We start from the raw sequence: 52082 nt of genomic DNA, 5'->3' as shown, positions 1-52082 counted from the left end.
TGCCGCTGGGCGCTTGGATGCCGATAGCGAAGGGCTGTTGCTGCTCACCAGCGACGGCGGGCTGCAGCATCAACTCACCAACCCACGCTTTGGCCACTGGCGCCAATACCGGGCCCAAGTGGAAGGGGCACCAACCGAGGCTGACCTCGAACCGCTCCGGCGGGGCCTCCAACTCAAAGATGGCCCCAGCCGCCCGGCGCGGGCCCAACTACTGGATCCAGAGGTCGCCACTGCCATCGCTGAGCGCAATCCCCCGATTCGCCAGCGGCTCAGCGTGCCCACCGCTTGGCTTCAGCTCGAGCTCACCGAAGGCCGCAACCGTCAGGTCAGGCGCATGACAGCAGCCATTGGCTTTCCCACGCTGCGGCTGATCCGCTGGAGCCTGGATCTGATGGACGGCCAGCCGCCCCTGTCGTTAGAGGGCCTGGAGCCAGGCCAGTGGCGCTGGCTTTCCCGCCTCGAAACCAAGCGGATGGCAAACCTGAGAAGCTAAGGGCCGTGCGCAAGAGCGACGGCCAGTGGTGCGCTTTAAACCAACCACCCATCAGATCAGCAGCGCCATTGTTCTGCTGGTGTTGGCATCTGCCGTGATGGTGGTGCGGGGCCAGCGCAACCAAGCCCCACCATCAATCCCGCCGGCCGCCATTGCGCCCGCAAAACCCTTAAAGGTGGCTCGCCTGCCGGAAAACCTGGAGCTGGGGCCCAGCAACCAAACCATGGTGCTGGCGGCGCTGCGCCAAAACGACCAGCAATGGCTGCCGCGATTGCAGCGCATGCCCAATGGCAAAGCGAGATACACCTACAAACGCCGCAGTGGTGAACCCGCCAAAACCCTGGATCAGCTCAAGGCGATGGCAAACAATCCACCAACCCACCAGGCACAAAGACAAGACATCAAAGACTTGCTCGCAGAATTAGAAAATGCTGGAGCAACAGTTGTGATAGCTGAGCCCAAAAAAGAAGAAGCTGCTGGCGAATGGAATCCCAGACGGGGAGAACTGCGCATCAGTCAATCCGTTGTCAAACAAGGCACGGTGGAATTTGCAAAAGTTTTGAATCACGAGGCGATTCATACCGCCCAAAGCTGCGCAGGTGGTTCGATCAGAAGCCGTCCCAAACCCCTTGGCATCTCACGTGAAATCGATCGCCAAGCCATGCGGGCACTGAATAAATCCCTTTATGGAGAAATCACAACCCAAGTGCGAATTCTCGAAGAAGAGGCTTATGCCAACCAGGACAAACTTGGAATGGGTCGCGATTTATTGATGGAGCATTGCATCTAATCGCGCAGGGTGTCGCGGTAGAAGATCTCAAACGCACGCACGATGGAAGCGCCATCGCTGCCCTCCGGCAGCTTGACCTGATCCACCAGGTAGTTGAGGAACTCGGTTTCTTGGGGTTTAACCCAGCGGTCGGAATAGACCAGGTGGGCAGCCACCGCAAGGGCTGATTCCTGCAGATCGGGCGAGAGTTTGAGCAGAGCACGGTCCATCAGACCGCGCACGCCATCACTTTCCAGAGACTGCATCAACTCAATCGAGAGATTGCCCATGGCCTGCTCGCTCATCTCACGAAACAGCTGGCGGTGCTCAAGCACCTTGCGCAGGGCTGATGCTTCGTCTTGACGAATCTTGCCGTCAGCGGCCACAGCCGCTAGGGCAATGGCTGCAAATGCCTCGGCCTCAGTCATCGCCACTGCTGATCAACGCAAGGCCCATCATCAATGGCGGCCTCACCAACTGGCCAGGGGGCCTAGGGCTGACAGCCCGCCTGCTCAAGCTCCTGGCGCAAGCTCATCACATTGAAGTGATGGGAATTTTTGGGCGCTGTCTTGAGATACAGCGCATAGGAATTGCCTTGCTGAAAGCGCTTGGAGCAGGCCAGATCGCGCCGCGGGCAAGCCGCTTTGAGTTCAGCTTCGTAGCTCAATGCCGTCACGCTGATGGCATTGCGCACCTCTTTGAGCAGGGTTCGGTTCAAGGCGGTGCAGTGTTTTTTCTGCTCTGAGGCGCGGACGCTGTGCTGCTGGGCCGCCGCTTGATTCAGTTCAATGCAACCGCTGTAGTCCCTGGCCTCCAGGCAGGCCTGATGGTGACCATCGTCAACTTGATGGGCCTGCAGCGGCATCAAACCCAGGCACCCCAGCAGAATCAGCCAGGAGCAAGAGCCGATCCTTTGTGCTGAACTGCCAAACAGCATCAGCGCCTTAGCCCAGCACGTCTTGAAGCTCGCGCACAGTCATCAATTGGCCGTAGTAGTAGTTCGCCTGGGCCCGCGCCGCGGGATCCTCCAAGCCATCGATGGCATCAGGACCAATCGAGGCCCAGAGGTTGTTGCCGCAAGCACGATCCAAGGCAGCCGTGGCCTCAGATTCCATGTTGGCCAAGCGCCGTTGCAGGTTTTTGATCTGGGCAATGGCCATGGGCTCAGAAAGGCAGTTTCTTCTTGGCGTCCTTATCGAGGTCGGCTTCCATCTCGCGCAAGCGCTTGAGGATGCTGCTGAAGTATTCCTCCAGATACCCCTCAAGGGAAGTGGTCTCGGCTGGATCCAGGCCAAAGGCTTCGTAGCTCTCCTCCATTGGCGCGGTGAGGCTGACGCCACCGCCGGTGACCTCAGCAAAGGCCAAGCGCTCGGCGACGTTCACACCGGGCTCAAAGAACGACACCAGGCCCTGCATCGATTGCATCAAGGCGGGCGGTACGCGGATCACGCGAGCCTCTTTACGGGCTAGGCGCTCACACAGTTGCACCACTTCGCCGGTGTTCCAGGCCTTCGGGCCCACCACCGGGTAGCTGCCGCCAATGGTTTGCTCACGGCCCAAAGCAGCCACCGCAAAGCGGGCCACGTCTTGGGTGTTCATGTAAGCGATCGGGGTGCTGCTGCCACTCACCCAAACGGTTTGTGACTCCAGAACGGGAATCGCAAACTGCCCAATTACGCCCTGCATGAAGGCGCAGGTGCGCAGGATCGTGACATCGAAATCGCTCTCTAAAAGCATCTGCTCGGTGCAGTGCTTGATGTCCATCAGAGGCACCGAGCGAAAGCGCTCAGCCTCGAGCAGGGAGGTGAATACAACACGGCGCACACCTTTTTGGCGGCACTGGTTGTAGAGATTCAGCTTGCCGTCCCAGTCGATGCGATACACGCTCTCGCTATCGGTGGCGCGGGCGGTTGCTGCATCGATGACAGCCTCTTGATCCTCCAGGGCGTAAGCCAAGGAGTCGGGGTCCAGCAAGTTGCCGCGGGTGAGCTCACAGCCCCACTCCTGCAGGAATGAGGCCTTACGCGGAGCGCGCACCATGCAACGCACCGTGTGGCCGGCATCCAGTGCCTGCTTGGCAATTTGGCGGCCCAGGGTCCCCGTTCCACCAAGTACCAGAACCCGCATCAGCGCACTACAGCGACGGCGAGCTTAGGGACAGAACAGCGCGAGCGGGTTCAGTCGCCCTGGAGCTTGAGCAGCAGGGCGCCACCAGCGAGGCCCAGAGGAATCAGCACCCAAAACAGGGCAGCAGTGCCAAAGATCTCCGAGGCCATGGACGAGCAACAAGTGGCAGCCAGCTTATCCAGCCTTGGCAGCAGCGAACACCTCAGGCCATGGCGCATCGGTTCGAAACTGCCCAGCCGCAATGCCACTGGCCTGTGCGCGCCAGCCGCCCTGCTGCAAACGGGCCAGCAGATCCTTCAACTTTGGCGGCCCACCCTGAAGTTGGCGCGCCAGATCGGCCAAATCGCTGGCTTCTGCTGGCAAGCCGTCATCAGCCTGAAGCCGTTGCAGCAAGCGCCTGGAGGTTGGAGCCAGCAGCGGCGAGCCCGGCTCTTCCATTTGCAACAGCCTCTCTAGAACAGCAACGTCTTGCAGTGCTCCGCGCCACAGGGGACCACTGATCACAGGCTCAGCGCCGCAGGCGCAAGCCCCCAACTCACGCCAGCGCAATAGCGACACGCCGCGATGGGATCCGCAGCTGTGGCAGTAACCCTGCACGCCAAACAGCTGCTCTTCTGCCGGAGCAGGCGAGCGCAACACCTGCACCGCCGTCCGGAAGGTACGCCCATCGCTAAAGCTCAGCAGCGGCCGGATGCCACGCCCCAAACTCCAAGCGCTGCGGGCAATCGCGCCCAACTGCAACCGCAGGGCCAGCTCCCAGCTGCAGGGCTGCGCCCGTGCCGCAGCGCCCAAGCGCCGCACCGCCGCCGTGCGGTCGTGGCCGGTGAAGGAGCGGCCATCGGTGCTCGCCAAATAAAGAATGCCGCCAAAGCGCACCGCCTCGATGGCCCAGGGCACCAGGGCCATCGGCGCGCCAAAGGCATCGAGATCCACCAAGGCAAACCGCTGCTCGTCAGCGGCGCATTGGGCCAGCAGCTTTTGGATTGTGATGGCGCTGCAGCGCGCCCCGCTCAAGGCGCTGAGATTGCGTTGCAGCAGCGGCAAACGATCGGGATCGGCGTCATTGGCCCAGATCTCAGTGGCATGGGCTTCGAGCCCGTAGCGAAGGGCGCGGATGCCGCAGCCGGCTAAACCATCGAGCACCACCAAAGGCTCAGTAGCCGCCTGTTGCTCCGCCATCCAGCGCAGCAGCAGCACGCCGCAATCGCGCGCTGGCCTGGAATCAGGCCGAAAGAAACCGGGCCCGGGATCCAGCCGCGCCTGACCTTCGCAATAGTGAGAGGGTTTCGCCTGCATCCGCCATGGCCGGCAGCGACTGGGGCCACCAGAGCTGGTTTCAGTTTGAGTCTTGGCGCTGCCACTGGCGGTGCACTGGCGCCGCTGATCGGCCTGCCCTGGTGCTGCTGCATGGCTTTGGTGCCAGCAGCGGCCATTGGCGCGGCAACGCCGAGGCCCTGGCGGCGGCGGGTTACCGCGTTTACGCCATGGACCTGCTGGGCTTTGGCCAGAGCGATCAACCGGGCGGGCGGCTCGACAACCGCCTCTGGAGCCGCCAGCTGCAGTGCTTCCTCGAGCAGATCGTGAGGAAGCCAGCTGTGGTGGTGGGCAACTCCCTGGGCTCGCTTGTGGGGCTCACCGCCGCCGTGTTTTGCCCTGAGCTGGTGATTGCTGTGGCGGCAGCACCGCTGCCTGATCCCACCTTGCTCTCGCCGGTTCCACTGCGGCGCAGCCCCTGGAGTCGCCGCTGGCAGCGCTGGTTGGTGCTGCTAGTGAGCCGCTGCCTGCCGCTGGGGCTCCTCATTGCGGTGCTGCGCCAGCAGCCCCTGCTGCGCATGGGGCTAGCCAGCGCTTACGCCAGCGGCGAGCGCATCGATGGCGAACTGGTGCAACTGATTCGTTGGCCCGCCAGCCGCAGCACCGCAGGCCGGGCCCTCGGGGCGATGGTGCGCGGCATGGCGCTGCGGCCGGCCCGCGCCACAGCTCCGCAACTGCTGCCGCGTTTGCAGCAACCGATGCTGTTGCTTTGGGGCCGCCGCGACCGGCTGGTGCCCCCTATGATTGCTCAGCGGGTGGTGCAGCAGGCACCAGCAGGGCTCGGGCAGCTGCATTGGTTTGAGGAGCTCGGCCACTGCCCCCACGACGAGGCACCCGAGACCTTCAACGCAGCTCTGATCGCTTGGCTGAAACAGCAGGCGCCAACGAGATAGGTTTGGGCGAAGCCCTCAGGCGGTGATGAAGCACACCCTTTCGGTGTTAGTTGAAGACGAATCCGGCGCCCTCAGCCGGATCTCCGGCCTGTTTGCGCGGCGCGGATTCAATATTGAAAGCCTGGCGGTAGGCCCCACCGAGCAAGACGGCGTCTCCCGTTTGACCATGGTGGTGGCGGGCGATGACAACGCCCTCGAGCAGATGACCAAGCAGCTGCACAAGCTGGTCAACGTGCTGCAGGTGATTGATCTCTCCGGCATTGCCGCCGTTGAGCGTGAGCTGATGCTGGTGAAAGTCAAAGCCGACAGCAACAGCCGCGGCGCGGTGTTTGACCTGGTTCAGGTGTTCCGCGCCAAAGTTGTAGATGTGGCCGATGAAGCCCTCACCCTGGAAGTGGTGGGTGATCCAGGCAAGTTGGTGGCCCTCGAGCAGCTGCTGCGGCCCTTTGGGATTTTGGAAATTGCGCGCACCGGAAAAGTGGCACTGCAGCGGGCTTCAGGGGTGAACACTGAAACCCTGAAGCTGCAGCAAGCGCAGACCTACGTGCCGGCCTAGGGCTGGATGATCTCAGCCTTGATCAGCGTGTCGCCCTGGCGGATCTGATCCACCACATCCATCCCTTCAATCACCCGGCCGAAAACGGCATAGCGACCATCCAGTTCAGGCAGATCATTGAGAGCGATATAGAACTGGGCGCTGGCTGAATTGGGATCCTGGGAGCGGGCCATCGCCAAGGCACCGCGCTGGTGAGGCAAGGCCAAGCGCTCGCTGATACCCGCACCCAGAACAGGCTTGCCGTAGCGGGGCTCGGTTTCACCCTGCAGCTTCACCTCCAAGGGAATAAAACGCGGGGATCCTGTGGCGGGATCGGTGAAATTGCCCGTTCCGTATTGGCCGGGGGGCACTTTGGGGTCGCTGCTGCGGGGATCACCGCCTTGAACGACAAAGGGGCTGGGTTCACGCACCACCCGGTGGAACACGGTGTTGGCGTAGGCGCCGCGCTGCACCAAATCCAAGAAGTTGCCGGCTGTCAGAGGCGCTTGCTGGCCTTGCAGTTCCAGCAGCACCCGACCTTTATCGGTGGTGAGTGCCACCTGGGCACTGCCCTGCAAGCAGCTCACCGAGCTTTGTTCGCAGCCATAGCCGGAGGCCACCGGGGTGCTGGCGCAGGCCGGCAACACCAACAGCAAAGTCAGCAATAGAGCAACAGCGCCGCGGCGCGACCAAGACATCCACATCGGCCTACACACCCTCCAGGGGAACATTGAGATAACGGGCGAGTTCAGCGCCGCTGCGCTCCAGCTCCGCCAGGGCGATCGGTTCACCAATGCGGGTCAGCGGCACGTCGCGGCGGCCGCGCAAGCGCAGCGCCAAACGCCGGCGAGGATTGAGACCATCACGCACCTCAACCTTCACCGCCTGCACATCACCACAAGGCAGCGTGAAGCTGATCAATCGGCGAAAGCCCCGGCGCTCAATGGTGATCGTGTCGGCCCCGCGGTCAAAAAGATTGCGGCCGCCACCCACATCAATGGCAATCACAGCCCAGAGGTAGCTGCTGAGCAGCACCGCCCCCACGCCATAAGCGCCCATCACCAGCCCTTGGGGAACCCAGATCAATTCCGCCGGGTGACCAATGGGCAGGAAATCACGGCCGAAATAGCTCGACGCGCTGGTCAGCAGAAAACCCACGCCACCGATGGAAACCACCAGCGCTACTAAATAGTTGGAGAGGCGACGCGAACCGAGCACCGGCTGATCAATCGGAGCGTCCATGGGGGAGCGCAAAGAAGTGGAGGCATCTTGACCGATGAGCCCAACCCTTCGAATGAATAAATACCTACGGAGGTTGTGAAAAGCAGCAAAACCCCTGTGCCACAAAGCATGTCAGAGGAATGACAAATCCCGCGGCAGCTTGGGTTTCATTGTTACGATCGCCGGGTATCCGACCTCATCGCGGGGAATTCTCCGCAACAACATCGATGACGATTGCTGTAGGGCGGGCGCCAGCTGGGAGGGGATGGTTTGACGTCCTCGATGACTGGCTGAAGCGCGACCGTTTCGTTTTTGTGGGCTGGTCCGGCCTGCTGCTGTTCCCTTGTGCCTACATGGCCCTGGGCGGCTGGCTCACCGGCACCACCTTTGTCACTTCCTGGTACACCCACGGAATTGCCAGCAGCTACCTCGAAGGCTGCAACTTCCTTACCGCTGCGGTTTCCACCCCAGCGGACTCCATGGGCCACAGCCTCTTGCTGCTGTGGGGCCCTGAAGCCCAAGGCGACTTCGTGCGTTGGTGCCAACTCGGCGGCCTCTGGGCCTTCGTGGCACTGCATGGGGCATTCGGCCTGATCGGCTTCATGCTGCGTCAGTTCGAAATTGCCCGCCTGGTGGGCATTCGTCCTTACAACGCCATTGCCTTCTCCGGCCCGATTGCGGTGTTCGTCAGTGTTTTCCTGATGTACCCCCTCGGCCAGAGCAGCTGGTTCTTTGCTCCTTCTTTCGGCGTGGCAGCGATCTTCCGCTTCCTGCTGTTCCTGCAGGGCTTCCACAACTGGACCCTGAATCCCTTCCACATGATGGGCGTGGCCGGCATCCTCGGCGGCGCACTGCTCTGCGCCATCCACGGCGCCACGGTGGAAAACACCCTGTTTGAAGACGGTGACGGCGCCAACACTTTCAAGGCGTTTGAGCCCACCCAAGAAGAGGAGACCTATTCAATGGTCACCGCCAACCGCTTCTGGAGTCAGATCTTTGGTATCGCCTTCTCCAACAAGCGCTGGCTGCACTTCTTCATGCTGTTCGTGCCTGTGATGGGCCTGTGGACCAGCTCCATCGGCATCATCGGCCTGGCACTGAACCTGCGCGCCTATGACTTCGTCAGCCAGGAACTCCGGGCTGCTGAAGACCCTGAGTTCGAGACCTTCTACACGAAGAACATTCTTCTGAACGAAGGCCTGCGCGCCTGGATGGCTCCGGCCGACCAACCCCACGAAAACTTCATCTTCCCCGAAGAGGTCCTGCCCCGTGGAAACGCCCTTTAATTCCTCCCTCGTTATCGGCGGTAAGGATCAGCCCTCCACTGGCTATGCCTGGTGGTCTGGTAATGCCCGTCTGATCAATCTCTCAGGGCGCCTCCTTGGCGCCCACGTTGCCCACGCCGGACTGATGGTCTTCTGGGCCGGCGCCATGATGCTGTTCGAGGTGAGTCACTTCACATTCGACAAGCCCATGTACGAACAGGGCTTCATCTGCATGCCTCACGTGGCCACCCTTGGCTATGGCGTTGGCCCCGGCGGTGAAGTCACCAGCCTCTATCCCTTCTTTGTGGTGGGTGTGCTGCACCTGATCAGTTCTGCCGTGCTCGGCCTCGGCGGCCTGTACCACGCCCTGCGTGGTCCTGAAATCCTGGAGAACTACTCGGCGTTCTTCTCCCAGGACTGGCGCGATAAGAACCAGATGACCAACATCATTGGTTATCACCTGATTCTTCTTGGCGTTGGCGCCCTGCTGCTGGTCTTCAAGGCCATGTTCTTCGGCGGCGTCTACGACACCTGGGCACCCGGTGGTGGTGACGTTCGTTTGATCACCAACCCCACCCTCAGCCCTGGTGTGATCTTCGGTTATCTGACCCGCGCCCCCTTCGGCGGCGAAGGCTGGATCATCGGCGTGAACTCCATGGAAGACATCATTGGCGGCCACATCTGGCTCGGCCTGATCTGCATCTTCGGTGGCATCTGGCACACCATCACCAAGCCCTTCGGCTGGGTGCGTCGCGCCTTCATCTGGAACGGTGAGGCCTATCTGAGCTACAGCCTTGGAGCCCTGAGCTTCATGAGCTTCATCTGCTCAGCTTTCATCTGGTTCAACAACACCGCTTACCCCTCTGAGTTCTGGGGCCCCACCAACGCTGAGGCCTCCCAAGCACAGAGCTTCACCTTCCTGGTCCGTGACCAGCGCATGGGTGCCAACATCGGTTCGGCCATGGGCCCCACCGGTCTGGGTAAGTACCTGATGCGCTCCCCCACCGGTGAGATCATCTTTGGTGGTGAAACCATGCGTTTCTGGGACTTCCGTGGTCCTTGGCTGGAGCCCCTGCGTGGCCCCAACGGTCTGAGCCTCGACAAGCTCCAGAACGACATTCAGCCCTGGCAAGTTCGCCGCGCTGCTGAGTACATGACCCACGCTCCTAACGCGTCGATCAACTCTGTGGGCGGCATCATCACCGAGCCCAACTCGGTGAACTACGTGAACCTGCGTCAGTGGCTGGGTGCAGCCCAGTTCTTCCTGGCCTTCTTCTTCCTCGTTGGTCACCTCTGGCATGCGGGCCGCGCCCGTGCTGCTGCTGCTGGCTTCGAGAAGGGCATCGACCGCAAGGCCGAGCCTGTGCTGGCCATGCCTGATCTGGACTGATCTCAATCAGCTTCAAGCAATCGCATCAGCCTCCGCTTCGGCGGGGGCTTTTTTTATGGCTTCGGGCGCAGCACCAAAACAATGATCAACAGCATCGCCGTGGAACTCACCACCACATAGATCCAATCGGCATAGGGGGTCCAAAAGGCCATCACTGCACTCCCAAAAGCCAACGCCTCAGCAATGGCAAGCTCAAACCAATCACGTTGCTGTAGCAGCCCTCCAGCTTCTCGACGACCATCCCGCCCCGACCTTCCAAGGCAAAACCGCCGGCGCATTGCAGCGGCTCACCTGTGGCCACGTAGTCCTCAATCTCTGATTGCGTGAGAGCAGAAAAATGCACCGTTGTGGTGACCGTGGCCAGCTGCTGCTGGCTCCCCAGCAGGCAGTGACCCGTGTGCAAGAACCCACTGCGGCCCGCCATTTGCTGCCAACGGGCGATGGCTTCGGCGGCATCCGCGGGCTTGCCAAAGATGTCGCCAGCAAATTCCAGCACTGAATCACAGCCCAATACGCCCCAAGCTGGCTTCTCATCAGCGGCCAACCGCTCAGCCACAGCAGCGGCTTTGGCCTGCGCCAGCTTTTGCACCAACCGAGCGGGGCTGGGATCGGTGATGGCCTCTTCATCCACACCGCTCACTTGCACGCGGTGGGGAATGGCCGCTAACTCGAGCAAGCGCCTGCGCGCTGGTGAAGCCGAAGCCAACAGCAACGTCATGGCCTCTGGTTCCTAGGGTTCCACCATGCTGACTTGCGATCCCCACTCCTTGGCGCGCGCAGCGGAGGCCCTGCCCTGCTTGCCGCTGCAGCCGAGTTTTTATGCCGCGGTGTTGCAGCACCCCCTCAGCAGCGAGGAGGTGAGCCGCAACACGGCTTGGTGTTGCCGCCCGCTGAGTGCCAATGCCACTGAAGACTGCTTCATCTGGCTGATTCGCTTGGGCGTGCTGCGGCGTGAAGTGGATGGCCAAGGGCTGACAGCCCGGGTGCGGCTCACCCCGATGGGCAGCCAACTGCTCAAGCGCTGGCCGCAAGGCTGGCCGCCCGCCAGCCCCTGGCAGCGGCTGCGCCATGGCATCCGCCGGCGCTGGCCACGGCTGTGAGGCCGCCCACCCCCTTGATGGTGCTGGGCACCAGCAGTGGTGCCGGCAAATCCCTGATGACAGCGGCGCTGTGCCGCGTGCTCAAACGCCGCGGCGAGCAGCCCCTGCCCTTTAAAGGGCAGAACATGAGCAACAACGCCTGGGTGGATCAAAGCGGCGGCGAGATGGCCTATTCCCAAGCGCTGCAGGCTTGGGCCGCTGGGCTGGAGCCCAGCTGCGCCATGAACCCGGTGCTGCTCAAACCCCAGGGCAACAGCACCAGTGAAGTGATCCATGGCGGTGCCTCGGTTGGCATGGCCCGGGCTGAGACCTACTACCAGGAGTGGTTCAAGCCGGGATGGCTCGCGATTCGCCAAGGGCTTGAGCAGTTGCAGCAGCAACACCCCCAAGGCCGGTTGGTGCTGGAGGGGGCCGGCAGCCCGGTGGAAGTGAACCTGCAGCACCGCGACCTCACCAATCTGCGCTTGGCGCAATATCTGCGGGCCCGCTGCCTGCTGGTGGCTGATATCGAACGGGGCGGCGTCTTTGCCCAGCTCGTGGGCACCTTGCAATTGCTGCGTCCCGTTGAGCGGCCCCTGATGAAGGGCCTGTTGATCAACCGCTTCCGCGGTCGCCAGGAACTGTTTGATCCAGGCGTGAGTTGGCTGTCGACCCACACCGGCGTGCCGGTGCTTGGCGTGATGCCCTGGCTCGATGAACTCTTCCCGCCGGAAGACTCTCTGGATCTATTGGAGCGCCGCGGCCGTAAAGCCAATGCCGAGCTGGAGATCGCCGTGGTGCGACTGCCTTCGCTCAGCAACTTCTCCGATCTCGATCCGTTAGAAGCCGAGCCGAGTGTGCAACTGCGCTGGATTCAACCCGGCGAAGCCCTTGGCCAACCCGATGCGGTGGTGCTGCCGGGCAGCAAGCAAACCCTGCGGGATCTCAAGGCGCTGCAGGCCAGCGGCCTGGCGATGGAGCTGCAGCGCTTCAGCGCGGAGGGCGGCGCAGTGCTCGGCATTTGCGGCGGCCTGCAAATGCTGGGCCGCGACTTGCTCGATCCCGATGGGCTCGAGGGAGCGGCAGGCGCCAGTGCAGCGGGGCTGAATTTGTTGCCGCTACAAACCCGCTTTGGCGGCAGCAAAGCCCTGCGCCAACGCACCGCTGTGGCCCAATGGCCAACAACAGAGCCCTGCCCGATCGAAGGCTTTGAGCTGCATCGCGGCAGCACCACTGCCTTAGAGCCCCTGCAAGCGCTCTGCCAAGAAGAGGGACTGGGCTGGGTGCAAGGGCAGGTGGCCGGCAGCTACCTGCATGGCCTGCTGGAAAACGGCCGCTGGCGGCGCCAATGGCTTAACCAACTCAGGCGCCGCAAACAGCTCCCTGAACTCGCCGAAGACCAAGGGCATCACTCCCTGCAGCGGGAAGAACTGCTCGATCGGCTCGCCGATGCCTTTGAAGCCAACGTTGATCTAACGCCGCTGCTGACTAATCCGTGAGCTCTTCGGTGATGGTGACGCTCATATCGGAGTGGGGGGTGCGGAGTTCAATCAGCTTCTGGTACTCCTGTGATTCGTAGGCCGCTACAGCCGCCTCACGAGATTCAAATTCCACGATCACGTTGACCGTGCCCGGTTCACCCTCACGCACATCGCTGAACAAATCGCGAACCAGCAGCCGCGCGCCAACGGCCTCCAGCCAACTGTTGAAAGCACTGATGTACGAAACCATGCCCAAGGGGGTATGGATGGTGCCGGTGCAGACCCAATAGCCCTTGGCCATGATTTTGCAAATGCGCTCGCCGATTCAACTGCATTCATGAGCACGGTTCGCTTGCGCTGGCCCGATGGACAAAGCAGCACCGCTGCCGCTGGCTGCAGTTGGCTGGAGGCGGCCCAAGCCGCAGGGGTGAGCATCCCCACCGGCTGCCTGGGCGGCAGCTGCGGCGCCTGTGAGATCGAAGTCAATGGCGAGCTGGTGCGCGCCTGCATCAGCAGTGTGCCGAAGAGCAACGACCTGCTGGAGGTGGAGCTAGCCAGCGATCCCTACTGGTGATTCAGGCCTGAATCAAACCGCCACCGAGGCACACCTCACCGTCGTAAAAGACAGCTGCCTGGCCCGGGGTAATCGAAAACTGCTCTTCGGCAAAGTCCAGGCGGCAGCGATGGGGCCGTTCGGCCTGATGGTCGCTGCCGGTGGGCGGCAGCGGAGTTAAACGCGCGTGCTCGGGCGCGCTGCGATAGCGCACCTGCACCTCCACATCCATCGGTTCGGTTGGCGGATCAATTGACACCCAATTCACAGCTCCCACCACCGCATCAGCGCGGGCCGCTTCCGCGCGCGGAGCCACCACCACCCGGTTCATCGCCCCATCGAGGCGAACCACATGCAATGGCTCACTCCACGCCACACCCAAGCCTTTGCGCTGGCCGATGGTGAAGTGCTCAATGCCGTCGTGCTGACCCACCACTTGGCCATCAGCCAGCACAATCTCACCGGGCCGCTCCGGCAGGTAGGCATCCAAGAACGCCTTCATTGAGCCGTGATGGTCGGCCAGGCAGAGGTCTTGGCTTTCCGGTTTTTCGGCGGTGCGCAAACCCAGCCGCGCGGCTTCGGCTCGGGTGTCGGGCTTGGTGAGCTCACCTAGGGGAAAGATCAACCGCTGCAGCACCGCTTGGGGCAGGTCGTAGAGGAAATAGCTCTGGTCTTTGCGCGCATCCAGGCCCCGCAGCAGCTGCGTGCGGCCGCCGGTTGCATCGGGCCGCAAACGGGCGTAGTGGCCGGTGGCCACCCGGTTGATGCCCCGTTCTTTCTCGGCCCAATCGAGCATGGGGCCAAATTTCACCGCCCGATTGCAGCGCGAGCAGGGCAACGGCGTGATGCCATCGCCATAGCCCTGCACCAAAAACTGCACGATCTCCTGCTGAAAGGTGTCGCGCGAATCCACCACATGGTGGGGAATCTCTAGCTCCTCACAGAGGCCGGCCGCATCCACAAGGCCCTCAGCACAGCAGGCGCCTTTGCCGCTCATCAACCAGAGCGTCAGCCCCTCCACTTGCCAGTTGGCATCACGCAGCAACGCCGCGGTGAGCGAGCTATCAACACCGCCAGAGAGACCCACGGCAACGCGATGCTCCCCAGGCCAGGCCTGCAGGCGCTCAATCACGGCGCTTACCGCCGGAGCCGCTTGAGAAGACAGCGTGGTCATTCCCTCATCCTGCCTTCCATCCTGAAGGCATGACCTGGCCCGCCCCCGACTTCGAGCACCTGCTGCTCAGCAGCCGCGTCATGCAGCAGCTGGAAGGAGCCCTCTTTGCTCAGGGGCTGCCGGTGGCGGCACTGATGGAGCAGGCCGGCTTGGGATTGGCCCAGGCCGTGTTGCAGCACCCGGATCTCCAGCGCCACGGACTGCTGGTGCTGGTGGGGCCCGGCCACAACGGCGGTGATGGTCTGGTGGTGGCCCGTGAACTGCATCTGCGAGGGATTGCCGTGCGGATCTGGAGCCCGTTTAACGCCCACAAACCACTCACCGCCGAGCACCTGCGCTACGCCCAGTGGCTGGGCATTCCTCAGCTAGAAACAGCGCCGGATCCCAGCGATCCGGCCCTGTGGCTCGATGCCCTCTTTGGCCTGGGCCAGCAGCGCCCCCTGGGCCCTGAACTCAGCCAATTGCTGCAAGCGCGCCAACGCAGCGGCGGCCTGATCTGGAGCATCGATGGCCCCAGCGGCCTTAATAGCGACACCGGCCAACCGACCGGCAATGGCACCGCCTGCTGCCAGCGCAGCTTGATCGTTGGGCTGTGGAAGCGGGGCTTCTGGCAAGACAGCGCCATGGCCTGGGTGGGCCAGCAGCAGCGCATCCCCTTGAGCCTTCCGTCTTCTGTATTACCCAGCCTTGGGGAGGAGGCGAGCTTGGGGCTATGGAGCTCTGATCTGCTCAGCAGCAGTGCCCCTTGGCCGCAGCCGCCTTTGGCCGCCACAAAACATGGCCGGGGCCGGCTGCGGGTGTTTGCCGGCTGCAGCGACTACCTCGGTGCCGCGCGGCTATGCCTCGAAGCCGCCAGCAGCAGCGGCATTGGCTGGCTCGAAGGGGTGGTGCCGCAGCCCTTGGCCCAGCAGTTGTGGCAAGTGCTGCCCCATGTGCTGTTGCCCAAGCCAGAGGCGCCCTTAGAGCGCCTCGATGCGGTGGCCTATGGCCCCGGGCTCGGCAGCGGTGCACTCAACACTGAGCTACAGCACTTCGCTGGCTTGCTGCTGCTCGATGCCGATGGGCTCAACCGCCTGGCAGCTCAAGGAAATGTGCAGCTGTGGTTGCAGCAGCGCCGCGGACCCACCTGGCTGACGCCCCATGCGGCGGAGTTCCAGCGGTTGTTCCCAAAGCTGGTCAACTTGCCGCCCCATCAAGCCGCCAGCCAGGCCGCGCAGCAGAGCCAGTGCTGGGTGCTGCGCAAAGGCGCCCGCACCGTGATCGCCTCACCCGATGGAATGGTGCGGCAAGTGCTGCAGAGCGAGGCGCGCGCTGCACGGGCCGGCCTGGGAGATGTGTTGAGTGGTTATGCCGCAGGCCTTGGAGCCATGGGCTTGGCCTCCGGCCTGCATCCAACAGACGATCGCTTCGATGGGCTGTTGGCCTTAGCCGCCCTGGCCCACGCCACTGCTGGCCTCCAGCAAAGCCAAGTCGGAGAGGGCGCCGCGAGTCCTTTGGCCATCGCGCAACAGCTTCAAAACGCAAAAAACGCAGACATTTGTGAACATCCTGAGAACAACCTGATGCACAACTGAGTTACATCGAGCACAAAAGTTTTCCACAGCTTCCACAGCCAGGGTCGTTTTTTATCAGGACCTGAATATCAACAGACATCACAATTCAGCATCAACTCTTAAGAGGTTTTTGCCGATTGTGTTGATTTCCTCCCCTAAATCTAAAAGGTTACTGAAATCACAACTGAATCAAGAAAGCTCATAAGAAGCTCTACTTCCGGAGCCATCCCTCCCCATGACCGCAAGCCCTCTCACAGCAGCTGAAAACAGCCGCAAGCGGGGCAATGACCCCATCAGCTGGTACCTCTCGAGTATCGGCCGGGTTCCATTGCTGACTCCTGCGGAGGAGATCGAGCTGGGCAACCAGGTTCAAACCATGATGAATCTGGTGGAGCAAGGCGAAGAAGCCACCTACACCGCCCGCGAAAAGAAGCTGATTCGTGTTGGCCGCCGCTCCAAGGAGCGCATGATGAAAGCCAACCTGCTCCTGGTGGTGAGCGTTGCAAAGAAATATCAGGGCAAAGGTTTGGAGCTGCTGGATCTGATCCAGGAGGGTTCCTTGGGCCTGGAGCGGGCTGTTGAGAAATTCGACCCAACCCGTGGTTACAAGTTTTCGACCTACGCCTTCTGGTGGATTCGCCAGAGCATGACCCGGGCGATCGCCTGCCAGTCCCGCACGATTCGCCTGCCGGTTCACCTCAGTGAGCGCTTGGCCACGGTGCGCAAAGCCACCATGGATTTGGCCCACAAGTTGGGCGCCATGCCCAGCCGCAAGGAGATCGCCACCGAGCTGGGCATGGGCCTTGAAGAGCTCGATGGCCTGCTGCGTCAAGCGCTGACCACCTCCAGCCTCGATGCCCCCATCAGCGGCGAGGAAGGCCGCAGCTTCCTTGGCGAGCTGATCGCTGATCCCCGCAATGAGGAGCCCCTCGATGCAGTCGAGCGGCGCATGCACCACGAGCAGCTGGGCCGCTGGCTCAGCTACCTCACAGCCCAGGAAAAGCAGGTGCTGGAAATGCGCTTTGGCCTCGGCGGTGAGCAGCGACACACCCTCGCTGAGATCGGCCGCTTGATGGAGGTCTCCCGCGAGCGGGTGCGCCAGGTGGAACTCAAAGCCCTGCGCAAACTCCGTAACCTCACCCGACGCGTTCCAACCCAGCTCTGAGCATCCGGGTTCCCCTCGTCTACCACCCGCTCTACAGCGCCCCACTGCCCTCCAGCCATCGCTTCCCGATGGCCAAATTCCGGCAGTTGCGCCAGTGCCTGGCCGATAAGGGGCTCGCTCAAGAGCAGCAATTCCATCAGCCGCTGCCCTGCCCGCGGCGCTGGCTCGAGCTGGTGCATCCGCGCGGCTATCACCAAGCCTTTGCCCGCGGTGAGTTAGATCGCCAAGCCCAGCGGCGCATTGGCCTGCCGGCCACCCAGCCCCTGGTCCAGCGGACCTGGCTGTCGGTGGGCGGCACGCTTCGCACGGCGCAACTGGCTCTTGAGCACGGCATGGCCTGCCACCTGGCGGGGGGCACCCACCACGCCTTTCCCGATTACGGCAGCGGCTTTTGCATCTTCAACGACATCGCCGTGACCGCCAGTGTCTTGCTGGAGCAAGGGATGGTGAACAAGCTCGTGGTGGTGGATCTCGATGTGCATCAAGGCGATGCCACCGCAGCGATTTTTCAAGCCGAGCCGAGGGTGTTCACCTTCTCAGCCCACGCCGCCAGCAACTTCCCCTCGCGCAAACAAAGCAGCGATCTGGATCTGCCGTTGGCTGATGGCCTCGAAGATCAGGCCTATCTCCAAAGCGTGGGCGATGTGCTGCCGGCGCTGCTTGATCAGCAGCAGCCGGATTTGGTGCTCTACAACGCCGGCGTCGATCCACACCGAGACGATCGCCTCGGCAAGTTGGCCCTCAGCGATCAGGGCCTGTTGCAGCGCGATCACCTGGTCTTTGATGCCTGCCTACGCCGCAACATCCCAGTAGCCAGCGTGATTGGCGGCGGCTACGACACGATCGATGCGCTGGTGGAGCGCCATGCCTTGGTGTTCAGGGCCGCCAGCGATCAAGCCCGTTTGCACGGGCTGTAGGGCTCAATCTTCCGCCCAGATGTAGCGGGTGAGCTCACTGGCATCGGGCTCGGGAGCAGCCAAGGCGAACTCAACGGCTTCGCGAACTTCGGCATCGATCTCTTTATCGATCGCCTCCATCTCTTCAGCGCTCAGCAGACCGCGGGCATGCATGGTGGCCTGGAAGCCTTTGATCGGATCGCGCTCAGCCCAGAAGGCCTTCTCCTCGGGATCACGCAGCTCATCGGGGTCCGCCAAAGAGTGACCGCGGAAGCGGTAGGTCATGCACTCCAGCAGGGTGGGGCCTTCACCGGCGCGGGCGCGGGCGACCGCGCGCTGGGCGGCATCACGCACCGCCAGCACATCCATGCCGTCGACTTCTTCGCCGTGCATGCCGAAGCCAGCAGCTTTGCGCCAGATCTCGGTGTCACTGGTGGCGCGCTCGTGAGCCATGCCGATGGCCCACTTGTTGTTCTCCACCACAAACAGGATGGGCAGCTTCCACAGCTGCGCCATGTTCAAGCATTCGTAGAACTGGCCGATGTTGCAGGTGCCATCGCCAAAGAACGCGGCGGTCACGGCATTGCTGGAGCTATCGCCAAGGGCATCACGCTTGTAGCGGCTGGTGAAGGCCGCACCCAACGCCACGGGAATGCCTTCGCCGATGAAGGCATAGCCACCGAGCAGGTGGTGCTCTTTGGAGAACAGGTGCATCGAGCCACCACGGCCCTTGGAGCAGCCGGTCTCTTTGCCAAACAGCTCACTCATCACCTCGCGGGCTGGCACGCCCGCGCTGAGGGCATGCACGTGGTCGCGGTAAGTGCTGCAGAACCAGTCGTGCTGGGTCTTCATGGCCTTGATCACGCCACTGGAGACCGCTTCCTGCCCGTTGTAGAGGTGCACGAAGCCAAACATCTTGCCGCGGTAGTACATCTCCGCGCACTTGTCCTCAAACCTTCGCCCCAGGACCATGTCCCGGTAGATGGTGAGGGCCTCCTCACGGGTCAAATCAGGGCACGGCTGCGCAGTGGCAAAGCTGGCGGCGGCGGCGGTCTCCGTGGTCATCAAACTTGACCCTTGCAGGAACGGACTTTACCGCTGAAGCCCCTTAAACTCCGCACCTGTTTTAACCAGTAGCGGTGGAACTCCCCCTCGACCATTTCCGACTGTTGGGGGTGAGCCCGGTTGCCACCGAGGAGTTGGTGCTGCGCACCTTGAGTCAGCGGCTGGACCGGCCGCCGGAAGGCGGCTTCACCACAGACGCCCTGGAGTGCCGCGCCGAGCTACTGCGCGGCAGCGCGGATTTGCTCTGCGACAGGGAGCGTCGCGAGGAATACGAGTGCCTGCTCACCGAGCTCAACGCCGAGAGCCCCGACACGCTGCCGGCTTTGGAGGTGCCCTCCAGCCAGGAAGTGGGCGGCCTCATCCTCTTAATGGAAGCCGGCCAAGCCGCCGAAGCCTTTGAAGGCGCCCGCCAGGCGCTGCAACCACCCCAGGCCCCAGCCCTGGGCAGCAACCGCGAAGCCGATCTCTCGCTGCTGGCGGCCATCTCGGCTCAAAAGGCCGGGCAAGAGCGCTGCCGCGATCGCCGCTTTGAAAGCGCCGCGCAGATCCTGCACAACGGCATCCAACTGCTGCAGCGCATGGGCCAGCAGCAAGAACAGCGGGTGCGCCTCGAGAGTGACCTCAATGCCCTGCTGCCCTATCGGATCCTGGATCTGATCAGCCGCGATCTAGCGGAAAGCGGCAGCCGCGAATTCGGCCGCGATCTACTTAATGAATTGGTGCAGCGCCGCGGCGGCCTCGATGGCGATCAAGATCCCGAGTTCCCGCAGGAATCGTTCCAGTCGTTCTTCCAGCAGATCCGCGGTTTCCTCACCGTGCAAGAGCAGATCGATCTGTTCCTGCAATGGGGTGAAAACGGCTCGATCACCGCTGAATTCCTCAGCGCCTATGCCCTAACCGCCTCCGGCTTTGCCCAGCGCAAACCCGAGCGGATCGGATCGGCCCTCGAGCGGCTGCAAGCCATGCGTGATGTGGGCGTCGATGCGGAAATGGCCTGCCTGCATTTGCTGCTGGGCCAAACCGATGAAGCAGCGGTCTGCTTTGAGCGCGGCAGCGATGCAGCACTCAAGGCCTGGGCCAAAGAGCAGGGCAGCGATCCCTTGGCCGGCCTGTGCGTGTATTGCAGCGACTGGCTCAAGCGCCAAGTGCTGCCTTGCTACCGCGACCTTGAGGCCGACCCCGATCTGGAGGCCTACTTCGCCGATCGAGATGTGCAGGCCTTCATCGAAAGCAGCGACCGCAACCGTCAGCGCGCCAGCGCGAGCGCTAGCGAGCCGATCACCAACTTTGAAGTGCTGCCCACCCCGGATCCCAGCGAAATCGAAGAGATCCTCGAGCCGCTGAGCAGCAGCGAAGAGGGCGCCATCCCCGTCTGGCGCCTGTGGCAACAGCAGGCTCAGCAAGCCGCAGCCCAAATGCAGCTGCGAGTCAGCGAGCTCCAAGAACGCCTGCAAGCCACCACGGGCAAACAGCGCTCGATTGCAGCGGCCTCAGCTGCTGGCCTCACCGCCGCGGTGCTTGCTGGGGTAGCGATCAGCCAGCGCCCCAACATTCCGGCCCGCGAAGCCCTGCTGCTGCCGGAGGCTCCCCTGGAGCTCGATAGCCCCTTAGCGAAGCTCAACAGCGCCACACCGGCAGAAGAAACCGAGGTGCTGCTTCAGCTCTGGCTCGACACCAAAGCCACCCTGCTCGATGGCACCGCCTCCGCTGACCAACTCAAGGAATTGGCCAGCGCCGAGCTCGTGCAATACGCCAAGGCCGGCCGTGCCCTCGATGCCGCCAGCGGCAAGCGCCGCAAGGTGAATGCCCGGGTGCAAGAGCTGGAGCTCAGCAGCGACAGCCCCGAGCGGCGTGTGGCCAAGGCCACGATCCAATACGAAGAGAAGGTGCTCAGCGACGACGGTGAGCTGCTGGGGCAAGTGGAGCCCAAGCAGATCAAAAACACCTACGTGTACGAGAAAAAAGGCGATAGCTGGCAGCTGACCGACTTCCGCCCCAGCATCTAGCGCTGAGCTGATTCCTACGATGGAGGGCTTGTAGAGCTGGATTGGCGGCGCTGATGTTTGAAGAGCTCTCCCAACGGTTTGAGGATGCCGTTCGCGGCCTCAAGGGCGAAGCCTCGATCAGCGAGGGGAACGTCGACAGCGCCCTGAAAGATGTGCGCCGCGCCCTGCTGGACGCCGACGTCAGCCTGCCGGTGGTTAAAAGCTTTATCGCTGAGGTGCGCGAGAAAGCCCTCGGCGCCGATGTGGTTCGTGGCGTCAGCCCCGATCAGCAGTTCATCAAGCTTGTCCACGAGGAGCTCGTTGAGGTGATGGGCGGGGCCAATGCGCCCCTGGCCAAAGCCGAGCAATCCCCCACCGTGGTGCTGATGGCGGGCCTGCAGGGCGCCGGTAAAACCACCGCCACCGCCAAGCTCGGCCTGCACCTCAAAGAGCAGGGGCGCAAAGCGCTGCTGGTGGCCGCCGACACCTACCGGCCCGCGGCCATCGATCAGCTGCAAACCCTGGGCAAACAAATCGATGTGGAGGTGTTCAGCCTCGGCGCCGATGCCAAGCCCGAAGCCATTGCCGAAGCGGGCCTAGCCAAGGGCCGCGAAGAAGGATTCGACACGGTGATCGTCGACACCGCCGGCCGCCTCCAGATCGACACCTCGATGATGGAGGAGATGGTGCGGATCCGCGGCGCCGTAGCACCCGATGAGGTGCTGCTGGTGGTGGATTCGATGATCGGCCAGGAGGCCGCTGACCTCACCCGCTCGTTCCATGAGCAGGTGGGCATCACTGGGGCCGTGCTCACCAAAATGGACGGCGACTCCAGGGGTGGCGCCGCCCTCTCGATCCGCAAGGTGAGCGGCGCGCCGATCAAATTCATCGGCACCGGCGAGAAGGTGGAGGCGCTGCAGCCGTTCCACCCAGAGCGGATGGCCAGCCGCATCCTCGGCATGGGGGATGTGCTCACCCTGGTGGAGAAGGCCCAGAAGGAAGTTGAGATCGCCGATGTCGAGAAGATGCAGCGCAAGCTGCAGGAAGCCAGCTTCGACTTCTCCGATTTCGTGAAGCAGATGCGCCTGATCAAGCGCATGGGCTCCCTCGGCGGCCTGATGAAAATGATCCCTGGGATGAACAAGATCGACGACGGGATGCTCAAGCAGGGCGAAGCCCAGCTCAAGCGCATCGAAGCGATGATCGGCTCGATGACCGTTCAAGAGCGGGAAAACCCCGACCTGCTCGCTAGCCAGCCCTCGAGGCGCCGCCGCATCGCCAAAGGCAGCGGCCACCAACCAGCTGAGGTGGACAAGATGCTGGCCGACTTCCAGAAGATGCGCGGCTTCATGCAGCAGATGAGCCGCGGCGGCGGCATGCCGGGAATGCCTGGGATGCCCGGCATGGGCGGCATGCCTGGAATGGGCGGAATGCCGGGGATGCCTGGAATGGGCGGAATGCCCGGCATGGGCGGCGGCGGGCGCCCCGGTAAGAAGATGAAGCCCGCCAAGAAGCGCAAGGGCTTCGGAGAGCTGTAGGGGTCAAGCGGTATGGTGGTGGATTCCTGTCCACGACCGTTCGAGATCCCGATGATCAAGCTCCGCCTGAAGCGCTTCGGTAAGAAGCGGGAAACGAGCTTCCGGATCGTGGCTTGCAACAGCACCAGCCGCCGCGATGGCCGGCCCCTGCAGGAGCTGGGCTTCTACAACCCCCGCACCAAGGAAACCCGCCTCGACACCGACGCCCTGCGCGCTCGCCTCGAGCAAGGCGCTCAGCCCTCTGACGCCGTGCGCACCCTGCTGGAGCGCGGCGGTCTGCTTACCAAGAGCGTGCGCCCCGCTGAGGTGATCGGCAAGCTCAAGCAAGAGGAAGCACGCAAGAAGGCTGCTACTGAGGCCAAGGCTGCTGCCAAGGCCGAAGCAGAAGCCAAAGCCAGCGAAGCTGCTGCTGAGGAGGCTCCGGCTGAGGAGGCTCCCGCTGAGGCCTGAGCCTCACCGTGACCAGCAGCGAGGGCCGCGAACGCCAGCGCTTCACCATTGACCTTCCCGATCAGGAAGCCGCCCTTGCCCTCGCTGGTCAGGGCGAGATCATGCTGCGGCGGCTCAGTGATCTGACCGGCGCCAACCTCGTGCTGCGGGGCCTGCAGCTCTTCATCGAAGGCCGCCCCAGCCAGATGGAGCGCGCCGCCGGTTTGGTGGAACTGCTGCGCCCGTTTTGGAGTGAAGGCCAGGCCGTCACCCAGGTGGACCTCCAAACAAGCCTGCAGGCCCTCGATACCGGCCGGAGCGACGAGCATCGCGACCTCAGCAACCAGGTGCTGGCCCGCAGCCAGAACGGCAAGCTGCTGCGCCCACGCACCCTGCGGCAAAAGCAATACGTCGAGGCGATGGAGCGCCACGACCTCACCTTGGCGCTGGGGCCAGCGGGCACAGGCAAAACCTTTTTGGCTGTGGTGCAGGCGGTGCGCAGCCTGCAAGAGCGCAAGGTGGAGCGGATCATCCTCACCAGACCAGCGGTGGAAGCCGGTGAGCGCTTGGGCTTTCTCCCCGGCGATCTGCAGCAAAAGGTGGACCCCTATTTGCGGCCGCTCTACGACGCGCTGCACAGCCTGCTGAGCCCAGAGCGCACAGCGGCCTTGATCGAGAAAAACATCATTGAAGTAGCGCCATTGGCCTACATGCGCGGCCGCACCTTGGCTGATGCCTTTGTGATCCTCGATGAGGCCCAAAACACCACCACCGCGCAGATGCGCATGGTGCTGACGCGCCTGGGCGAAAACTCCCGCATGGTGGTCACTGGCGATCCCAGCCAGGTGGATTTGCCCGGCAGCCAACTCAGCGGCCTGGTGGAAGCCGCCCAGGTACTTGATGGCGTGGAAGGCATTGCGATCTGCCGGCTCACGGCTGCCGATGTGGTGCGCCACCCCTTGGTGCAGCGCTTGGTGCAGGCCTATGCGCGCCGCGACGCGCAAAACCAAGGGCGCCGCTAAGCGCACAAAGCTCCGATGAGCATGAAAGAATCCGCCCTTCAAGGCATTAAGGGCTGAGCAAGCGATGGCAGTGAAAACCTGGCTCCGGTCTCAGCTCCAGAGGTTCAGCAGTGATAAGCCCCTGCTGTTTGCACGCTTCCTGCGCAAGCTGCCAGCGCTCTGGCGCCAAGAGCTGGCGATGGCCGAGCACGAGGGCAGCCATGCCAACAGGATCTTCATCCGCGGAGACGGCGGCTGTTATCCGATTTATGCGGCCGAAGACACCAGCAGCGATCAGGGGTCTTACATCCGCACCTACACCCTGTTTTGCCACCAGGCCAATGCCTGGTACATGCACAACGAGCTCCAAAACTTCGTGCGCACAGCCAAAGGCTTCAAGCGCTTTGCCGATGTGGGCTCAGCCGAAGGGTTCTACAGCGCTCTGTTCGCCTCGATGCACCTCGGGGAAGCGGAAATTCTCTCGATTGACTGCGGCAGCACCACCGGCTGCATCCCGGCCCATTCCCTCAATGTGCGGGAACAAAACCGCAAGGCCTTTGCCCCCAAACGCTGGGATTACGCCAAAGCCTTCATCACCGGATCAGACAAACAAACGCCAAGTTTTGAGCTGCCAGCCGATTGCCAGGTGCAGCGGCTCACTGAAGTGCTTCAGCAGCAGAACTTCATTCCAGAACTGATGAAGTTCGACATCGAATCGAGTGAATATGACGCGCTACTCGATCCAGCCACCCTCGATTACCTCCAAGAGCACCAGCCAACCTTGATCATCGAAGTGCATAACAAGGAACTCAGCGAGCGTCAGCTGCAGTTCCAGGATGTGCTGGATCGGCTGGCCACGCTGAATTACGAGGTAACGGCCTACGACGACCGCAACTTCCTTGAAATTGAAAACGCCCACGTGGTGTTGAGCCCAGGCCGGTGAGGTGATCCGCACGCCGCAAGGCAGCGATCCCTTGGAATCACTGGCAGGATTGGTGGAGTTTGAAACTCTGATGCGCCATGCCGGCCAGCAGTAATTTCCGCGAGGTCATCCGCGACGCGCAAAGCAGCGCGCTAGTTGGACCCAACGTTGTCAATAAGGCGCTGCCCTATGTGGGCGGCGGCATGGTGCTGACCGCCGCCGGCACCCTCGGCGGGCTGTCGATGATCGCCAGCCCGGCCTTCATGCCCCTGTTCTGGGTGGCCTTGATCGGCAACCTGGTGCTCTTCTTTGTGGCGCAAAACATTGCCCTCAAGGGCAACAACGCCACGGCCCTGCCGCTGCTGGCGATCTACAGCCTGATCACCGGCTTCACCTTGAGCGGCTTGGTGGCGATGGCCATCGGCGTGGCCGGCATTGGTTCGGTGGGCACCGCAGCGATCGCCACGGGCATCACCTTTGTGATCGCCTCGATCATGGGCCGCCGCATGAGCGACAGTGTTGGTCAGGCCTTAGGCGGTGTGGTGACCCTGGGCATCATCGGCCTGGTGATCGCCATGGTGGTGCAGCTGATCGGCGGCATCTTTGCCCCGCAGATGTTCCTGGGCGGCGGCTTTGAGCTGATGATCGCGGGCTTCGGCACCGTGCTGTTCATCGGTGCGGCCTTCCTCGACTTCTACACAATGCCCCGTGTCTACCAGGACGAGCAGTACCTCGCTGGTGCCCTGGGGATGTATCTGACCTACATCAACCTGTTCATCTTCATCCTGCGCTTCATCATCGCGATCCAAAGCCGCGACTGAGTTTTCAGCTCACTGCGCAACAGCCAACACAGCCGCCGCAATGGCGGCTTTTTGCTGCTCGTCGTAGCCCCAACGCGCCAGAAACTCGACGTCGTCGCCTTCGCCTTTGGTGGCAGCCAGCAGGGTTTCCAGGCGCTGTTTCACATCTTCTGGCTCCAGCATCTGCAGGAGGTCGTTGCAGCGCTGGGTGACCCGCTCTGATTTGCCCTGCTGCTCGTTATCACCGGTGCGCTGGTGGTGCAGCGCCATGGCGGTGCTCATCGCCAGGTTGCGCACGGTGAGGTCCACCACGCCATCACCAGCAGCACGCAGCTGCATCTGCAGAGGGTCTGGAAGACGGTCCATCAGCGGGCTATCTCCAGCCAGGCTGATCACAAAAAAGCCGCGGGCGCCATCACGGCTGGCCACCAACTCGGCCACGCGATCGGCCAACACCTCATCACTGAGTTCACCGGCTTCCCAGAGGTTCAACCACTGGGCGGTGATTTCCATTGCCTGCTGAAAGCTGGGAGCAGCGGCCTCACTCATGGCAGCGCAGATTCAATCCTGCTTGCAGGCTAGGAATCAGTTGGCACCAGCGGGCTCAACGGCCGGATCAGCAGCCACGGGGCGGGAGAATTTGGGATGGGAGCTGCGGTCATGCAGGCGCACGCCGGTTTCCTTGATGCTCATCAGCTGCTCGCCGAGCTGGCGCATCAGCAGACGCTGCTTGCGATCGGGCATGCCGAGCACCGCTAAGAAGGCCAGCAGCGGGAAGAGCAGCGCGCCAAGGCCCCAAAAGAACCAGTTCAGACCTTTGGCTTGTGCGATGGAGGTGGTGAACAGCAGCTGGGCAATCCAGAGCACCAAGCCGAGGCCACCAAAGGCCTGCACGATCGGGGAGGCCAGCAGGGAGGGATCCAGCATCTGCAAACGCTGAGCGACAAAAAAACGCTAGAGAGAAATCGCCAGGCGTCCACGCCAAGATCAAAGGGCCGCCACAACGCTCCTGTGGAACGCCAAGCCGGACACGACCTGCACCTGCGGCTGCCGCAAGGCCACTGGCAAGCGCTCGAGCGCCATTGCCGCCAAAGCGGCGAAAGCCATAGCGCGGTGCTGCGCAAAGCCTTGGCCGACTACCTCGATCTCGAGCACCACACCCTGTGGCAACTCTCCACCTCAACGGCTGTGGTGGAGGGCGTGTTTGGCGGCAGCCTGCATGTGAGCGATCTCGCTGACCATGGCGACTTCGGCATCGGCACCTTTGAGCAGCTCGATGGCGAAGGGATCCTGCTCGATGGGATCTGCTGGCAAGCGCGCGCCGATGGCAGCGTCTGCCGCGCGCCTGCTAATGAGGGCATTCCCTTTTGGGTGGCCACCCACTTCGAGGCCCAGCAGCGGTTCAACCTCAGCGCCATCAACAGCATCGAAGCCCTTGGCGCCCAGCTCGATCCCAAACGCCCCGGCGCCAACCTGTTTGTGGCGATCCGCATCACGGGCCTGTTTGACGAGGTGCTGATGCGCAGCGTCTCGAAGGTGCCCAAGGGCGTGGGCTTGCTGGAGGCCTCCCAGGATCAAACGATGGTGCGCTGCAGCAACATCCGCGGCACCTTGGCGGGCTTTTGGAGCCCAGCGCACACCACCAGCCTCAACATCCCCGGCTACCACTTCCATTTCCTGGCCGATGACCACAGCAGTGGCGGCCATGTGTTGGACGTTCAAGCCGCCGAGCTGCAGGTGGAGCTGGATCTGCAATCCAACCTGCGGCTGGCCCTGCCGCAAACCAAGGAATTCCTCGAAGCTGATCTAAGCGGCGACATCGCCGCCACGCTGCACACCGCAGAAAGCAAGCCCAAAGACTGAGGCCACGGCAGCGCAGACTGAAGCGATGGTTGAAATCCCCCTGGACTCGATCCTGAGCCCCGCCCCGGAGGGCTTTCGCTCGGGGTTTGTGGCCCTGGTGGGGCGCCCCAACGTGGGCAAATCCACGCTGCTCAATCAGCTGGTGGGCGAGAAGGTGGCGATCACTTCGCCCGTGGCGCAAACCACCCGCAACCGCTTGCGGGCCATCCTCACCACCGAAACCTCCCAGCTGGTGCTGGTGGACACCCCTGGCATCCACAAACCCCATCACCTGCTCGGCGAGCGGCTGGTGAAAACCGCGCGCAACAGCATTGGCGAAGTGGATGTGGTGCTGGCCCTGATGGATGGCAGCGCGCCGATGGGCCGCGGTGATCAATTTGTGCTGGATCTGCTCAAGTCCATCCGCCAACCGGTGGTGATTGGCCTCAACAAACAAGACCTGATCGCAGAAGAGCAGCGTGAAGAGCTGATTGCCTCCTACAGCGAGGCGTTGCCTGATGCACCGCTCCTGCCGTTTAGCGCACTCACCGGTGATGGCTGCAGCGCCTTGGTGGAAGCCCTGGGCCAGCGGCTGCCGGAAGGGCCGATGCTGTACCCCAAAGACACGGTGAGCGATCAGCCGGAGAACCTGCTGCTGGCCGAACTCATCCGTGAGCAGGTGCTGCATCACACCCGAGAAGAGGTGCCCCACTCAGTGGCGGTTCAAATCGAGCGTGTGGTGGAAGACGGCCCGCGCACGGCGATCCTGGCCACGGTGATGGTGGAGCGCAGCAGCCAAAAAGGGATCCTGATTGGCCGCAAAGGCTCGATGCTCAAAGAGATCGGATCAGGCGCGCGGCTGCAGATGCAAAAGCTGATCGATGGACCGGTGTATCTGGAGCTGTTTGTGAAGGTGGTGCCCCACTGGCGCCAAAAGCCTGGGCGCTTGGCTGAACTGGGTTACCGGGGCGAGTAAGGCCAGCCGCCGCGGCAGGATGGTTGTTGGCCTGCTGCTGTTGTGACTGACGCCTTCCCCCCCACCAGTGCTGCTGAGGTGCTCGCCCTCTGCGATGGCGCCTGGATGAGCCTGCGGTCTCAGCTGCAACCGGCCGATAGCGATGAGGGCTGGCACACCAGCGAAAAAGGCGAGCTCAAGCTGAGCTGGACCGCCTCAGAAAACAGCGATGAACTGGGCCGCTTGGAGGCCACCCCGCCATCGGGGCAATCCACAGTTTTGACGTTTTTGGCTGATGGACGCCTGGAAGGCAGCGACGGCCAGCAGGGCCGCTGGGAGCTGCAGGTGGGCAGCCGCCTGGTGCTGATCCACAGCGATGGCAAGCTCCGCATCGAGGAATCGATCAGCTTCACCAAGCCCAACCTGCGGCTGCGCAACCTCTTGATCTGGAAGGGCGAGCAACTGCAAGGCTCCCAGTTCTGCTCGGAAATCCGCCGCGTCAGTAAGCCCGCGTCGTGAGTAGCTTCCGGCTTGATGTGGTGAGCTTGGTGCCGGAGGTGTTCGACAGCCTCCGGGGCCTGGGGGTGATCGGCCGCGCCTTCAATGCCGGCATCGCTGAGCTGCACACCCACAACCCGCGCGATTACGCCACCGATCGCTACCGCAAGGTTGACGATGAGCCCTATGGCGGCGGTGCGGGCATGGTGCTCAAGCCCGAACCGGTGTTTGCCGCCTTTGAAGCGATCCCGCTGCTGCCGCGCCGGCGGGTGCTGCTGATGACACCCCAAGGCAAGCCGCTGCAGCAAGCCGACCTACGCCGCTGGGCCACCGACTACGAGCAATTGGTGCTGCTCTGCGGCCACTACGAAGGCTTCGATGAGCGCATCCGCAGCCTCGCTGATGAAGAGGTGTCGCTTGGTGATTTCGTGCTCACAGGCGGCGAGCTGCCGGCGATGACGATCATTAATGGCACCGTGCGGCTGCGGCCCGGCACCGTGGGCACCGCCGATTCCTTGGTGGAGGAAAGCCACAGCGCTGGGTTGCTGGAGCATCCCCACTACACACGCCCAGCCAACTTTCGCGAGATGGAGGTGCCAGCGGTGCTGCGCAGCGGCGACCATGGCGCCATTGCCCGCTGGCGCGCCGAGCAGCAGAAGGAACGCACTGAGCAACGGCGACCTGATCTTTGGGCGCAATGGCAAGCCGAACACCCCGGCGAGGACTAATCAGCCCTGCTGCTGCAGATTCTTCAGCGCCGTGAGCAACGCCGCTGGGCTCTGGGGATCCACCATCAACACGCTGCCGCCTTTGGCATGGGCCATCTCCTCACCCATGCCCATCCACTCACTGGCCAGCAGCAGGCGCATGGCTTCCGCGGCTTGGGGATTTGCTGCCAAGGCCTGGGCCAATTCGCCAGCAGCCAGAGCTTTGGCCTGGGCAATGAGCTGCTGTTGCTGCGCTTCGGCTTCGGCTTCTAAAACCAAAGCTTCCTTGCGGGCCTTGGCATCGAGCACCAGCGATTCAGCCCGCCCTCGGGCCTCATTCACCTGGGCCTCGCGCTCTCCTTCTGAACGCAAAATCGCCGCCCGCTTTTCGCGCTCAGCCGTCATCTGCTGCTCCATCGCCTGCTGCACCCCTTTGGAGGGGTGGATGTCGCGCAGCTCAACGCGGGTCACCTTCACACCCCAAGGGTCCGTGGCCTGATCGAGATCACGGAGCAACACCTCATTCACCTCCTGGCGGGTGGTGAAGGTTTGATCGAGATCGAGCTTGCCCATCTCAGCGCGAATTTGCGTGAGCACCAAATTCACCATCGCCGCCTGCAGGTTGTCGACGGCGTAATGGGCACGGGGGTGCTCCAGCAGCTGCCAATAGACCACTGCATCCACTTCAATCGAGACGTTGTCGCGGGTGAAGCACTGCTGCGGCGGAATATCGAGCACCCGCTCTTTCAGCGATTCCAGGCTCACCACCCGCTCCACCACCGGCATCACAAATGACATCCCAGGGGTGAGCTGGCGGTCGTATTTGCCGAGCCGTTCCACCAAACGCGACTGGCCGCCGCTGGTGATCTTGACGCTGCTGCCCCCCAGCCAGGCGATGACCACCAGGGCAGGGATCCCAAAAAATGCTTCCACAGCAGCTGGTGCAGACCGCCCAACGCTAGGCAGCATGAAAGCAACAGGCTGCAGTGGGCATCGCCGATGGAGGCCATCACCTGGCTGTTGATTGGTTTGGCCCTGCTGGCCAGTGAATGGCTAGGGGCCAGCTTCGATGGGCTGCTGCCAGCAGCGGTGGCGGCCCTGCTGATCTCGCTGCTCACGGCCGTGCTGCCTCTGGCGCTATGGCCGCAGCTTCTGCTGTTTGTCCTGCTCACCGGCGGCTTGTTGCTGGCTATTCGGCGCTGGTCGCAGAGTCAAAAAGAGCGCGCCATTGCCCAAAGCCCAGCAGCAGAGCGGGCCACAGTGATCGGCGGTTTTGATCACCAGAGCAGAGGCCGGGTGCGCTGGCAGGGCCAGAGCTGGGCGGCCGACAATCTCGAACCGGAGCAGCGGCTCGCCCCAGGCGCTGTGGTGGTGGTAATGGGCCGCGAGGGCACCAGGCTGCAGGTGCTGGCTTCTAAGGTCGAGCCATGAACATCCGGGTTGGCAACGGCTACGACATCCACCGGCTGGTGCCGGGGCGCCCACTGATCCTGGGCGGCCAAACCCTCGAGCACCCAGGTGGCCTGGGCCTCGATGGCCACAGCGATGCCGATGTGCTGGTGCACGCGATCATGGATGCCTTGCTCGGCGCCCTCTCGCTAGGCGATATCGGCAAATACTTTCCGCCCACCGATCCCAAGTGGAAAGGTGCCGACAGCCTGGTGCTGCTGGAGCAGGTGATGGGCCTGGTGCGTGAGCGCGGCTGGAGCGTGGTGAATGTGGATTCGGTGGTGATCGCTGAGCGGCCCAAGATCAAGCCCCACATCGAGGCGATGCGCGCAGCGATTGCAGAGCGCATGGGCCTGGATCCTGAGCAGGTGGGCGTGAAGGCCACCACCAACGAAAAGCTGGGAGCTGAAGGCAGAGAAGAGGGCATCTCCTGCCAGGCCGTAGCCCTGCTCACTAAGCCATGAATTGGCTGGCCGCGCTGCTGCTGAGCCTGCTGCTGTGGGCCGCCCCAGCCTGGGCGATCCGCCCCCTTGATCCAGCCGCTGGTGTGGTGGAGGTGCTGCAGATGCCAGTGAGCGCTGGGCAACGCCAGTGCTGGCGCCAGGCCGAGGAGGACCACTGGGAACCCTGGCTGGAGCAGCAAGATGGCTACCGCGGCCGCGAGCTGCTCTGGGATCCGGAGCGTCAGCAGGCGGTGGTGCTGGTGGGCTGGCAGTCGCAACAGCAATGGGATGCCATCCCAGCGAGCAGCATTGGCTCCACCGAGGAGGCGTTTAACGCGCAACTGCGCGACTGCCTCGGCGTGAGCGATCAGCAACCTCTCCCGCTGCAGCGAGCAGGAGCGCTCAAACCGCTGCAGCCATGACCTATGTGCTCGGCACCCACAGCGCTGAGCTCGAAAGGCTTGGCCGCCAGCACCGCTTTTGGCGCCAGGAATGCCGCAGCGGCCTGCAGCGCGCTGGCTTTAGCGCAGGTGACCGGCTCTTGGATCTCGGCTGCGGGCCGGGATTTTGCAGCCTGGAACTCGCTGAGCTGGTGGGTCCCAGCGGCCAGGTGCTGGGGCTGGATCTCTCTGCGAACTACATCGAGCACCTCAAGCAGCTGGCCCAGCAGCAGAACTTGAGCCAACTGCGCGGCATCGCTACCGATCTGGCCGAGCCGCAACAGCTTCCAGACGCCGGCCACTGGGATGGGGCCTGGTGCCGCTGGCTGTGGATGTTTCTGCCCAAGCTCGAGCCCCTGCTTGATGGTTTGAGCTCAGCCCTGCGGCCTGGCGGGCGGCTGGTGCTGCAGGAATACATCCGCTGGGACAGTTTTTCGCTGCGCCCTGGTGGCAGCGCCCTGGCCGAGTTCGTTGCCACCTGCATCAGCCACTGGCGCGCTCAAGGCGGTGATCCCGATGTGGCCGGCCGGCTGCCGGAATTGCTGAGTGCGCGCGGCTGGCGGCTGGTGAGCTGCCGCAGCCTGCTGGATTGCTCCACCAGCGGCGAGGCCAAGGCCCTCTGGCTACAAGACTTTCTCTCCAGCTACCCGCAGCAACTGCAGCAGCAAGGGTTGTGGAGCGATGAGCAGCAGCAGCGGCTGGAGGCCGAACAAGCCAGCGCCATGCTGTGGATGACGCCAACACTGGTGGAGCAGATCTGGGAGCGGCCATGAGTGAGCACCGCCTCGATCTTGAGCGGCGCCAGCGCCTGGGGCTGGTGGAGGCGATTTGGGGTGAGCACAAAAGCGCCGAGCAGATCATCGCCATCGCCCGCGACTTTGAGCGCGCCGGTGAACTGGCCCTGGTCACCCGCGTTGATCACGCCAAAGCCGCCGTCATCCAAGAATCAATCCCAGAGCTGGTGCACCACAGCCAAGCGCGCTGCCTCACCCTGGGTGAGCTGCCCAACCCATCCCAGCCAGCGGTGGGCTTGCTGTGCGGCGGCAGCAGTGATCTGCCGGTGCTCGCTGAAGCCGAGCTAGCCCTGCAATGCCATGGCATCGGCAGCCAGCGCTTTGCCGATGTAGGGGTGGCCGGGTTGCACCGCCTGCTCAAGGTGATCCCCGAGCTCGATGGGCTGCAGCTCTTGATCGCCTTTGCCGGCATGGAAGGCGCCCTGCCTACGGTGCTGGCGGGCCTAGTACCGCAGCCGATCATCGGGGTACCGGTGAGCGTGGGCTATGGCGTCAGCGCCGGGGGCCAAGCAGCCCTCAGCGGCATGCTCGCCAGCTGCGCGCCGGGGCTCACGGTGGTCAACATCGACAACGGCTACGGGGCCGCAATGGCCGCGTTGCGGGTTCTGCGGGGCCGTGGCTAAGTCAAGGGTTCCTGCAATCAACTCATGAGCGAAAGCGGCGGAGGCAAGTCCGGCGTCAACGTCGGCGCTGTGGTCGTGGTGGTGATCGTGGTGGGGGTAATCATTGCCGCCATCGGCATCAACAACCAGCAGCAGAGCCCCAAAAATGAGGCCGAGAAGGTGCTCAAAGAGAGCGTCGAGAAGGTCAAAGACGCCACCAAAGATGGCTTGGGCGAGGCCAAGAAGAAGATGGAAGCCGCTGGCGGCGGCAACTAGGCCTAGAGGTGCTTGAGCTGGGGGTAGGCGGTGATCAGCTCATCAGCGCTGAGCACATCGCCGGCGCCATCGGGCTGCCAGATCACCTCCAGCGCCAACAGCTCACTGGCTGGCACGGCTCCCAGGGCACTGAGGGCCGTGCGCAGCTGATCAGCTGAATCCACGCCCTTGATCGCGATCTTGTTGCGGCTGGCCACCAGCAGGGTCACCGCGATGTATTCGCTGGTGGCATCGGCATCACCGCTCTGGGCAATCGCCGTGGCCTCTTCCGCCATGCGGCGACCATCGACGTTGCTGGTGAGTTCGCTGCTGAGCTTGCTGCGCTCCTGCATCGAGAGGCGGTTGAAGGTGGCCTCAGCAGTGTTGAAAGGCACTTGGCCCAATTCGCAGTTGGCGTACACCCACTGATCGGGATGACGCAGCAGCGCCAAAGTGGCGTCTTGCAGCACCTGCTGCAGACCGGTGCTGTTGCTGGTGTCGGCCGTGCGGGCATAACGGCGCAGGTCGTCCTGCAAGCTGCGGGCACTGGCCAGCAGCCCCAGCTGCAGCTGGGCCAACGTCACCGGGCCATCGGCGCGCTGGGTGGGCAGTGAAGGGGCCGCCATGCCGCCACCGCCGGTGGCACCACGCAGACCATTCACCACCACGCCGATCAAGGCCATCAGGATTAAAAATCCAAACAGGCCGCCGCCGCCAAAACCAAAGAACGGAATCAGGAAGGGGAAGCCAATCCCGCCGCCGTAGCCGCCCCGGTAACCGCCGCCATAGCCGCCACGCATCGGCGCTGAACGAATCGGTGCGCTGCGGAAGCTGCCGCCACCAATGCGGCCGCCGCGAGCTGCATCAGCCGGCTGAGCCCAGCCAAAGCTAAATAGCCCCGCGGCCAGCAGCGGCAACAGGCAGAACGAAAGCAGGCGCTTCAAACGACGCATGACGAGCCGGAGTTAGGGCAACTCTAGAAAGCTCGTCTAGGCCGTGAAGTGCGGAGCACCGCCCTGGCGGCTTAGCCCCCGCCCACGATCGTCACCACCTCCAGCCGGTCGCCAGCGGCCACCGGCTGATTGGGCCATTGCGCCCGCGGCACGATCGCGCCGTTGAACTCCACCACCACCAGCCGCGGCTCATAGCCCAGCTCCACCAGCAGCTGCTGCAGGCTCAGCCCAGCTGTGGCCTGGCGGCTTTCGCCATTCACCTGCAGCGCGATCGGCTCAGCCATCAGCCAAGAGCTCCAACAGCTGCCGCGCTGCCGCGGCCGGATCCGCCGCTTCCATCACCGCCCGCACCACCGCCACGCGGCAGTGGGGGCCGCCGGCCTCCAGCAACGCCGGCAGCAGCTGCGCGTCCACCCCTCCAATGGCGTAGTGGGGGATGGTGGCGATCTGCTCCGCCTGGCGCAGGTAGTCGAGCCCGACGGGCTCACGGCCCGGCTTGGTGGGTGTGGCCTGCAGGGGACCAACGCCGGCGTAATCGCAGCCATCGGCCATGGCCTGCTGCAACTGCGCTGGGGCATGGGTACTGCGGCCGATCAAGCGATCAGAACCAAGCAAACGCCGCGCCTGCGCTGGCGGCAGATCCCCCTGACCCAAATGCACCCCATCGGCTTCTACCGCCAAAGCCAGATCCACCCGGTCATTCACGATGAACAGGGCGCCATGGGCAGCGCAGAGATCCCGCAGCGCCACGGCTTCTTGGTAGCGGGGCAGATCGTCGGTGAGCTTGCTGCGGTGCTGCACCAACTTCACCCCCGCCTGCAGGGCCTGCCCCACCACAGCCAGCAACTGCGGCACCGGGCTTGTGATCAGATACAGCCGCTCGGCCGCCAGGCGCTGGCGGCGGCTTTGATCCGCCAGCAAGCGGGTTTCCAGGTCGTAGAGCCGGTAGCGGCAGTGCTCCGCCACACGCGCCAGCTCTGGATCACAGCTGCGGCCAAATTCCTCCAGCACCCGCAGCGCCTCTTGGGCGCGGGCACAGTTGGCAGCCACCACGGTGGCGTCGCTGCGTTGCTGCTGGGCCGGGTGCGCCAAACCAGCGGCGCTATCGGTGGCGGTGTGGCGGGCCTGGCGGTAGCGGGGCAAATGGCAGCGGCCCAACTGCTGGCGCAGGTCCTTGAGGCCCTCCACCAGATCGCGGCGATCGAGGCCAAAACGGGCCCAGTCTTCGGCGACCCGCAGGCCCTCGCGGGCACGATCAAGGTTGGCATCCAGCAGCCGCAGCACTGCCGGATCAACGCCTTCAGAAGAAATGGTCAAGCCACTGGGGCCCGTGCTGTCTTCTATTTAGCCTGAGCGGGCTTATGGCAACCCAAGTGGCCAACGAACCCAAGCCCGCGCCCCCAGTCAGCAACACCGACAGCCCGATGCTGACCCTGATCTGGGGTGCCGCCTTGCTGGGCGGAATCGGCGCCTTCATCGCCTGGGGGCTCACCCACGCCTATCCCGGCAGCTGAACGGCCGCCAGTAGGGCCCGGGCCTGATCTGCATCGCGGCTGATCTGGCCGGTGAGTTCATCGAGCGAGCCAAAGGCCTGCTGGCCCCGCAACCACTGCAGCGGCTGCACCCGCAGGCTGTCGCCGGCCAGATCCACCTCGGCATCGAGCAGGTGCACCTCCACCGCCGAGGGGGCCTCTGGATCGATGGTGGGCTGGCGGCCCAGGTTCATCACCGCAGGCATCGCTTGCTGGCTCTCACCGCGCCAGGCCCAGGCGGCGTAGACGCCCTCTTTGGGCAGGCACTTGCGGCCATCGACTTGCAAATTGGCGGTGGGCCAGCCCAAGCCGCGCCCCAAGCCGCGGCCGCGCACCACCTGGCCGCTGAAGCGATAGGGCCGCTGCAGCAAGCGCTCAGCCTCAACCAGATCAGCCTCAGCTAAGGCCTGGCGGATGCGGCTGCTGCTGTAGCGGCTGCCGCCTTCATCCAGTAGCGGCAGCACCTCCACCGCCATACCGCAGGCAGCGCCCAAGCGCTGCAGGTCCTCCGGGCCGCCGCTGCGGCGGTTGCCAAAGCGGAAGTTTTCACCGATCACCACCGCCCCGGCCTGCAGCTGATCGCGCAGCACCTGCTGCACAAACTGCTCCGGGCTCAAGGCCGCCAACTGCAAATCAAACGGCACCAGCACCAGCTGCTCAATGCCCAACGGCCCCAGCACGCTGAGCTTTTCGCCCGGCAAATCCAGCCGCAGGCGCGGCTCGCCGGCCAACACCTCACGCGGGTGGGGCCAAAACGACAAAACAGTGGGCACCAAAGCCGGCGGACCGGCCGCCATGGCCACGGCACGCGCGATCACATGGCGGTGCCCGGCGTGCACACCATCAAAACTGCCGAGCGCTAACGCGGTTGGCCTGCAGGCTTGCTCAGGAGAAAGGAGCGCAATCAAGGCCCAAGGCCGTGCCAGAGCCATGCTCCCATGGCACCTTGGATGCGGTGACACAAGGCCATGGCCGACCGTCTTGAGCTGCAACGCATTGCCTCCGCCTTCCGTGTGGTGGGCTGGGGTGCGTTTTGGAGTCAGCTCACCCTGGCGCTGGTGAGCGCTGGCGTGCTGGCCTTCAACAGCATTGGCAGTGAACTGGTCAGCAACCGCGACAAGGCCATTGGCCTGGGACCGGGCCTCTCACTGACCACCCTGGCGCTGCTGATCCTGGCCTGGGGCGTCTGGCAGGACTGGGGCCTGGTGCGCATCAGCCGCGCCTTGGCCAGCGGCAGCAGCTCGATCCCCTCAAAAGCGGAAACCCGCGCCCAGGTGAAGCGCCATCTGCTGGCCAGCTTGGTGGGCATCACCTTTGCGGCGATTGGCTATCAGGCCCTCTCCGGCAGCCTCACCTTCCAGGCCTCAATTCAGCAGCCGGGCCTGACCGGCACCAGCGTTGGCAACAACGCCATCACCTCGCTGGAAATGTTCTCGGTGATGGCCAACACCCAAGCCCTCACCGGCCATTTGATTGGCCTGTGGGTCAGCCTCTGGCTGCTGCAGCGTCTGGCGCGGCGCTAACCCCAGCAATCGGCAAAGGCGGCAGCGCCCCACGCCAGAACAGTTCGGGCTGCAGCGGCGTCAGCGCCACCCCGCCGCCTTGCACCTGGGCCACATCGGTGGGCCAGTCCTTGGGCCCTGTGCCAGCGGCCTCAAAGTCGTTCACCACCTCACCGGCCAGCCAGTAGTAGCTGCGGCCGCGGGGATCAAAGCGCTGATCAAATTGATCCACGTAGCGGCGCACACCCGGACGGCACCAGCGCACCGGGCCAATGCGATCAGGCGGCACCGCCGGCACGTTGAGGTTGAGCAGCAGCCCCTCCGGCCAGCCGCCAGCGAGGGCGCTTTCGGCCACATCCATGGCCTGAACCGCGGCCCCATCGAACTGGCGCCAATCAAAACAAGCGCTGCTCACCGCCAACGCCGGCAGCCCCTCCAAGGTGCCCTCCATGGCGGCCGCCACGGTGCCGGAATAGATCACATCAGAGCCCAGATTCGGGCCATGGTTGATGCCGCTGAGCACCAGATCCGGCGGGGTCTCCAGCAGCTTGCCCAGGGCCAACTTGACGCAGTCCGATGGCGTGCCAGTGCAGGCCCAAGCGCGGATGCCATCAGCAAAAAGGCCATCAGCCTGTTCCGCGCGAATCGGGCTTTGCAGGGTCAGCCCATGGCCAGTCGCGGAGCGCTCTTGATCGGGGCACACCACCGTGACGCTGTGGCCCCGGCGGGCGGCTTCATGGGCCAGCGCTTTGATGCCTTCGGCAAAGACCCCGTCGTCATTGCTGATCAGGATCTTGAGAGGGGAAGCCATCGAAAGGCGATACTGCCCCACGCACGTTAGGCCGACTCCCTTGAGCAGCGCTCCCACCCTGGAGGAGATCACCAGCGCGTTGGAGGCCCTGGAGGCGGAGGCCGCTGCGGCGATTGCTGAAGCACCCGATGCCGCGGCCCTCGAGCAGCTGCGAATCGATCTTTTAGGCAAAAAAGGCAAGCTCTCCGGCGTGCTGGGCGCCATGGGCAAGCTGCCCGGTGATCAGCGCCCGGTGGTGGGCCAGCGGGCCAATGTGCTGAAAACACAGGTGCAATCGCTGCTGCAGGAGCGCCAAAGCGCCCTCAAAGAAGCGGCGCTGGAAGCCCGCATCGCCAGCGAAACCATTGATGTCACCCTGCCGCCGGTGTACACACCCGCCGGCCATCGCCATCCGCTGCTGAGCACCACCGACTCGATCGTCGACATCTTCTGCGGCCTTGGTTACCAGGTGGTGGAAGGCCCCGACATCGAGAGCGACTACTACAACTTCTCGGCCCTCAACATCCCCGAGGAGCATCCCGCCCGGGACATGCAGGACACCTTCTACCTGCCGGGTGATCGCCTACTGCGCACCCACACCTCACCGGTGCAGATTCGCCATCTCGAATCCAACCCCCCACCGGTGCGCGTGATCGCCCCAGGCCGCGTTTACCGCCGTGATGCCGTGGATGCCACCCACTCGCCGGTGTTCCACCAGGTGGAGGTTTTGGCCATTGATGAGGGCCTCGATTTCAGCCACCTGCGAGGCACAGTAAGCCACTTCCTCAAGGCCTTCTTTGGTGATCTGCCGGTGCGCTTCCGGGCCAGCTACTTCCCCTTCACCGAACCCAGCGCCGAGGTGGATGTGCAGTGGCGCGGCCGCTGGCTCGAGGTGATGGGCTGCGGCATGGTCGACCCCGCCGTTTTGGAGGGCATGGGGCTCGACCCCGAACGCTGGAGCGGCTTTGCCGCGGGCCTCGGCGTTGAGCGCTTCTGCATGGTGCGCCACGGCATCGACGACATTCGCCGCCTGTTCACCAGCGATCTGCGTTTTCTCGAACAGTTCTGAGGCAAGCGCTCTGAGGCTGCCTCATGTCTGGCTGGAGGCCCTTAGCAGCGGGCTACTTGCCGGCTTGATCAAAAGGGTGGGCGCTGCAGAGTATCGGTTCAGCGCTCCGGCCGCAGCGGACGCACTTAACGAAGTCTTGGGAACTGAGAAAGCCCGCCTAAACTCAGGCACCCACTTGCTCGCGACCGGTGCCCTGTGCCGGACTGATCGTTAACGACGGCAAGGATCTGGCCATTGAAACGGCCGACCGGATCGAAGCACGCCTCACAGGGGCGGGTTGGGATGTGGTGCGCGCCAGCAGCTCCGGCGGAATGGTGGGTTTCGCCAACCCCGATCAAAGCTTGCGGCTGCTCGGCTATGCGGCCTGCGTGCCACCCGGCTTCACCTCAGCGATGGATGTGGCGATCGTGCTGGGCGGTGATGGCACGGTGCTCTCAGCAGCGCGGCAAACGGCGCCCGTGGGCGTGCCGATGCTCACGATCAACACCGGCCATTTGGGCTTTCTGGCTGAAACCTATGTGAGCCAGCTCGAGGAGGCCCTCGAGCAGCTGATCAGCCGCGAGTGGACCGTTGAAGAGCGCAACCTGGTGGTGGTGAGCGTGTTGCGCGGCGACCAGCGGCGCTGGGAGGTGCTCTGCCTCAACGAGATGGCACTGCACCGCGAACCGCTCACGAGCATGTGCCATTTCGAGATCGCCATCGGTCGCCATGCGCCGGTGGACATCTCCGCCGATGGGGTGATCCTCTCAACGCCCACCGGCTCAACCGCCTATGCCCTCAGCGCCGGCGGCCCGGTAATCACCCCCGATTGCCCGGTGCTGCAGCTCACCCCGATTGCGCCCCACTCGCTGGCCTCCCGGGCGCTGGTGTTCAGCGATAGCGAGCCGGTCACGATCTTCCCCGCCACGCCCGAGCGGCTGATGATGGTCGTCGATGGCAGCGCTGGTTGCTACGTCTGGCCGGAAGATCGGGTGCTGCTCCGCCGCTGCGAGCAGGCCGCCCGTTTTGTGCGCCTGGCGGACCACGAATACTTCCGTGTGTTGGGCGAAAAGCTGGGCTGGGGTCTGCCCCATGTGGCCAAGCCCGGCACGCTGCCTTTGGCCTCGTGAAGCCAACTCTGCTTTTGATTGGTGAGCGCGCCTTGGAATTGCGCGAGCGGCTAGAGGCTTCCGGCTACGACACCGTGGGCTGGAGCGGCACCGATGCCGTTGAATCGATTGGAGCCGGGTTGATCCCGCAAGATCGGGTCAAAGCGGTGCTGATCACCAGCGATGAGCTGGCGGTAGTGCCATTACTGCAAAAGAGCTGCGGCGCTGGCGTTCGCATGCCGCTGCTGGTGGAGGCGATGGCCGATGACCTAGCCGCTCGCAGCCAATGCCTCAAACTCGGCGCCAACGACTTTTGGGTGCAAGACGCCCCGCCAAGCGACCTGCTGCAGAGGCTGCGGCTGCAACTCTCCCTGGAGCCCCGGCCCCACATCCTGTTTGATGCACCGGCCAGCGAGAGCAAACAAACCACCCTGAAGCTGCTGGATCTGCGCCTGGAGCCGCGGCAACGGCGTGCCTGGCGCGGTGAGCGGGAACTGCAACTCACCGAGCGGGAATACTCGCTGCTGCTGCTATTGCTGGAGCATCAAGGTGGCAGCGTCAGCCGCCAAACCATCCTGGAAGAGGTGTGGGGCCAGAGCGATGAGGAGGCCAACGCCAACGTGATTGAGGTGTATGTGCGCTATCTGCGCCGCAAGCTGGAAGAAAACGGCGAACGCCGCTTGATTCATACCGTGCGCGGCGTGGGCTACACGCTCAGGAGCTGATTCAGGCGATGTTTACTCCCCTACTTCCCCTGTTGCTGGCGCTCACGCCGCAGTACCTACCCATAACCGCCAAGTGGTGCCTGCCCCAGGGCTGCATTGGCCTGGAGGTGCCGCAAACCACAGCGCAATTTCAGCAGGGCTTGATGCAGCGCCCCGCCTTGGATCCCTGGCGCGGCATGTGGTTCCGCTTTGAGCCGGCCCGGCCGGTGGGCTTTTGGATGAAGAACTGCCTGGCCCCCTTGGATCTGGTGTTCACCAAAGGCGGCCAGGTGGTTGGCATCGAAGCCGATGTGCCCCCTTGCACAGCTGATCCATGCCCCACCTACCGCTCACCGGGGCCGGTGGATGGGGTGATCGAACTGCGCGCGGGCCGCGCCAAGGAGCTGGGCCTTAAACCCGGCAGCCCCGCAGCACCACTACCGGGTTCAACGGGGCTAGGCGCGTACCGCCAGCCAGCGGCATCCCCCGACTGACCTGCAGCTGCATCAGGCTCACCTGCAGCCCATGGGCCTCCAGCACTGGGCGCAGCTCAGCGACCGCTTCCAAGGTGGCCAAGGGAATTACCACCACACCTCCCGGGCGCAAACGCGGCAACAAGGCCGCCAGCAGCTCAGCTCTGGCTGCGCCACCACCGCCGAGCAATACCCGATCAGGATCGGGCAACTCAGCCAGCAAGCTGCGGGCATCACCCTGCAACACCGCCGCCGGCTGCACCGCTAAGCGCTCAGCGTTTGCCTGGATCAAGGGCACTGCGCCGCTGCGGCGCTCCACCGCATACAGCTGCAATTGCGGCTGCAGCCGCAAGGCTTCTAAGCCCACGCTGCCGGTGCCGGCACCGAGATCCCACAGCACCCCAGCGCTGGGTAGATCCAACTCCGCCAGCAGCTGGATGCGCACCTCGCGCTTGGTCATCAAGCCGGGGTGATCGGCGTGCTGGTGATACGCGCCATCGCTGATCCCGAAGAGCGGTAGCCGTTCAGTGGCCAATGGCTCGGCTTTGGCGATCAGCACCACCAAATGCAAAGGATCAAGATCCTCTGGCAGTGGATCGCTGCTGGCCAGCTCCATCACCCGTTCTTGGGGGTGATTAAGCCGCTCACAAATCCAGAATCCATAGGCCGCTTCCAACCCCGAAGCCCTCAGGATCTGGCGCACCTCGCCGGCACCGCCGCGGCCCGGGTCAGTGAGAACCGCCAAAGCCTCAGGCCGCTGCTGCAAGCAAGCCGCCAAAGCATCGGGCTCTCGGCCATGCAGCGACAACCATTGCGCGTTCTGCCAGGGCCGCCCCAACCGAGAGAAGGCCAGCTGCATCGAGCAGGGGCAGGGGTGAAAGCGCAGCTGCTCAGGGGAAAAATGCTGCAGCAGCAGCCGGCCAATGCCAAACCAGAGCGGATCACCACTGGCCAGCAGTACGGCGCTGCGGCCAGCGGCCACTTCAAGAGCCAAGGCCTCAATCGCTGCTTGGGGCTGATCGGTGTTGAGCAGCAGGACACTGGCAGGCAGCTCGTGATGCAAGCGGCTCGGGGCGGCAATCACAGCAGCTCCATCCACCAACTGGCGCTGGGCTGAAGCCAGGCCAGCAAGGCCAGCGGCGGTGGTGCCGATTACATGGAGCATCACTCCATTGTTCAGGCCGCCTGGTTCAGCGTTTGGCTGGGTGATTGGCCGTACTGCTCTTGATACGCAGCTGCGAAGTGCCCACGGCTGCGAAAACCAAAGTACCGGGCGATGTCTCCCACCAAAGCAGTGGATGGAGCTGGCTCTTGATTGCCGGCCAGCAACGCCTGGTGAACGCGCTCCAAGCGCTGCGTCCGCAGCAGCTCAATCGGGCCAATGCCCATGAGCTCGGTGCAACCCTGAATCAAGGTGCGGCGCGAACAACCCAACTGCTCAACAACAGCATCCAAATTCAACAATTCAGTGCTCTGAGCCCCTAAATCAATCAGCCGAGCCACCAGGTCGAAACGCGTTGGCGCTTTAAATCGCAGCGGGGCCACAACCGCTTGATCACTCAGCAGCTCCACCGCACCCCTGAGCAAATCAATCGACTGAGAGGCAGCAGGCTCGAGTGCCGCCAGGAACAACTCAGCCATCGCGCGATGGGCTGGCGGCGTGAGCTGCAGCTGATTGCAATCATTCATCCACTGCAGGCAGTTCTGAGCAGAACCAAGCGCCAAGGCTTCCAGTAAAGGCTGACGCGGCAACAGCGCAATCAGCGCATCAGCGCCAGGCCACACCTGAAAGAACGAATAAGGAAGGTCTAGATAACAACCAGCAATTCCATGCTCAGCGACGGGCTGACCGTGAACCACAACGCGGCCCTTGCTTCCTGCCCGGTTCAAGCCAAGCGGAAGGATCTGCGTTTTGCGTGGGCACACCAACGTGAAGCCGGAACTCGCGCTGAAACGAACAATCGCCCCTAAGCCAGCAGGGCTGAACTGAAAGCGCCCCTGCAACGGACCAGGCTGGATCTGAACAACACGGGGCTCGAAGCCAAGCTCCGCCAACAATGCTTCCAGTTCTGATGAACTGTGAAACAGGCGAACTGGGGCCGAACCCACGACTCACAAAAGGCGATCGATAACGATTCTCACATGAAAAATCTCAGCCAGGGAGCCATCACCGCCTAAACCACTACCCATCAGCAAGTGGACAGCTGCTTGAGATCAATCCAACAATTCAACAATCGGTGATCCCAATAGTGCATGAAACCAAGCGCCATCACCCAAACCAGTAGCCATCCACACAATCATCTAAGAGCTCTAATCGACAGAAGTGGGAATGCCTGCGATACGCACAAACCATCTGGCGCTCAAGCCACTGTGCCTCGCAGGAAGCCTCGCAACTTCGATTGCACTAGCAGCAACGCCATCTTTAGCCAATGTCACTGATCTTGGGCACACTGATTTAGCAGATCCAATCACAGCAGAAGCGGGGGAAAACTGCTACTTAATTACCGCAATTACAGACATACCAGCTTCAAACGCCCAGTGGGGAGAAGCAGAAGAAGGCAGAAACTTTGCCAACACTCCATGGGCCCTCAATGGAGACTCGGCAGCCCTTGCGGGCCTACACACAGAATACGCATTCATTGCCAATCCTTCCTATTGGGGAAAAAACGGCAGGAACAGACCTACTAATGCCGAATACGTTCTTACACCAAACCCCCCCGCCAATACTGGAACAGACGGCTTGCTCTATTACCAAGGAGATTCACAACTTCACTATACAACTGGAACAAACCGTGGGCCCATCGCTGACAGCAATAAAGTCATCTTTTACCTTGGCCAAACCCTAGGTACATGTGACAGCACATCACCAGGTGGCGGTAAAGACATCGCAGATATCCTCGAGGGTCTTCCTGAAAATATTAGAGATGCAATTACCACAAGATTGAAAGGTTCCACAAAAACCGAAAGGCTAGTTCTCCTGGGCCGCCTAGTCGATGCCTTACTGCTACCAAGAAACGTTGTTGCAGCAGGCGGCCTCGCCACTCAGGCTTATGTCAACGACTTGGCTGACACGATTCTGGAGCGCTTGCCCTCGCGTCAATTCCAGAAGATTCAAATAGACGAAGAAATCACTGAAGTTGAAATCGAGGAAACCATCACTGAGCCCGTTCGTGGCCTCTGGAAAACCTCAAAGACTGGCACTGTTGACGTGGAGATAGCGAGCATCGAAATTAATGGTGATTTTTATGTTGAAAATCCCAACCTCACCTCGATCTATACAGAGTCCAACGGCACCCGCGTATGGGCACGTGGCTTTGGCGGTTCCAAACAGCCATACAGCACTGGCGGGGCATATGGGAAAAGAGGAGCTGTTTACTACCAAGATGTGTACAACAACTTCTATTCCACCCATGGTGGCGTAGTTGTCGGAGTAGATACCTCTCTTTCCGACAACATTCAACTAGGCCTTTTTGGCAACTACGGAAATATCAATCTGCAGCAATATTCAGGCCTCTACACAGGCAGCGGCTCTTGGAATCCCAGCGGCTTCGGCGGTGGCGTCATGGCCAGCTACTGGGAAGATAATTTCTATCTTCAGGGTCTGTTTGGTGCCACTGCATTCTCAGGTGACAACAAGCGCCGGGTCAAACTAGGCAGAGTGCTTGATGAGACTTACACCGCAACAAAAGCAACAACGTCATACGTAGGAGCCCTACGAGCAGGAGCGCCAATCGCCTGGGGAGGCCTGATTATTGAGCCTCAAGCCACCGCCATCTGGAACCACAACCAAGACGCGTCTTACACCGAGTCGGGACGCTTCCGGGCGCTGGCCCTCAAGCTTCACGCCTTCTCTGACCACTTCCTCGAAACCACCCTTGGCGCGAAGTTCGCCTGGCCCATCAAGCAAGGGCAACGCAACCTGCTGGTCCCCAATTTCAAAGTGGCCTGGCTGGCGGATTGGGACACCAATAACGGCAGCGTGAAATTCGAGCGCGCCTACAGCCGCCTCGCGAGGAAGGCCACTGGCGAAATCCCCTCAAACCAAGAAACCCAAAACGGTCTCCTCGTCGAAGGAGGCCTCGACTACTCGATCTTCCAAAGCCCGACTTCTGCCTGGAAGCTGTACGCCAAAGGCGGCGCCAAGATTTGGCTTGACGCCCAAACCGACTGGCGTGCCTCAGGCGGAATCACCTTCCAGTTCTGATCTGCGGGGTTGGATTTGCTCACAGCCAGGGGCTAGACAAATTCGACGGACGATTGCAAAACTGGCCGCTCGCCATCGCCGGTCACCTTCTGCTCTCCCGTCTCTCCCCTTACCGCAGCCGCCGCTTCCTGCTGGTGACCCTCGCTGGTTGGACCATTTTTCTGCTGCCTGTTGGCCTGATGAGCCTGGCCACCTACACCCCACGCCAAGAGGTGGGGGTGAAGCGCAGCATGGCGGCCCGCAAGATCGGCGCCGGTTGGGTGCGCAGCAACCCCCTTGTGCGCTAGGGGATTTCCGGCAAGCTGACACGAATTCCAACGAATTCATGGCGCCCTTCGGGCTCTCCAGGCTGCGCTCCCTGTTGCGCCGAGAAGGCCGCCAAGGCCACACCACCCCTACCGCCAGCTGGAGCCGGCCATTTGGCCAGGGCTGGGAAGCGCCTTACACCGTTCGCTACGCCAGCAACCTCGATGACGGCCCCTGGCATGGAGCTCCATTAGGCGGCTTTGGCGCCGGTTGCATTGGCCGCAGCTCCAAAGGTGATTTCAACCTCTGGAACATCGATGGCGGAGAGCACTGGTTTGGCTCGCTGCCCGATTGCCAGTTCGCCCTCTTTGAAGACAACGGTTCAGAAAACCGCGCCCATGCCCTGGCGGTGGCGCCTGAGGCCGATAGCTCCAAGCCCGAAGGCGAAGCTCCCCTAAGCAGCTGGAGCTGGTATCCCGCCAGCACCGCTGATAAGCCCACCGGCAGCTACAGCGCCCGCTATCCCCTGAGCTGGTTTCACTACAGCGGCGTTTTTGGCTGTGAGGCCAGCTGCGAGAGCTTCAGCCCGATCATTCCCGGCAACTACCGCGACACGGCCCTACCGGTGGCGGTGTTCCGCTGGCGTTTCCGCAACCCCAGCCGGAAGCCGCTCAAGCTCTCGTTGCTGCTGAGCTGGCGCAACACCACAGGCTGGTTCTGCAACACCGACCCCAGCGCCGCGGTGCACTTCCGCGACGACGGCAGCCCCGAGCACAACTACCTGCCCGCCATCGGCGCCACCCAAGGCCAACGCAACCGCGCCATCAATGCCCCCGGCCTGCGCGGTGTGGTGATGGAGGGCCCTTTGAGCGAGCCGATCGCTGAGGGCCAAGGCCAGTGGTGCATAGCTGTGCCAGAAGAGCTCGAGGGCGTTGAGCTGATGCGCTGCAGCCGCTGGAATCCCCATGGCGATGGAGCAGAGATCTGGCAGCGCTTTGCCGCCGATGGCTCGGTGCCAGAGAGCAACAACGACAGGCGCAGCGGCAACAATGATCCCGTAAGTGCCGCGATGGCCCTGCGCTTTGAGCTGGCCCCCGGCGCTGAGCTGGAGCTGCCGGTGGTGATCAGCTGGGATCTGCCCGTCACCGCCTTTGCCACAGGCAGCCAATGCCTCAGGCGCTACACCGATTTCTTTGGCGCCAGCGGCGATCAAGCCGCCGCCATCGCCGCTGATGCCCTGCTGCGCTGGCCCCGCTGGCGCCAGCAGATCGAGGAATGGCAAGCGCCGGTGCTGCTACGCGACGACCTGCCCGAGGAGCTGCGCATGGCCCTCTGCAATGAGCTCTACGACCTGGCCAGCGGCGGCACGCTGTGGAGCGCAGCTAGCGCCAGTGATCCGGTGGGCCGTTTTGGCGTGCTCGAGTGCCTCGACTACGCCTGGTACGAAAGCCTCGATGTGCGGCTCTACGGCTCCTTTGCCCTGCTGCAGCTGTGGCCGGCGTTGGATCGCTCAGTGCTGCGCAGCTTTGCCCGCGCCATCCCCGCAGCCGATGCCACGCAGCGGCCGATTGGTTGGTATTTCACCCAAGGGCGCGGCCGCGTCGAGGCCGATCGCAAGGTGGCCGGCGCCACCCCCCACGACCTCGGCGCCCCCAACGAGCAGCCCTGGGATGCCACCAACTACACCGCCTATCAAGACTGCAACCTCTGGAAAGACCTGGGCAGCGACTTCGTGCTGCAGGTGTGGCGCACCTACCAGCTCGCTCCCGATGGCAAAGACCTCACCTTCCTGGCCGACTGCTGGCCGGCGGCGGTGCAGGCCCTGCGCTACCTGAAAACCTTCGACATCAATAACGACGGCCTGCCCGATAACGGCGGCGCGCCGGATCAAACCTTTGATGATTGGGCCCTTAAAGGCGTCAGCGCCTACTGCGGCGCCCTTTGGATTGCCGCCCTGGAGGCGGCCCTCGCGATGGGCCAAACCCTGGCTTTGGAGCTGGGGGTCGACACCGCAGCTGAGCAGCGCGATTTCAGCCAGTGGCTGCAGCAATCACGGGGCAACTTCGATCAGCTGCTCTGGAATGGCGAGTTCTACAAAATCGATGCCGAGAGCGGCACGCCGGTGGTGATGGCCGATCAGCTCTGCGGCGATTTCTATGCCCGCCTGCTGGGGCTGCCGCCAGTGGTGAGTGAGGCCAATGCCCGCAGCAGCCTGCAAGCGATCAAAGAGGCCTGCTTTGAAGGCTTTGGCGGTGGCCGCTTGGGCGTGGCCAATGGCCTGCGCCGCGATGGCACCCCACTCGATCCCAACGGCACCCACCCGCTGGAGGTGTGGACCGGCATCAACTTCGGTTTAGCCGCCTACTACCGGCTGATGGGTGAAACCAACACGGCCCTGGCCATCACCCAAGCGGTGGTGAATCAGGTCTATGCAGGCGGCCTGCAATTCCGCACCCCAGAAGCCCTCACCGGGCAGAACACCTTCCGGGCCTGCCACTATCTGCGGGCGATGGCGATTTGGGCACTGTGGGCCACCCATACCGATTGGGAACTGATTCCCGGCGCGGAACGGCAGCCATGAGCCGGCTGCTGGCTGCCCTGGCACTGCTAGTGCTGATGCTGCTGCCAGCGGGCCCAGCGGCTGCTGAGCTGCATAGCCATCCCGGCGATAACGGCACTCCTGTGGTGCGCAGCCTCGAAAGCCTGCGCGATCTCGATTACCAGGCCTGGCAGCTGGTGGCCTACCGCGAAGGCGAGCCAGGCGGCGAACTCAGGCTGCGGGTGGTTGGCTACCCCGGCCGGGTGCGGCTGGATCACCCCACCGAATTGATCGTGCTCAGCGGCAGCCACCGCTGGGATCTGCCCGATCGCACCTTGGAGAACAGCCTGCTCAAAAGCGATGGCAGGGAAGCCGCCGCTGAATTTGATCTGGCCCCACTACTGGCTGAACTAAACAAGAACCGGCCGCTGCGGCTGCAATTGCCTGGTGTGTTCAACGAACTGCCGGTGCCCCCCTTTGTGGTGAAGGAATGGCGTGAGCTGCCCACCTACCCCCTCTGATCGCCACTGGATGGCCAGGGCCTTGGCCCTCGCTGCCCTCGCTGATGGCCGCACCAGCCCCAATCCCCTGGTGGGCTGTGTGGTGCTCGATGCCAATGGCGAGCTGGTGGGTGAGGGCTACCACCGCCAAGCCGGCGAACCCCACGCTGAAGTGATGGCCCTGCGCCGCGCCGGTGATCGCGCCAAAGGCGGCACGCTCTACGTGACCCTGGAGCCCTGCTGCCACCATGGCCGCACGCCCCCCTGCTCCGAAGCGGTGATTGCCGCGGGCCTACGCCGGGTGGTGATTGCCCTGGATGATCCCGATCCCCGCGTAGCCGGCGGCGGCATCGCCCAGCTCAAAGCAGCAGGCATTGAAGTGATCAGCGGCGTGCGCCAGGCCGAAGCCGCCCAGCAAAACCGCGCCTTCCTGCACCGCATTCGCACCGGCCGCCCATGGGGGCTGTTGAAGTGGGCCATGAGCCTTGATGGCCGCACGGCCTTGGCCAATGGCGCCAGCCAATGGATCAGCAGCCCGCCGGCCCGCAGCTGGGTGCATCACCTGCGCGCTGGCGTTGATGCGGTGATCGTTGGCGGCGGCACCGTGCGCGCCGATAACCCCCTGCTCACCAGCCGCGGGCAGCGCAGCCCTGAGCCGCTGCGGGTGGTGCTTAGCCGCAGCCTTAATTTGCCGAAGGGCGCCCAGCTGTGGGATCAAACCAGCGCCGCCACCCTGGTGGCCCATGGCCCCGAGGCGCCAGATCAAGCCAAGCAACAACTCGATCAGCTGGGGGTGGAGCGCCTGGAGCTCAAGGCCTGCGAACCAGCGGCTTTGCTCGAGGCCTTGGCCGAGCGCGGCTGCAACCGGGTGCTGTGGGAATGCGGCCCCCAATTGGCGGCGGCCGCCATCGCTGCCGGCTGCGTGCAAGAAACCGCAGCCGTGGTGGCGCCAGCGCTGCTGGGCGGAGCAGCGGCCCAAACCCCCCTGGGGGATCTGGGCTTCACCGCCATGGATCAAGTGATTCGCCTTGCGACGAGCAGCCCCCAAGCGCTGGGCAGCGATTGGCTGTTTCAGTCGCTGCTGCCAGAGGATTGAAATGAGCCGGCAAAGCGGCCGATCAGCACCCCCATCACCACCGCCAAATAGAGCGGCCCGGCAATGCTGGTCACCACGCTGAGCATGCGCGCCAACGGCAAGGCCGGGTTGATGTCGCCAAAGCCCACGGTGGTGAGGCAAACAAAGGCGAAGTAATTGATCTCGGCGAAAGCGCCGCTGGATTCGATCACGCTGAGATCACCCGAGGCCAACGCCGCTTTAGTGAGCTCCAGGGGCTGGAAGCTGCCGGGCTGAATCGTTTCCACCGCACCCATCACCAAGCCCGCGGTGAGGCCCAAATGCAGATAGCCGGCGATCGCTCCCATCAGCAGCGGCCGGCTCACCTGGGCGCGGGCCGCCAGCGATTGGATCATCCGCACCAAGCTCCAGCCCACCAGCACGCTCCAACTCAACGCCAAGGGCACCCCACTGGCCAGCAAATTCATCGGCGTAATCAGCCACAGCCACATCGCCGCCACCGCCAGTGCCCCCAAGGCGCGATAGAGCCGGTCATCTATGGCGCGGCTATGGCCGCGTCCCGCGGGCCCGCAGGTAAGCAGCAGGGCGATGAAGGAATACAAGACGTAGCTGAGCCGGCCGATCTGCGGGAAGGCAAAGCAAACCAGCACGCCCAAGGTGAGCAGCAACAGCAGTTGATTGGGATAGCGGTTCACCAACCGCCGCAGCCAATTCACCCCAGATCCAAGTTCAACTGATCCAAGGGTCGGGAGCTGGGCCGCCCTGTCAAGCCAGCGGGAATAGCTTCGACTTGCCAGCCGGCTGGATCCCAGCCCAACAGCAAGGGCTCGAGCGCCCGCAGGCCAGGGCCATCGAGAGGCTGGCACCAGGCCTGCTCGAGCCCCGCAGGAATGATCACCGGCATGCGCTCATGCAATGGCGCCACCAGCTCATTGGGCTTGGTGGTGAGCACCACCGCGCTCTCCACCTCACTGCCATCGGGGCCAATCCAGCGGTCCCACAGCGCCGCCAACCAAAACGGTTCGCCATCGCTGCGCGCGATGCGGTGGCCCTTTTCAAAAAAAGCATCGGCCGGCAGCAGCCCGCGCCGGTGCCGCCAAGGCCCGCGAAAGCTGGCCTTCTCCATCACCGTTTCAGCGCGGGCATTGAAGGGGCGCGGGCCTTCCAACGGGTCTTTGCGCCACTCCGGCAGCAAGCCCCACAGCACCAGAGCGCTTTCCATCGCACCATGCTCCTGGCGCTGCAGCAGCACCGGCTCCCCCGGGCGAATCAGCGATCTCGGTGCGTAGTGCTGCGCTAGCCCAGGCGGCATCGGCCCCTGCAGGTTGGGCAGCAGGGCATCAAGGGCGCAACCCAGGGCAAAGCGTCCGCACATCGGGCAAGCACAGGCGTTCGGTTCTCACCCCAACGCCAAAGCAAAGATGGGGCCTAGCTTGGTCCAAACGCATGAGTAGCGCATGCCGATCCGCCAGGACGACAACCAGCCCCGCCGCAAGATCGGGATCGTCAACTTGGTGTTGATCGGGGTGGGTGTGTTGCTGCTGTTGAGCAGCTTCATCCCCAGCCAGGGCATGCAACAGGTGCCACGGGTTCCCTACTCCTTATTCATAAACCAGGTCGATGACGGCGAGGTGAAGCGCGCCTTCATCACCCAAGAACAGATCCGCTACGAGCTCACCAACCCCGAAGAAGGTCAGCCCGCGCTGCTCGCCACCACGCCGATCTTCGACATGGAGCTGCCCCAGCGGCTCGAAGAGCACGGCGTTGAGTTCGC

65 protein-coding genes (2 of these 65 running past the window's edge) are annotated in these 52082 nt (G+C 63.2%); 40 read left to right on the top strand and 25 right to left on the bottom strand.

Annotation, left to right across the window (positions count from 1 at the left end; all coding sequences use genetic code 11):
• A protein-coding gene (locus SIB46_RS12720) for a pseudouridine synthase (protein WP_413296475.1) crosses the window boundary here: on the top strand, positions 1-493 show its 3' portion. It extends 116 nt beyond the left edge of the window; only the last 493 of its 609 coding nucleotides appear in the window; its start codon lies off the left edge, out of view; it ends in the stop codon at positions 491-493.
• Between the two features lie 223 nt (positions 494-716).
• Positions 717-1283, top strand: a complete 567-nt coding sequence (locus SIB46_RS12715) for a hypothetical protein (RefSeq protein WP_413296474.1) — start codon at positions 717-719, stop codon at positions 1281-1283.
• On the opposite strand, the gene SIB46_RS12710 is transcribed toward SIB46_RS12715, so the two are convergent.
• From SIB46_RS12710 to SIB46_RS12685, 6 genes are all read right to left on the bottom strand, one after another.
• Positions 1280-1690, bottom strand: coding sequence for a tellurite resistance TerB family protein (locus tag SIB46_RS12710; protein WP_413296473.1), 411 nt, complete (start codon positions 1688-1690; stop codon positions 1280-1282). The two genes, SIB46_RS12715 and SIB46_RS12710, sit on opposite strands and share 4 nt — an antisense overlap.
• Positions 1691-1752: 62 nt before the next feature.
• The gene (locus SIB46_RS12705; protein WP_413296472.1) at positions 1753-2127 is read right to left on the bottom strand and encodes a hypothetical protein; all 375 of its coding nucleotides are present in this window, start codon (positions 2125-2127) and stop codon (positions 1753-1755) included.
• A gap of 79 nt (positions 2128-2206) precedes the next feature.
• Positions 2207-2422: a hypothetical protein gene (locus SIB46_RS12700; RefSeq protein WP_413296471.1), complete on the bottom strand. Its 216-nt coding sequence runs from the start codon at positions 2420-2422 to the stop codon at positions 2207-2209.
• A 4-nt stretch (positions 2423-2426) separates the two neighbouring features.
• Positions 2427-3389: an NAD(P)H-binding protein gene (locus tag SIB46_RS12695; RefSeq protein WP_413296470.1), complete on the bottom strand. Its 963-nt coding sequence runs from the start codon at positions 3387-3389 to the stop codon at positions 2427-2429.
• Between the two features lie 50 nt (positions 3390-3439).
• Positions 3440-3538: a cytochrome b6-f complex subunit PetM gene (gene petM / locus SIB46_RS12690; protein ID WP_011936106.1), complete on the bottom strand. Its 99-nt coding sequence runs from the start codon at positions 3536-3538 to the stop codon at positions 3440-3442.
• Between the two features lie 25 nt (positions 3539-3563).
• A complete protein-coding gene (locus SIB46_RS12685) occupies positions 3564-4685 on the bottom strand; it encodes a N2,N2-dimethylguanosine tRNA methyltransferase (protein WP_413296469.1) in 1122 nt (373 codons plus the stop codon).
• 5 nt (positions 4686-4690) lie between these two features.
• Between SIB46_RS12685 and SIB46_RS12680 the strand changes: the two genes are divergently transcribed.
• Both SIB46_RS12680 and ilvN read left to right on the top strand, forming a co-directional pair.
• Positions 4691-5596 (top strand): alpha/beta fold hydrolase, encoded by a 906-nt coding sequence (locus tag SIB46_RS12680; protein WP_413296468.1) that lies wholly within the window; start codon positions 4691-4693, stop codon positions 5594-5596.
• Positions 5597-5621: 25 nt separating this feature from the next.
• A complete protein-coding gene (gene ilvN, locus SIB46_RS12675; protein ID WP_413296467.1) occupies positions 5622-6152 on the top strand; it encodes an acetolactate synthase small subunit in 531 nt (176 codons plus the stop codon).
• On the opposite strand, the gene SIB46_RS12670 is transcribed toward ilvN, so the two are convergent.
• Positions 6149-6835: a peptidylprolyl isomerase gene (locus SIB46_RS12670; RefSeq protein WP_413296466.1), complete on the bottom strand. Its 687-nt coding sequence runs from the start codon at positions 6833-6835 to the stop codon at positions 6149-6151. The two genes, ilvN and SIB46_RS12670, sit on opposite strands and share 4 nt — an antisense overlap.
• Before the next feature lie 4 nt (positions 6836-6839).
• On the bottom strand, positions 6840-7373 hold the full coding sequence (locus SIB46_RS12665; RefSeq protein ID WP_413296465.1) for a photosystem I assembly protein Ycf4: 534 nt from the start codon (positions 7371-7373) through the stop codon (positions 6840-6842).
• 206 nt (positions 7374-7579) lie between these two features.
• Between SIB46_RS12665 and psbD the strand changes: the two genes are divergently transcribed.
• Positions 7580-8638, top strand: a complete 1059-nt coding sequence (psbD, locus tag SIB46_RS12660; protein ID WP_011934677.1) for a photosystem II D2 protein (photosystem q(a) protein) — start codon at positions 7580-7582, stop codon at positions 8636-8638.
• Positions 8622-10007 (top strand): photosystem II reaction center protein CP43, encoded by a 1386-nt coding sequence (gene psbC, locus SIB46_RS12655; protein ID WP_011936112.1) that lies wholly within the window; start codon positions 8622-8624, stop codon positions 10005-10007. Before psbD ends, psbC begins: the two co-directional genes overlap by 17 nt.
• A gap of 53 nt (positions 10008-10060) precedes the next feature.
• On the opposite strand, the gene SIB46_RS12650 is transcribed toward psbC, so the two are convergent.
• Positions 10061-10159, bottom strand: a complete 99-nt coding sequence (locus SIB46_RS12650; protein WP_043737101.1) for a hypothetical protein — start codon at positions 10157-10159, stop codon at positions 10061-10063.
• On the bottom strand, positions 10159-10725 hold the full coding sequence (locus SIB46_RS12645) for a Maf family protein (RefSeq protein ID WP_413296464.1): 567 nt from the start codon (positions 10723-10725) through the stop codon (positions 10159-10161). Before SIB46_RS12645 ends, SIB46_RS12650 begins: the two co-directional genes overlap by 1 nt.
• Positions 10726-10750: 25 nt before the next feature.
• Between SIB46_RS12645 and SIB46_RS12640 the strand changes: the two genes are divergently transcribed.
• Both SIB46_RS12640 and SIB46_RS12635 read left to right on the top strand, forming a co-directional pair.
• On the top strand, positions 10751-11107 hold the full coding sequence (locus tag SIB46_RS12640; protein WP_413296463.1) for an Npun_F0494 family protein: 357 nt from the start codon (positions 10751-10753) through the stop codon (positions 11105-11107).
• 17 nt (positions 11108-11124) lie between these two features.
• Positions 11125-12585 (top strand): cobyric acid synthase, encoded by a 1461-nt coding sequence (locus SIB46_RS12635; protein ID WP_413297796.1) that lies wholly within the window; start codon positions 11125-11127, stop codon positions 12583-12585.
• On the opposite strand, the gene SIB46_RS12630 is transcribed toward SIB46_RS12635, so the two are convergent.
• Positions 12575-12868, bottom strand: a complete 294-nt coding sequence (locus SIB46_RS12630; protein ID WP_413296462.1) for a DUF1330 domain-containing protein — start codon at positions 12866-12868, stop codon at positions 12575-12577. The genes SIB46_RS12635 and SIB46_RS12630 overlap by 11 nt on opposite strands.
• Before the next feature lie 36 nt (positions 12869-12904).
• Between SIB46_RS12630 and SIB46_RS12625 the strand changes: the two genes are divergently transcribed.
• Positions 12905-13141, top strand: a complete 237-nt coding sequence (locus tag SIB46_RS12625) for a 2Fe-2S iron-sulfur cluster-binding protein (protein WP_413296461.1) — start codon at positions 12905-12907, stop codon at positions 13139-13141.
• Between the two features lies 1 nt (position 13142).
• On the opposite strand, the gene mnmA is transcribed toward SIB46_RS12625, so the two are convergent.
• Positions 13143-14294 (bottom strand): tRNA 2-thiouridine(34) synthase MnmA, encoded by a 1152-nt coding sequence (gene mnmA, locus SIB46_RS12620; RefSeq protein ID WP_413296460.1) that lies wholly within the window; start codon positions 14292-14294, stop codon positions 13143-13145.
• Between the two features lie 29 nt (positions 14295-14323).
• Between mnmA and SIB46_RS12615 the strand changes: the two genes are divergently transcribed.
• The 3 genes from SIB46_RS12615 to SIB46_RS12605 all read left to right on the top strand — a co-directional run bounded on the left by SIB46_RS12615 (position 14324) and on the right by SIB46_RS12605 (position 17929).
• Positions 14324-15868: an NAD(P)H-hydrate epimerase gene (locus SIB46_RS12615; RefSeq protein ID WP_413296459.1), complete on the top strand. Its 1545-nt coding sequence runs from the start codon at positions 14324-14326 to the stop codon at positions 15866-15868.
• Positions 15869-16082: 214 nt separating this feature from the next.
• A complete protein-coding gene (locus SIB46_RS12610) occupies positions 16083-17012 on the top strand; it encodes a sigma-70 family RNA polymerase sigma factor (protein ID WP_413296458.1) in 930 nt (309 codons plus the stop codon).
• 2 nt (positions 17013-17014) lie between these two features.
• Positions 17015-17929, top strand: coding sequence for a histone deacetylase (locus SIB46_RS12605; RefSeq protein WP_413297795.1), 915 nt, complete (start codon positions 17015-17017; stop codon positions 17927-17929).
• A gap of 3 nt (positions 17930-17932) precedes the next feature.
• On the opposite strand, the gene pdhA is transcribed toward SIB46_RS12605, so the two are convergent.
• Positions 17933-18973, bottom strand: coding sequence for a pyruvate dehydrogenase (acetyl-transferring) E1 component subunit alpha (pdhA, locus tag SIB46_RS12600; RefSeq protein ID WP_413296457.1), 1041 nt, complete (start codon positions 18971-18973; stop codon positions 17933-17935).
• A 74-nt stretch (positions 18974-19047) separates the two neighbouring features.
• On the opposite strand from pdhA, the gene SIB46_RS12595 reads away from it, so the two are divergent.
• The 6 genes from SIB46_RS12595 (at position 19048) to SIB46_RS12570 (ending at position 25669) form a co-directional block, all read left to right on the top strand.
• Entirely contained in the window at positions 19048-20979 is a 1932-nt protein-coding gene (locus SIB46_RS12595) for an IMS domain-containing protein (protein ID WP_413296456.1), read from the top strand.
• A 53-nt stretch (positions 20980-21032) separates the two neighbouring features.
• Complete coding sequence (gene ffh, locus SIB46_RS12590; protein ID WP_413296455.1) at positions 21033-22496, top strand: signal recognition particle protein; 1464 nt, start codon at positions 21033-21035, stop codon at positions 22494-22496.
• A gap of 51 nt (positions 22497-22547) precedes the next feature.
• A complete protein-coding gene (gene rpsP / locus SIB46_RS12585; protein ID WP_413296454.1) occupies positions 22548-22946 on the top strand; it encodes a 30S ribosomal protein S16 in 399 nt (132 codons plus the stop codon).
• An 8-nt stretch (positions 22947-22954) separates the two neighbouring features.
• Entirely contained in the window at positions 22955-23947 is a 993-nt protein-coding gene (locus SIB46_RS12580; RefSeq protein ID WP_413296453.1) for a PhoH family protein, read from the top strand.
• Between the two features lie 70 nt (positions 23948-24017).
• Complete coding sequence (locus SIB46_RS12575) at positions 24018-24869, top strand: FkbM family methyltransferase (RefSeq protein WP_413296452.1); 852 nt, start codon at positions 24018-24020, stop codon at positions 24867-24869.
• Between the two features lie 77 nt (positions 24870-24946).
• Entirely contained in the window at positions 24947-25669 is a 723-nt protein-coding gene (locus SIB46_RS12570; protein WP_011936127.1) for a Bax inhibitor-1 family protein, read from the top strand.
• Positions 25670-25678: 9 nt separating this feature from the next.
• Here SIB46_RS12570 and SIB46_RS12565 read toward each other — a convergent pair whose 3' ends face one another.
• Positions 25679-26197 (bottom strand): hypothetical protein, encoded by a 519-nt coding sequence (locus SIB46_RS12565; protein WP_413296451.1) that lies wholly within the window; start codon positions 26195-26197, stop codon positions 25679-25681.
• 36 nt (positions 26198-26233) lie between these two features.
• Positions 26234-26575, bottom strand: coding sequence for a hypothetical protein (locus SIB46_RS12560; protein WP_413296450.1), 342 nt, complete (start codon positions 26573-26575; stop codon positions 26234-26236).
• Positions 26576-26659: 84 nt separating this feature from the next.
• On the opposite strand from SIB46_RS12560, the gene budA reads away from it, so the two are divergent.
• Genes budA through trmD form a run of 4 tightly spaced genes read left to right on the top strand, consistent with a single transcriptional unit; the run spans position 26660 to position 29671 of the window.
• Entirely contained in the window at positions 26660-27511 is an 852-nt protein-coding gene (gene budA / locus SIB46_RS12555; protein ID WP_413296449.1) for an acetolactate decarboxylase, read from the top strand.
• A gap of 25 nt (positions 27512-27536) precedes the next feature.
• Positions 27537-28466, top strand: a complete 930-nt coding sequence (gene era / locus SIB46_RS12550; RefSeq protein ID WP_413296448.1) for a GTPase Era — start codon at positions 27537-27539, stop codon at positions 28464-28466.
• A 42-nt stretch (positions 28467-28508) separates the two neighbouring features.
• Positions 28509-28964 (top strand): phycobiliprotein lyase, encoded by a 456-nt coding sequence (locus SIB46_RS12545; RefSeq protein WP_413296447.1) that lies wholly within the window; start codon positions 28509-28511, stop codon positions 28962-28964.
• Positions 28961-29671, top strand: coding sequence for a tRNA (guanosine(37)-N1)-methyltransferase TrmD (gene trmD / locus SIB46_RS12540; RefSeq protein WP_413296446.1), 711 nt, complete (start codon positions 28961-28963; stop codon positions 29669-29671). Before SIB46_RS12545 ends, trmD begins: the two co-directional genes overlap by 4 nt.
• Here the strand turns inward: trmD and SIB46_RS12535 are convergent, their stop codons facing one another.
• Positions 29672-30583, bottom strand: a complete 912-nt coding sequence (locus tag SIB46_RS12535) for an SPFH domain-containing protein (protein WP_413296445.1) — start codon at positions 30581-30583, stop codon at positions 29672-29674.
• A gap of 66 nt (positions 30584-30649) precedes the next feature.
• On the opposite strand from SIB46_RS12535, the gene SIB46_RS12530 reads away from it, so the two are divergent.
• Genes SIB46_RS12530 through SIB46_RS12505 form a run of 6 tightly spaced genes read left to right on the top strand, consistent with a single transcriptional unit; the run spans position 30650 to position 33654 of the window.
• Positions 30650-31081, top strand: a complete 432-nt coding sequence (locus SIB46_RS12530; protein WP_413296444.1) for an NfeD family protein — start codon at positions 30650-30652, stop codon at positions 31079-31081.
• The gene (ispF, locus tag SIB46_RS12525) at positions 31078-31563 is read left to right on the top strand and encodes a 2-C-methyl-D-erythritol 2,4-cyclodiphosphate synthase (protein ID WP_413296443.1); all 486 of its coding nucleotides are present in this window, start codon (positions 31078-31080) and stop codon (positions 31561-31563) included. Before SIB46_RS12530 ends, ispF begins: the two co-directional genes overlap by 4 nt.
• Positions 31560-31964 carry a TIGR03792 family protein gene (locus SIB46_RS12520; protein ID WP_413296442.1) on the top strand — a complete coding sequence of 135 codons (405 nt, stop codon included), beginning with the start codon at positions 31560-31562 and terminating at the stop codon, positions 31962-31964. Before ispF ends, SIB46_RS12520 begins: the two co-directional genes overlap by 4 nt.
• A complete protein-coding gene (locus SIB46_RS12515) occupies positions 31961-32755 on the top strand; it encodes a class I SAM-dependent methyltransferase (protein ID WP_413296441.1) in 795 nt (264 codons plus the stop codon). Before SIB46_RS12520 ends, SIB46_RS12515 begins: the two co-directional genes overlap by 4 nt.
• A complete protein-coding gene (gene larB, locus SIB46_RS12510) occupies positions 32752-33399 on the top strand; it encodes a nickel pincer cofactor biosynthesis protein LarB (RefSeq protein ID WP_413296440.1) in 648 nt (215 codons plus the stop codon). Before SIB46_RS12515 ends, larB begins: the two co-directional genes overlap by 4 nt.
• Before the next feature lie 24 nt (positions 33400-33423).
• On the top strand, positions 33424-33654 hold the full coding sequence (locus SIB46_RS12505) for a hypothetical protein (protein WP_413296439.1): 231 nt from the start codon (positions 33424-33426) through the stop codon (positions 33652-33654).
• Between the two features lie 2 nt (positions 33655-33656).
• Here SIB46_RS12505 and SIB46_RS12500 read toward each other — a convergent pair whose 3' ends face one another.
• From SIB46_RS12500 to SIB46_RS12490, 3 genes are all read right to left on the bottom strand, one after another.
• Positions 33657-34586 carry a DUF1517 domain-containing protein gene (locus SIB46_RS12500; RefSeq protein ID WP_413296438.1) on the bottom strand — a complete coding sequence of 310 codons (930 nt, stop codon included), beginning with the start codon at positions 34584-34586 and terminating at the stop codon, positions 33657-33659.
• Between the two features lie 71 nt (positions 34587-34657).
• Positions 34658-34870 (bottom strand): sulfur carrier protein ThiS, encoded by a 213-nt coding sequence (gene thiS / locus SIB46_RS12495; protein ID WP_413296437.1) that lies wholly within the window; start codon positions 34868-34870, stop codon positions 34658-34660.
• Positions 34863-35903: a thiamine phosphate synthase gene (locus tag SIB46_RS12490; RefSeq protein WP_413296436.1), complete on the bottom strand. Its 1041-nt coding sequence runs from the start codon at positions 35901-35903 to the stop codon at positions 34863-34865. The genes thiS and SIB46_RS12490 overlap by 8 nt, the downstream gene beginning before the upstream one ends.
• 44 nt (positions 35904-35947) lie before the next feature.
• Between SIB46_RS12490 and SIB46_RS12485 the strand changes: the two genes are divergently transcribed.
• Complete coding sequence (locus tag SIB46_RS12485; RefSeq protein WP_413296435.1) at positions 35948-36100, top strand: hypothetical protein; 153 nt, start codon at positions 35948-35950, stop codon at positions 36098-36100.
• On the opposite strand, the gene SIB46_RS12480 is transcribed toward SIB46_RS12485, so the two are convergent.
• Positions 36085-37050, bottom strand: coding sequence for a bifunctional riboflavin kinase/FAD synthetase (locus SIB46_RS12480; protein ID WP_413296434.1), 966 nt, complete (start codon positions 37048-37050; stop codon positions 36085-36087). The two genes, SIB46_RS12485 and SIB46_RS12480, sit on opposite strands and share 16 nt — an antisense overlap.
• A gap of 36 nt (positions 37051-37086) precedes the next feature.
• Here SIB46_RS12480 and SIB46_RS12475 point away from each other — a divergent pair, with 36 nt between their 5' ends.
• Positions 37087-37641 carry a DUF3611 family protein gene (locus SIB46_RS12475; protein ID WP_413296433.1) on the top strand — a complete coding sequence of 185 codons (555 nt, stop codon included), beginning with the start codon at positions 37087-37089 and terminating at the stop codon, positions 37639-37641.
• Here the strand turns inward: SIB46_RS12475 and surE are convergent.
• Positions 37604-38431 (bottom strand): 5'/3'-nucleotidase SurE, encoded by an 828-nt coding sequence (gene surE, locus SIB46_RS12470; protein ID WP_413296432.1) that lies wholly within the window; start codon positions 38429-38431, stop codon positions 37604-37606. The genes SIB46_RS12475 and surE overlap by 38 nt on opposite strands.
• Before the next feature lie 40 nt (positions 38432-38471).
• On the opposite strand from surE, the gene pheS reads away from it, so the two are divergent.
• The 4 genes from pheS (at position 38472) to SIB46_RS12450 (ending at position 41765) form a co-directional block, all read left to right on the top strand.
• Positions 38472-39479 (top strand): phenylalanine--tRNA ligase subunit alpha, encoded by a 1008-nt coding sequence (gene pheS / locus SIB46_RS12465; protein ID WP_413296431.1) that lies wholly within the window; start codon positions 38472-38474, stop codon positions 39477-39479.
• Between the two features lie 188 nt (positions 39480-39667).
• A complete protein-coding gene (locus tag SIB46_RS12460; RefSeq protein WP_413296430.1) occupies positions 39668-40588 on the top strand; it encodes an NAD(+) kinase in 921 nt (306 codons plus the stop codon).
• The gene (locus tag SIB46_RS12455) at positions 40585-41292 is read left to right on the top strand and encodes a winged helix-turn-helix domain-containing protein (protein ID WP_413296429.1); all 708 of its coding nucleotides are present in this window, start codon (positions 40585-40587) and stop codon (positions 41290-41292) included. The genes SIB46_RS12460 and SIB46_RS12455 overlap by 4 nt, the downstream gene beginning before the upstream one ends.
• Before the next feature lie 8 nt (positions 41293-41300).
• Complete coding sequence (locus tag SIB46_RS12450) at positions 41301-41765, top strand: DUF192 domain-containing protein (protein ID WP_413296428.1); 465 nt, start codon at positions 41301-41303, stop codon at positions 41763-41765.
• Here the strand turns inward: SIB46_RS12450 and cbiE are convergent.
• Positions 41683-42909, bottom strand: coding sequence for a precorrin-6y C5,15-methyltransferase (decarboxylating) subunit CbiE (gene cbiE, locus SIB46_RS12445; protein WP_413296427.1), 1227 nt, complete (start codon positions 42907-42909; stop codon positions 41683-41685). The two genes, SIB46_RS12450 and cbiE, sit on opposite strands and share 83 nt — an antisense overlap.
• Positions 42910-42920: 11 nt before the next feature.
• Complete coding sequence (locus SIB46_RS12440) at positions 42921-43853, bottom strand: helix-turn-helix transcriptional regulator (RefSeq protein WP_413296426.1); 933 nt, start codon at positions 43851-43853, stop codon at positions 42921-42923.
• A 220-nt stretch (positions 43854-44073) separates the two neighbouring features.
• Between SIB46_RS12440 and SIB46_RS12435 the strand changes: the two genes are divergently transcribed.
• The 5 genes from SIB46_RS12435 to ribD are packed head-to-tail and all read left to right on the top strand — an operon-like array spanning position 44074 to position 50329.
• Positions 44074-45948 carry an autotransporter outer membrane beta-barrel domain-containing protein gene (locus SIB46_RS12435; RefSeq protein ID WP_413296425.1) on the top strand — a complete coding sequence of 625 codons (1875 nt, stop codon included), beginning with the start codon at positions 44074-44076 and terminating at the stop codon, positions 45946-45948.
• Between the two features lie 53 nt (positions 45949-46001).
• Positions 46002-46235: a hypothetical protein gene (locus tag SIB46_RS12430; RefSeq protein ID WP_186548002.1), complete on the top strand. Its 234-nt coding sequence runs from the start codon at positions 46002-46004 to the stop codon at positions 46233-46235.
• 38 nt (positions 46236-46273) lie between these two features.
• Positions 46274-48775 carry a GH116 family glycosyl hydrolase gene (locus tag SIB46_RS12425; protein ID WP_413296424.1) on the top strand — a complete coding sequence of 834 codons (2502 nt, stop codon included), beginning with the start codon at positions 46274-46276 and terminating at the stop codon, positions 48773-48775.
• Positions 48772-49254: a DUF3122 domain-containing protein gene (locus SIB46_RS12420; RefSeq protein ID WP_413296423.1), complete on the top strand. Its 483-nt coding sequence runs from the start codon at positions 48772-48774 to the stop codon at positions 49252-49254. The genes SIB46_RS12425 and SIB46_RS12420 overlap by 4 nt, the downstream gene beginning before the upstream one ends.
• A 10-nt stretch (positions 49255-49264) precedes the next feature.
• Positions 49265-50329: a bifunctional diaminohydroxyphosphoribosylaminopyrimidine deaminase/5-amino-6-(5-phosphoribosylamino)uracil reductase RibD gene (gene ribD, locus SIB46_RS12415; RefSeq protein WP_413297794.1), complete on the top strand. Its 1065-nt coding sequence runs from the start codon at positions 49265-49267 to the stop codon at positions 50327-50329.
• Here ribD and SIB46_RS12410 read toward each other — a convergent pair.
• Both SIB46_RS12410 and SIB46_RS12405 read right to left on the bottom strand, forming a co-directional pair.
• The gene (locus SIB46_RS12410) at positions 50305-51024 is read right to left on the bottom strand and encodes a potassium channel family protein (protein ID WP_413296422.1); all 720 of its coding nucleotides are present in this window, start codon (positions 51022-51024) and stop codon (positions 50305-50307) included. The two genes, ribD and SIB46_RS12410, sit on opposite strands and share 25 nt — an antisense overlap.
• Positions 51021-51683, bottom strand: a complete 663-nt coding sequence (locus SIB46_RS12405; protein WP_413296421.1) for an SOS response-associated peptidase — start codon at positions 51681-51683, stop codon at positions 51021-51023. Before SIB46_RS12405 ends, SIB46_RS12410 begins: the two co-directional genes overlap by 4 nt.
• Positions 51684-51765: 82 nt before the next feature.
• Between SIB46_RS12405 and ftsH the strand changes: the two genes are divergently transcribed.
• Positions 51766-52082: the start of an ATP-dependent zinc metalloprotease FtsH gene (gene ftsH / locus SIB46_RS12400; protein ID WP_413296420.1), read on the top strand. Its footprint extends 1564 nt past the window's final position; 317 of the gene's 1881 nt are visible here — the first part of the coding sequence; the start codon lies at positions 51766-51768; its stop codon lies beyond the right edge, outside the window.

Source organism: Synechococcus sp. MIT S9452 (genome assembly GCF_047304245.1).
Lineage (GTDB): Bacteria > Cyanobacteriota > Cyanobacteriia > PCC-6307 > Cyanobiaceae > RCC307.
The sequence above is the reverse complement of the archived record's forward strand: the minus strand, read 5'-3'. Positions and strand labels throughout refer to the sequence as shown.

Excerpts from the sequence above, each read along its gene's own strand:
- SIB46_RS12715 (WP_413296474.1), top strand. The coding sequence starts at position 717 with ATGGTGCTGGCGGCGCTGCGCCAAAACGACCAGCAATGGCTGCCGCGA.
- SIB46_RS12710 (WP_413296473.1), bottom strand. The coding sequence starts at position 1,690 with ATGACTGAGGCCGAGGCATTTGCAGCCATTGCCCTAGCGGCTGTGGCC.
- SIB46_RS12705 (WP_413296472.1), bottom strand. The coding sequence starts at position 2,127 with ATGCCGCTGCAGGCCCATCAAGTTGACGATGGTCACCATCAGGCCTGC.
- SIB46_RS12700 (WP_413296471.1), bottom strand. The coding sequence starts at position 2,422 with ATGGCCATTGCCCAGATCAAAAACCTGCAACGGCGCTTGGCCAACATG.
- SIB46_RS12695 (WP_413296470.1), bottom strand. The coding sequence starts at position 3,389 with ATGCGGGTTCTGGTACTTGGTGGAACGGGGACCCTGGGCCGCCAAATT.
- petM (WP_011936106.1), bottom strand. The coding sequence starts at position 3,538 with ATGGCCTCGGAGATCTTTGGCACTGCTGCCCTGTTTTGGGTGCTGATT.
- SIB46_RS12685 (WP_413296469.1), bottom strand. The coding sequence starts at position 4,685 with ATGCAGGCGAAACCCTCTCACTATTGCGAAGGTCAGGCGCGGCTGGAT.
- SIB46_RS12680 (WP_413296468.1), top strand. The coding sequence starts at position 4,691 with ATGGCCGGCAGCGACTGGGGCCACCAGAGCTGGTTTCAGTTTGAGTCT.
- ilvN (WP_413296467.1), top strand. The coding sequence starts at position 5,622 with ATGAAGCACACCCTTTCGGTGTTAGTTGAAGACGAATCCGGCGCCCTC.
- SIB46_RS12670 (WP_413296466.1), bottom strand. The coding sequence starts at position 6,835 with ATGTGGATGTCTTGGTCGCGCCGCGGCGCTGTTGCTCTATTGCTGACT.
- SIB46_RS12665 (WP_413296465.1), bottom strand. The coding sequence starts at position 7,373 with ATGGACGCTCCGATTGATCAGCCGGTGCTCGGTTCGCGTCGCCTCTCC.
- psbD (WP_011934677.1), top strand. The coding sequence starts at position 7,580 with ATGACGATTGCTGTAGGGCGGGCGCCAGCTGGGAGGGGATGGTTTGAC.
- SIB46_RS12650 (WP_043737101.1), bottom strand. The coding sequence starts at position 10,159 with ATGGCCTTTTGGACCCCCTATGCCGATTGGATCTATGTGGTGGTGAGT.
- SIB46_RS12645 (WP_413296464.1), bottom strand. The coding sequence starts at position 10,725 with ATGACGTTGCTGTTGGCTTCGGCTTCACCAGCGCGCAGGCGCTTGCTC.
- SIB46_RS12640 (WP_413296463.1), top strand. The coding sequence starts at position 10,751 with ATGCTGACTTGCGATCCCCACTCCTTGGCGCGCGCAGCGGAGGCCCTG.
- SIB46_RS12635 (WP_413297796.1), top strand. The coding sequence starts at position 11,125 with ATGGTGCTGGGCACCAGCAGTGGTGCCGGCAAATCCCTGATGACAGCG.
- SIB46_RS12630 (WP_413296462.1), bottom strand. The coding sequence starts at position 12,868 with ATGGCCAAGGGCTATTGGGTCTGCACCGGCACCATCCATACCCCCTTG.
- SIB46_RS12625 (WP_413296461.1), top strand. The coding sequence starts at position 12,905 with ATGAGCACGGTTCGCTTGCGCTGGCCCGATGGACAAAGCAGCACCGCT.
- mnmA (WP_413296460.1), bottom strand. The coding sequence starts at position 14,294 with ATGACCACGCTGTCTTCTCAAGCGGCTCCGGCGGTAAGCGCCGTGATT.
- SIB46_RS12615 (WP_413296459.1), top strand. The coding sequence starts at position 14,324 with ATGACCTGGCCCGCCCCCGACTTCGAGCACCTGCTGCTCAGCAGCCGC.
- SIB46_RS12610 (WP_413296458.1), top strand. The coding sequence starts at position 16,083 with ATGACCGCAAGCCCTCTCACAGCAGCTGAAAACAGCCGCAAGCGGGGC.
- pdhA (WP_413296457.1), bottom strand. The coding sequence starts at position 18,973 with ATGACCACGGAGACCGCCGCCGCCGCCAGCTTTGCCACTGCGCAGCCG.
- ffh (WP_413296455.1), top strand. The coding sequence starts at position 21,033 with ATGTTTGAAGAGCTCTCCCAACGGTTTGAGGATGCCGTTCGCGGCCTC.
- rpsP (WP_413296454.1), top strand. The coding sequence starts at position 22,548 with ATGATCAAGCTCCGCCTGAAGCGCTTCGGTAAGAAGCGGGAAACGAGC.
- SIB46_RS12570 (WP_011936127.1), top strand. The coding sequence starts at position 24,947 with ATGCCGGCCAGCAGTAATTTCCGCGAGGTCATCCGCGACGCGCAAAGC.
- SIB46_RS12565 (WP_413296451.1), bottom strand. The coding sequence starts at position 26,197 with ATGAGTGAGGCCGCTGCTCCCAGCTTTCAGCAGGCAATGGAAATCACC.
- SIB46_RS12560 (WP_413296450.1), bottom strand. The coding sequence starts at position 26,575 with ATGCTGGATCCCTCCCTGCTGGCCTCCCCGATCGTGCAGGCCTTTGGT.
- era (WP_413296448.1), top strand. The coding sequence starts at position 27,537 with ATGGTTGAAATCCCCCTGGACTCGATCCTGAGCCCCGCCCCGGAGGGC.
- SIB46_RS12530 (WP_413296444.1), top strand. The coding sequence starts at position 30,650 with ATGGAGGCCATCACCTGGCTGTTGATTGGTTTGGCCCTGCTGGCCAGT.
- ispF (WP_413296443.1), top strand. The coding sequence starts at position 31,078 with ATGAACATCCGGGTTGGCAACGGCTACGACATCCACCGGCTGGTGCCG.
- SIB46_RS12520 (WP_413296442.1), top strand. The coding sequence starts at position 31,560 with ATGAATTGGCTGGCCGCGCTGCTGCTGAGCCTGCTGCTGTGGGCCGCC.
- SIB46_RS12515 (WP_413296441.1), top strand. The coding sequence starts at position 31,961 with ATGACCTATGTGCTCGGCACCCACAGCGCTGAGCTCGAAAGGCTTGGC.
- larB (WP_413296440.1), top strand. The coding sequence starts at position 32,752 with ATGAGTGAGCACCGCCTCGATCTTGAGCGGCGCCAGCGCCTGGGGCTG.
- SIB46_RS12505 (WP_413296439.1), top strand. The coding sequence starts at position 33,424 with ATGAGCGAAAGCGGCGGAGGCAAGTCCGGCGTCAACGTCGGCGCTGTG.
- SIB46_RS12500 (WP_413296438.1), bottom strand. The coding sequence starts at position 34,586 with ATGCGTCGTTTGAAGCGCCTGCTTTCGTTCTGCCTGTTGCCGCTGCTG.
- thiS (WP_413296437.1), bottom strand. The coding sequence starts at position 34,870 with ATGGCTGAGCCGATCGCGCTGCAGGTGAATGGCGAAAGCCGCCAGGCC.
- SIB46_RS12485 (WP_413296435.1), top strand. The coding sequence starts at position 35,948 with ATGGCAACCCAAGTGGCCAACGAACCCAAGCCCGCGCCCCCAGTCAGC.
- SIB46_RS12480 (WP_413296434.1), bottom strand. The coding sequence starts at position 37,050 with ATGGCTCTGGCACGGCCTTGGGCCTTGATTGCGCTCCTTTCTCCTGAG.
- SIB46_RS12475 (WP_413296433.1), top strand. The coding sequence starts at position 37,087 with ATGGCCGACCGTCTTGAGCTGCAACGCATTGCCTCCGCCTTCCGTGTG.
- surE (WP_413296432.1), bottom strand. The coding sequence starts at position 38,431 with ATGGCTTCCCCTCTCAAGATCCTGATCAGCAATGACGACGGGGTCTTT.
- SIB46_RS12450 (WP_413296428.1), top strand. The coding sequence starts at position 41,301 with ATGTTTACTCCCCTACTTCCCCTGTTGCTGGCGCTCACGCCGCAGTAC.
- cbiE (WP_413296427.1), bottom strand. The coding sequence starts at position 42,909 with ATGCTCCATGTAATCGGCACCACCGCCGCTGGCCTTGCTGGCCTGGCT.
- SIB46_RS12435 (WP_413296425.1), top strand. The coding sequence starts at position 44,074 with ATGCCTGCGATACGCACAAACCATCTGGCGCTCAAGCCACTGTGCCTC.
- SIB46_RS12425 (WP_413296424.1), top strand. The coding sequence starts at position 46,274 with ATGGCGCCCTTCGGGCTCTCCAGGCTGCGCTCCCTGTTGCGCCGAGAA.
- SIB46_RS12420 (WP_413296423.1), top strand. The coding sequence starts at position 48,772 with ATGAGCCGGCTGCTGGCTGCCCTGGCACTGCTAGTGCTGATGCTGCTG.
- ribD (WP_413297794.1), top strand. The coding sequence starts at position 49,265 with ATGGCCAGGGCCTTGGCCCTCGCTGCCCTCGCTGATGGCCGCACCAGC.
- SIB46_RS12405 (WP_413296421.1), bottom strand. The coding sequence starts at position 51,683 with ATGTGCGGACGCTTTGCCCTGGGTTGCGCCCTTGATGCCCTGCTGCCC.